We start from the raw sequence: 40755 nt of genomic DNA, 5'->3' as shown, positions 1-40755 counted from the left end.
CAACCGTATGCGACAGCGCCTCGTGCACCATCGCGATAATCGAAATTCGCCGTTCTGCCTGCGACAGCGCCTCTTGAACCACCGTGTTATCCGAACGACGAGCTTGCAGGCGCAGCAGGGCGCTAACCGTTTGGAGGTTGTTTTTCACCCGGTGATGTACTTCGCGGATGGTGGCATCTTTGCTCAACAGTTCCTTTTCGCGATGGCGTTTTTCGGTCACGTCGCGGCACAGCAGCAGAGCCCCAATCCGCTCCCCTTCCTCGACCAGCGGTAGCGAACGGATGGTCAAATCCACTCCGCGCACGTCAATCTCGGCCAGAGCCGAGGAGCGTCCCCACAGCACCGTAGACAAATCCTCATCGATAACGTTGCCTTTTTCCAGCAGCGGCAAGACGGAGTCGCTAAGTTTCGCGCCATAAAGCTGGTTGTTAAACCCCAGCCGTTTAAAAGCAGAAATCCCGTTTGGTGAGCAATGCTCTACCACCCCCTCGCTATCCAGCATCAGCGCCCCATCGGCCACCCGGGGATTGCCGTGTTTGCCGGTGGTCGGGGTGACCTCGAAAGGAAAATCTCCGGCCGCCACCATCTTCCACAGGGTTCGGGAAACCGCTTTGAACCAACCCTCGCCGCCAATCTCACCGACCTGGAAAGCCAGGTTGGTTTCAATCGCCAAGACCCCGATGTTTCGTCCTGCAAAAGGCACGGGCACCAGCACTTCAGATACCGTATTCATCCCCGTCCAGCGGTGTACGGGGTTCTCAATAATTTCCCCTTTTAACAGGACCTGTTCCAGCAGGGACAGACGGGTGGCAGGCAAGTTCAGCCCAATGACATCATCGAGGTGCACCGTCGGACCCGTGGCCGGACGACAGTGTGCCGCGCAAGACATGCCGTCGTAACGGTTGGGCAACCACAGCAACAAATCAGCTTGGGAAAGGTCAGAGATAATCTGCCAGTCTGACACCAAACGATACAGCTGTTCTACTGCTTCTTCGGGTAATTCCTGGAACGGTGGTTCCCCCAGGGAGCGTTTAAACGTGGACACCCTCTCAGGTTATGCGTTGGGCTGTGTTTTGAGCAACCTGCATTTAGAATATAGAGGTAATTGAAACTTCAGGAGAAACCCGACATGAAATTTACCCAGACCCTGGTTTATCCCGGTTCTCGCGCCCAGGTCACCGCGATGTTGAAAAACCAGGAATACTACAAGAAACGCTGGGCCGATTTTGATAATGACGCTCAAGTCGATTTGAGTCTGGTCGATAACCGCATCCGGGTGTCTTCCACCGTATCGATCTCTACTGAATACCTAGACCAGCTGGCCACCAAGCTCAATTCCGGGCTGAACCTAAAAGTGGTGGAAGTCTGGGATTTGGATCAGTCCGGGTGGGTTGAGAACGGCACTATGAGCGGCTCGATGGCGGGTGTTCCGGTAAAGTTTTCGACCACTATGGCGGCGAGATCTGAGCCGATTTCTGAGTCCGGCACCGAGGTTACGCTGGAGGGCGAAGTTACCTGCGCAATTCCTTTTTTTGCGGAGGGGGTCGAGCGAGCCGTGATAAAGACCATTAAAAACGCTTTCGCCAAAGAGACCACCAGAGCAGACGAATTTTTGCTGTAAGCGTCCCTGATACAGTGGTTCTATACCACCTTCAGCGCGTCTAAGAAGGGAAGATATGACCATCACCGACCACCAATACGAGGACTTGCTAGCCGACATTATGTCTCATGGCGTGGAAAAAGCCGACCGTACCAGAACGGGAACCCGCTCAATTTTTGGACGTCAGCTGCGCTACGACCTCTCGCAAGGTTTTCCCGCCATCACCACCAAGAGCCTGTACTGGCACGGTGTGGTCGGCGAGCTGCTGTGGTTCTTGCAGGGGGGAACGAATAACCACTGGCTAAAGGAAAACAATATCCATATCTGGGACGAGTGGGCGGACGAATCCGGCGATTTGGGTCCCATCTACGGCCACCAGTGGCGTGCCTGGCCCACTGCGGCCGGTCCGGTGGATCAGGTGAAAAACCTGCTCGATACCTTGCAAAACGACCCTTCTTCCCGGCGGATGCTGGTGTCGGCTTGGAACGTTTCGGACCTGAATCGGATGGCGCTGGCTCCCTGCCATGCTTTCTTTCAATGCTGGGTCGGGCAAGGTCGGCTCTCCCTGCAGATCTATCAGCGTTCGGCGGATATGTTCCTGGGGGTGCCTTTCAACATCGCCTCCTATGCCTTGCTGACCCATATGCTGGCTCAACAGTCTGATTTACAGGTCGGCGAACTCGTGTGGACCGGCGGAGACTGCCACATTTATTCCAACCACGTGGACCAAGTCACCCAGCAGCTGTCTCGTGAGCCGTACCCCTTCCCCACTCTGGAACTGGATAAAGCCGACTCCATTGACGGCTACACTTTTGACATGATTCGTCTGGCGAATTATCAACACCACCCAAAGATTTCCGCTCCCGTAGCGGTCTGAAGTGAGAGGCAGCATGGTCGGCTTAAACCCTGGCGCAAATAAACCGGTGTACAACCCCTACGGATGGACTCCGCCCGTCTCTCCTGACTCGGCACCCACCCCGGAGGGTTCCCCGTCGGGGTCACGCGCCGGACACGGCATCGGTGTGCTGGGAATGATTTGGGCCGAGGACAAGGCACAAGTGTTGGGGGCCGGCGGCAAGATGCTGTGGCACGTCCCCGCTGACTTCAAACATTTCAAAGACACTACCATGGGCAGTCCGGTAATTATGGGACGCGCCTCATTCCTCTCTCTGGGACAGGCTTTGCCCGGTCGGCGCAATATCGTGCTTACCGGGTCTCGCGAGTTCGCTGCCCCCGATGTTGAGGTCGCGCACAGCCTTACGGAGGCTCTGGAACTTTGCGCCAACACCCCCCAGGTGTGGATTACCGGCGGAGCGAAAGTGTATCGCGAAGTCATGGAGCTGGGACTGGCGGATTTGCTGGTGGTCACCCAACTGGACATGACCGCTATTGTGCCCCCCATGAGCACGGTGGCTTACGCCCCGGTCGTCGACCCGGTTCGCTGGCAACTGGACCTGACCCGTTCGGACGAAAACTGGCGCCCGAAGTCCGGAGACGCCGCCTGGCGGGTACGCTACTACATTCCCCGCTAAAGCCTTCGTTCGCACAAATCGGCGGGTCCGGTCACGCCGAACGTTACTTCGGGACGATTCCGAACCCGCCGTAAAGACGAAAATGCGTCCCTAGAGATGCAGCCGCCGCATAGCTTTCAGGGCGAATTTTAAGACCTTGACGTATTGTGCCTGGCTCAAGCCCATAACCGGCGCAATCGGCACCGCGCGGTTTTGCACCGCGATGGTGCGAGATTCCATGTATTTATGGATGCCCTCAATCCCGTGGCGACGGCCCAGACCGGAATCTTTCCAGCCACCCATAGGAGCATCGGTGGAACCCCAGGCAGCGGTGAATCCCTCGTTGACATTGACCGTGCCGGCCTCAATCCGGCGAGCTACTGCCACAGCGTGAGCCGGTTTGCCCCAAACCGAGGCATTCAAACCGTAATTCGTGTCATTAGCCAGGGCGATTGCCTGTTCATCGGTGTGGAAACGATACAGCGACACCACGGGACCAAAAGTCTCATGGTCGTACAGGGTCATTCCTTCCTCGACACCTTCCAGAAGGGTGGGGGCATAGGCGGTGTAGCTAATTTCGGGCAGTGCGTGGCCGCCGGCCAGAGCTACCGCGCCCTTGCTCAGAGCGTCCTGAACTTGGGTATCAATCGTTTCGAGCTGGTGGTCTGAAACTAAGACCCCCATATCGGCCTCCCAATCAAAGGAAACCGCAATCTTCATATCGTTGATACGTTTGATGAGCTTGGCTTTGAACTCGTCGTAAATCGAGTCTTGGACATAGAGACGCTCAATCGAAACGCAAAGCTGGCCAGTGTTGGCGTAGGCGGACCGTACCAGGCCTGCCACCGCATCGTCGACTCGCGCGTCCTCCAGCACTATCATCGGGTTCTTGCCGCCGAGTTCAGCCGAAACCCCAATCAGGTTTTCCCCCGATTGCTTGGCAATAATCCGACCCGTGGCGGTCGAACCGGTAAACATCATGAAATCGACTTGTTGAATGAGCGGAGTCCCCAGCTCAGAGCCACGTCCGGGCACCAAAATGAACAAATCGGGGTCCAGACCGGCCTTTACCATCAGGGCTTTGCCGACCACCACTGACAACGGGGTGTTGGAATCAGGCTTGGTCACGATGGCATTACCAGCCGCCAGAGCCGCGATAGCGTCCGTAATCCCCATCGACAGTGGGTAGTTCCACGGCGCAATTACCCCCACAACACCCTTGGGCTCATACATTACGAAAGTACGCGTCACGCCGGGAAACGCCCCGCGACGGCGCTCATCACGAACCGCATGAGACAGGGTGCGCGCATAGTAGCGGCAGTTCAGGGCAATATCCTGGATTTCGTCATAAGCGTGGTAGCGGGACTTGCCGGTTTCCCACTGAATCACGTCGAGGATTTCGTCCATGTGCTGCCACAGCAAGTCATGAAGTCTGTACAAAAACTGCGCCCGGGTGGCGGCGGGAGCCTTGCCCCAGCGCCGCCCCGCACTGCGAGCACGCACTATGGCTTGGTCCAAGTCTGCCAGGGTGGCTTGGGGAACCCCGAAAGCATCAATGCCGGTAAACGGCGACTGTACAGCCCGTAACGGACGACCTTCCGGCAGCCCCACCGTACGCTCCAGGTTTGGCACCAAGCTGCGGAAAGAAGCCTCACAGCGCTGGTGCATCTGATGTGCTTGGGCTTCGGCCTGGGCAGAAGGGTAAATCGTCTTTGTTACCGTATCGGACATTACAGTCTCCTTTGACAGTTCAGTATCACACCACTGGGATTTAAACCCATTTTAGGACAGATTGCCTATCTACGAAAGGTGAACGCGGAATTGGAAAATGTCTGCGTTACCTTCATTCGGTAACGGCTACGCCGAGCTGCCGTTTGCCCTTCCGGAACAAGACGACCCCGCCGGGCAGCACATCAGCAGCGGTGACGACTCGGCTTTCGTCCTCGACTTTTTCATTATTCAGGTACGCGCCCCCAGAGGCGACAGTACGTTTTGCCGCCCCAATACCCTTTTCCAATCCCGAGTCCACCAGCAGGTGCAAAATATTGGTTTCGCCCAGCACGGCTTGGGTGCGCGGCAGGTCCGCAGTGGCTGCTACCAGGGTTTTCCCGTCTACCTCACGCAAGTCGCCACGTCCGAACAATGCCGTCGAAGCGGCTTTCACCCGCTCGGTCTCATCCGCCCCATGCACCAGGGTGGTTACGGCTTCGGCCAAAGCCCGTTGGGCGGCACGCTTCCCCGGGTTTAGCTTCGTTTCGGTTTCCAACGCCTCGATTTCCTCGCGGCTCAGGAAAGTAAAGACTTTCAGCAGGTTGACCACATCGGCATCCTCGGTGTTCAACCAGAACTGGTAGAACGCGTAGGGGCTGAACATTTCCGGATCAAGCCAAATCGCGCCGCCTTCGGATTTGCCGAACTTGGTGCCGTCAGACTTGGTAATCAAAGGCGTGGTCATCACGTGAACATCTTTGCCTTCAATCTTGCGAATCAGATCCATGCCGCCAACCAGGTTGCCCCACTGGTCATTGCCCCCGGTTTCCAAGGTGACACCGTACTTGCGGTACAGCTGCAGATAATCATTAGCTTGCAGGATTTGGTAAGAAAATTCTGTAAAAGAAATGCCTTCTTCGCTCTTGAGCCGCCGCGCCACCGCGTCCTTGGACAGCATGGTGCCCATCCGGAAGTTCTTACCTAGGTCACGCAGCAAATCAATCGCGGACAGGGGCGCGGTCCACTCCAAGTTGTTGACCATTCGCGCCGGATTGTCCCCCTCGAAATCGAGGAAACGCTCGATTTGGTGCTGCAGACGGTCCGCCCAGCCCGCCACCGTTTCCTTATCCTGCAACTGGCGTTCCGAAGTCATGCGCGGGTCGCCAATCAAACCGGTCGCACCCCCAACCAAGGCGATGGGATGATGTCCCGCCAGCTGCAGATGGCGCATCATGATGAGCTGTACCAGGTGTCCGTGATGCAGGGAGGCCGCAGTCGGGTCGAAGCCGCAATAGAACGTGAGCGGACCTTCGTTCAAAGCCCGGCGCAACGCATCCAAATCGGTGTGTTGCTTTATCAGGCCCCGCCAAGTCAGTTCGTCAATCAGATCGCTCACGTTTACTTCCTTCAATAGTTCGTTGTCATCGCGTTTTCACGCCCCTCTATGCTACCGGGTTTGCCGCGCACACAAAAAGGCCGGGGGACGGTTCGACGCACAAGCTCGGGGGATACAGCTGACCCCAGGAACATCACGGTTCCTGGGGTCAACTAATCATTGAGATTAGTCTCCGTGTTCCCAGGAAGTGGGGTCACTGGAAATGTTGCGTCCCTGCACGATAGCTTCTTTCGTCCAAATATCGGTGGGCAGCTCGCCGGGAAGGAACTCATTGTCACTAGAACAGAACCGGATTTCGTCCTCGCTCTTAGTTTTCAGTTGGTGCTGGTAATCCTTGAGAGCACCCAGAGCCCACTTGAACAGCAGGGTACAAGCCACCAAGTTCATGATGGCCATCAACGCCGCGGTCCAGTCGCCCAAGTTCCACACCATTTCCAAGGAGAGCACTGAGCCCAGGAACACCGCGATGATGGAAATCGCCTTGACAATCCAAGCGTTATTTTCGATACCCAAAAGGTATTTGATGTTGCCTTCGGAATAGCTAAAGTTACCCAGCAAAGTCGAGTAAACGAACATAAAGATAACGATGAGGATAATCGGTTTAGTCCAGGGACCCATCGCAGCCAGAGAATCAACCGTGAGGGCCGCGCCGTCAGAGGGCTGTTCAGCCGCGTTCGGATCGTAGACTCCTCCGAGCAGCACGATAAAAGCGGTAGCGCTGCAAACCAGAATGGTGTCCACGAACACACCGAGGGACTGAATCATTCCCTGCTTGACCGGGTGGGACACGGTGGCGGTCGCAGCCGCGTTCGGGGCAGACCCCATACCGGCTTCGTTTGAGAACAAACCACGCTTCGTGCCGTTCATCAAAGCTGCAAACAGCCCGCCTAAAGTTCCGCCTGCTACCGAGTTCACGCCGAAAGCACCCTGGAAGATCATGGCGAAAACCGCACCGAGTTGGCCAATATTCTCGATAATGACAATCAAAGCCAACGTCATGTAAATAACTGCCATCAGCGGCGCCAGATATTCAGCGATACGCGCCACCGAACGAATCCCGGCAATAAAGAAAGGCGCGGTGATGGCTACCAGCAACAGCCCGGTGGCGTAGGTAGGCATTCCGAAGTTCGCCTTCGCCAAGCCAGCCAGGGTATTGGCCTGAATCAGCTGGAAAGTGAAAGCGTAGGTGAAAATGAGCAAAACCGCAAAGACCGAACCCCAGGCACGCGAACCGAGACCGCGCTCAATATAGAAAGCCGGGCCGCCACGGAAAGTTCCGTCGGGATTGCGAACCTTGAACAACTGCGCCAAGGTCGCCTCAATGAAAGCGCTCGCCATCCCGACCAGAGCCACAATCCACATCCAAAAGATGGAACCGGCACCGCCCAGGGTAATCGCGATGGCCACCCCAGCAATGTTGCCGGTGCCGACACGGTCAGCCAAACCCACCGCAAAAGCCTGGAAAGAACTGATGCCTCCATGGGAGCCTTTCCGAGAGCCCATGACGGTCTTCCACATTTTAGAAAACATGGTGAACTGGACAGCACCGGTGCGAATTGTCGCGTAGATTCCGAAGCCGAGCAGTACCACAATCAACACATAGCCAACGCTCATGCCGTAGACGGTACCGAGAGCATTGGCTACAAGTTGATTAAATTTTTCGAAAGGTGAAAGCTCCTCGGGCTTCACCGGGACTATTGCTGGAAATGGCGGCATTTTTTCTCTTAACTGGTCGCTTGCAGATACTTGTGAATCGGGTGATGCGAAGCAATTGAAATCCGGTTATTGGCATTAATCATGATGGCGCACCATTCGAGAGCAGCCACCTGAGCTTCGGTAAAGAATGTCTGCGCGCGCTCCCCCACGCTGGAGTTGCGCACTCCTTCGGGGAGTTTGGTTATGTGCTCAGTCAGCTCCAGTGCGGCCTTTTCTTGAGGGGTGAACAATTCCGTGTCTTCCCTCCAACTGGGCAACACATCAATCTGGAGTTGAGATACGCCGGCTTTTAGCGCCCGCGGCACATGTACAGAAAGGCAAGTTCCACACCTATTCATCTGACTGGCGCGTAGACAAACGAGTTCAATCAGACTAGCCGGTAGACCGACCTGCTCGTAAACGGGCTTGAGCCTGCGAGTCACTTCCTCCATGGCAGCAGCGACTTCAGGAAAGGCTTTATCCAAGTACGGTACTCTCCTAGCGGATGTTTCTGTCACTGAGTCTGTTCCTTTCCGTGAACCCACCCGGACCGGGTCGTTTAGGCTTTATCCGTGGAAGAATCGTTGATTTCTGAGGCTGGTGTCAGCGTGGACTCGCCGGATTTCTTCATGACCCAGCGGTAGGTAACGGCCAGCAAACCAACAAAAACCACCACTCCCACGACTTTTGCGACCGGCGCAAAAGAATCAGGAATGATTCCCAAGGCATCAGCGTTGCTGGTGGCTCCGATGATGCCGGCGTTGAGGATTCCGAACAGTGAATCACCCACGATCATGCCGGTAGCCAGCAGCACCCCGAGACGCTTGGACTGTTCCGCCTTTTCTTGGCGTTGCGCCCAACGGTTGTAAATCCAGCCCACCAGGGCGCCCAGAGAGATGACCAGGGTGGTCGTGATGTTTAGGTACATGCCCATGCCCACGGCGAGCGGAGCCAGGTTGAAACGACTGACGCGACCCATGATTTCATCAACGATGACGATGACGACACCAATCAAAGCCCCCAAACCGAACAGCTGCCAGTTCATGTCCCCGCCAAAAATTCCCTTGGCAATGGTGGACAGCAGGGTCGCTTGTGGAGCTTGCAGAGCAGTAGTCTCGTCCACGCCTTCCATTCCGGAGAAGCCAAAGCTGGTCATCAGCAGCTGCAGGACCGGAGGAATCACCACCGAGCCGAAAATAACCCCGATGATGAGCGCCACCTGCTGTTTCCACGGAGTAGCTCCGACCAGCTGGCCAGTTTTCAGGTCTTGGAGGTTATCGTTCGAGATGGTGGCGATGCCGAAGACGATTGCGGTCGTAAACAGCGCGTAAGCAGTCAGTTCGGTGGGGTGGGTCTGACTGGTGTTGCCGGTCACCAGCAGAATCAGCAGCGAAGCCGCAATAATCACGATGATGCCCACACCAGAGATAGGAGAATTCGAGGCCCCAATCAGGCCCGCCATATAACCGCAGATACTGGCAATCAGCAAGCCCAGAACCAGCACAAACAGAATGCTGAGGATAATGAGCGCCGCGAGATGATGCGAGATAGGCGAATCCCGCAGGAAGTTCCACAACAGCAAGCCAATGGGAATCATGGACAGCAAGGTGATGGCAGCCACGTATTTGAAAGGAATGTCCTGTTCCGTCAAGGGAACCTGGTTCCCGGTTTCACGCAGTTTCGAGGATTTCAAGGAATCAGCGATACCGCGCAAGATAGGGCCGATAATCTTTAGCAGAGTCCATACTGCAGCCACCGCCATAGCTCCAGCACCAATCATCCGCACGTCGTGGGCGAAAACCGTGCTGACCACATCACCGAGATCCTGACCGGCAACCTGACCTTGGGTCAAAATCGGCAACAGAATCCCATAGGAAAGCAGCAAACCGACCAGCATCGCGATACCGACCGCGGGACCGACCAAGTGCCCTACCCCCATCAAAGCCAAAGACAGCGAACCACCAATCATGGTGCCCCCGGCGCCAATCCGAAAGTTCACGCTCAAGGACCCCGCGGCGGCTTTTAACGCCGTAAGTAGCGCCATTGCTGCGGACGCCAAGCCGCCCCAGATAATCACCAGCAAGCCGCGATGATTTTCCTCGGCAGAACCGTTTTCGTCTCCCACTTTCAACACTTCCGCGGCCGCTACCCCCTCCGGATAGGGCAGGTCCGAGCCGGTCACCAAGGCGCGACGCAGCGGGATCGAATACATCACGCCGAGAATACCGCCGACCATGCACACGGCGGTGGTCTCCCAGTAGGGGAAACCAGACCAATATCCCACCATGACCAGGCCGGGAACCACAAAAATGATGGCCGAAAGCGTCCCGGCCGCCGAAGCGATGGTCTGGACGATATTGTTTTCCACGACCGTGTGATCATGGAAATACCGCAGGATAGCCATGGAAATCACGGCAGCAGGGATGGAAGTGGCAAAGGTTAAGCCGACTTTCAACCCGAGATACGCGTTAGCGGCGGTAAAAATCAGGGTGATTAATCCGCCGACAATAATGGCTCGGAAAGTTAACTCGCGGTAAGGATGAGCGGACTGGGCTCCGGCATTGTTTGTCGCAGCGGCCGCAGGCTGATTGGACAAGGATTTCTCGCCTTCTCTATACAAATCGTTTCAGTTTTTGCCGCCCTCGGTAGGGCTAACAGCTTTTTACACGGGGTCTAAACTATCACTATCCTGGCCTGTCACCCTAAAACCCCAGCTTGAACCGGCAAAAGACAAACCCATTTTTTCGCGCCACACCGCCGCAGCTCCCTTGTGAGCCCGAAACTCGAAACCGAGTGAGCCTCGTGTCACGCCTGGAAGTACCCGCAGCGGCGCGGGCGCAATGTCGCGTCGTTCAGTCCTGGGTAATGCCAAAATGCCGTGTAATCGCGGCCAGAATCGGATAATCAGCGGGCAGCCAAGACAAGCTCTCGGAATGCTGGAAGTCGACCCAACGCAGGGACAAATGCGCCGCTCCGACCTGTGCCACACTGTGCGGCGCGAGAGCACACAGATACACGTACATCTGAAATCCCCCGTGAGCGGGCCAGGTTTCCTCCAAGCGCTCCCCCACGATAATTTCCGCTGATAGTTCTTCGCGCAACTCCCGACGCAGAGCCTGTTCGGGAGTTTCTCCGGGTTCGGTCTTGCCACCGGGAAATTCAAAGTAACCCCGCCACTGTTCGGGATAAGAACGCTGCGCCCCCAGCACCTGCGTAGGCTGGCTGAGGTCGTCTACGATCGCTGCCGCGACCACTATCGGCTGAAACACACTTTCGAGTCTAATAACTCCGTAGCCGAGAGAGAAACCCCGCCCAGGACAATCCCGGTGCACGGTGTCACACTAGGATTATGGATTTTGGCTTTCAAAACGATTCCGGGACCGCCCTGACCGATATTCACCCCGTACTCAAAACCTCTCTCACCGGGCCGTGGCCCCTCCCCCACGAGGTTCTTTACGTAGCGATGGGATGTTTTTGGGGAGTGGAACGCATTTATTGGAACCAGCCTGGGGTTATCAACACGGCGGTAGGTTATCTGGGAGGTCACTGGCCAAACCCCAGTTATGAAGATGTCTGTACAGGTCAAACTGGGCACGCCGAAACTACCCGCATAGTCTACGACCCCACCCGCACGAGCGCGGGAGACCTGCTGAAAGTTTTTTGGGAGAACCACGACCCCACTCAGGGCGAGCGGCAGGGCAACGACCGGGGCAGCCAGTACCGTTCGATGATTGTTTACACTACTGCGCAACAGCGCCAGCTGGCTGAGCTATCCCGGCAAACCTTTGGAGAAACCCTTGCCCAGGCCGGTCGAGGGCCGATTACGACCGAGATTCTCAGCCTGGCCGCTGCCGGCGAGTTTTGGCTCGCGGAGCCGTATCACCAGGCGTACCTGTTTCACCACCCCCACGGCTATTGCAATCACGGGTTCAAGGGCTTTGTTTGCGAGGCTCCGCGGCTGAGTGACTAGCCGGCGCTGCTGTTTCTGCCCCGGGTATGCTGGATTTTGGGCAACAAAAAAGCGGACATCTTCGTCCGCTTGCGTCGTTGCTATTTATCTGTCTTTGGTTTCCGTCCCCCTTAACGGTCAGCCAAAATTTCATGCGCCATATTCACTCGATAGGCCTGGGCCATCACAGTGTCTGAGCACATCTGGGGCGCCTCGCCGGAAATAACCTTCACGCTGGTGAAAGTTTTTGGGGCGGTCTTTAGCCAGTTCAATATGCTACTCATATCCGTTGCACCTCCTTTGCTATCGCTCTGTACACGTCTCGGTGAGCCTTGAGCCCACCTCTCGAGTCCGGCCATCACAGATGTCCGCTCGATATCTTTATTATACCTCGATTTACATTTTATGTACACTACAGTTTTGTTTGTCTACACAACGTGAACGATAAGCCAGAGCGCCGCTGGCCTCTCCCGGGGAGGCACTGTATCACCCCGACAGGGCAGAGTTAGCGCTGGAACGCTTGCAACTGCTGGCGGGCCGCTGCAATCTGTTCAGCCACGCGCTCCGGAGCGGTGCCGCCCACCCCGCAGCGGGCTCGAACCGAACCGGCAGCAGTCAGGATGTCTCGAACCTCAGGGGTCAGCAGTGGGTCAACACCCGCGAAATCAGCATCACTGAGGTCCTCCAACCCAACGCCCCGCCCTTCTGCCAACGCCACACAGGCTCCCGACACTTCGTGCGCATGACGGAAGGGCATACCCCGTTTCACCAGCCATTCGGCCACATCGGTGGCCAGGGAGAAACCGGCGATAGACAGCATTTCCAGGCGCTCATAGTGCAGGGTCATGGTATCCACCATTCCGGTCACCGCCGGCAACAGGACTTCCAGGGTGTCGATAGCGTCGAACACCGGTTCTTTGTCCTCCTGCAGGTCCCGGTCGTAAGCCAGCGGCAGGCCTTTCATCGTGGCCATTAGCCCCGTCAAGTCGCCAAGCAAACGTCCTGCCTTGCCACGAGCCAGTTCAGCCACATCCGGGTTCTTCTTTTGTGGCATAATGCTGGACCCCGTCGAATAGGAATCGTCCAAAGTGACGTAGCCAAACTCGGCGGTGTTCCATATTATGATTTCTTCTGCCAATCGCGACATATCCACCGCCACCTGGGTGAGGACATAGAGAAACTCCACCACCCCGTCTCGTGCAGCCGTGGCGTCAATAGAGTTCGGACACACCTGAGAAAAGCCCAGCTCACGGGCCACCAGTTCTGGGTCGAGCCCCAGCGTATTGCCTGCCAGGGCTCCGCCCCCGTAAGGGGAGGCATCATTGCGCTTCTCCCAGTCCCGCAAACGCTCCAAGTTGCGCAGCTGGGGCCAAAAATGAGCCATCAGCTGATGCGCCACCAGCACCGGCTGAGCGTGCTGCATATGCGTGCGACCGGGCATGATATGCGTTCCGGCACGGTCAGCCTGGGACAAAATCGCCTGGCAAAGCGCCGCTATCAGCCCTTGCAGATGGGTGGCAGCGTCGCGCAGGTACATCCGCACCAGGGTGGCAATCTGGTCATTGCGGGAGCGTCCCGCCCGCAGTTTTCCGCCCAGTTGCGGTCCGGCGTAGTTCTCTTGCAGCAATCCGCGTTCCAGGGCGGTATGAACGTCCTCGTCATCGGGAGAAAAGGTGAAAGTTCCGTCAGCCACATCCGCCCGCAGACGGCGCAGGGCGTCGCTCAAGTCGGCGTATTCCGACTCGGTCAACAGACCCGCCGTCCGCAGCGCCTGGGCATGAGCCAAAGAGCCATGTAAGTCGTAATCGGCTAAACGCCAATCAAACTGGGTCGACACCGACAGTGCCGCCAACGCTTGGGCAGGTCCGCCCTGGAATCTGCCGCCCCACAGGGCCAACTTTTCACTCATGTTTGCTCCTTATTCTCTCAACGCCACAGTACCACCGGCAGCCAAACCGAGTGGCTCGGCTGCCGGGGAACTGTGGAGAGGCTGCGACTCGAAAAGCCCGGACGCTGACCTTTAGAGGTGCGAGGCTTGCAGCGTAATGCCCTTGCCATACCTGACGTCACGCGCCGCGGCCAGCTTGGACTGCATCCCGTACAGTTCAATGAAACCGCGCGCCGCGTCTTGGTTAAATGAATCCCCCGAATCGTAGGTCGCCAGTTTGAAATCGTAGAGGGAAGCCTCGGAACGGCGTCCGTTGACCACCGCCCGCCCGGCGTGCATGACCATCCGAATATCGCCGGACACGTATTCCTGAGTGTGTGCCACAAAGGCGTCCAAGGATTTCTTGAGAGGCGAATTCCATTGGGCCTCGTAAACCAAATCGGACCACGCCGGCTCGACCATCTGGCGCTTGTAACGCAGCTGCATCCGCTCCAGGGTCACGGCTTCCAGGGCTTGGTGGGCGGTAATCAGTGCCATCGCACCGGGGGCTTCATAGATTTCGCGCGATTTAATCCCAATGAGGCGGTCCTCCACCACATCGATACGCCCAATCCCCTGGGCACCGGCACGCCGGTTCATCTCTTGAATGACCTGCAGCGGAGTCATTTTTACCCCGTCAATCGCGACAGGAATGCCCTTTTCAAAGGTGATGACCACTTCATCGGGAATTCCTGCAAATGCCGGATCATCAGTGTAGTTGTACACATCTTTGGTGGGGGCGTTCCACAGGTCCTCTAAGAAGCCGGTTTCAATAGCCCTGCCCCACAAGTTTTGGTCAATCGAGAAGGGGTTATGTTTCGTCGCCTCGATGGGTAGGTGGTGTTCCTCTGCGTAAGCAATCGACACGTCGCGCTGCAGGGACAAATCACGAATCGGCGACACGCATTTCAAGTCCGGCGCCAGCGAGGTAAATGACACCTCGAAACGGACCTGATCATTGCCCTTTCCGGTGCAGCCGTGAGCCATGGTGGTGGCACCGAACTGTTTAGCCGCCATCACCAGGTGTTTGGCGATGAGTGGGCGGGACAGCGCCGAGACCAGGGGGTATTGGCCTTGGTACAGGCCGTTGGTTTGTAGGGAGGGCATACAGTATTCGGTGGCGAACTCGTCTTTGGCATCGGCGATGTAGGCTTCCACTGCCCCGCAGTCAAGAGCGCGCTGGCGAATCACATCCATATCCTCGCCGCCTTGGCCCACATCCACCGACACCGCAATCGTGTCTACACCGAGCTTGTCTTTCATCCAGCCGATAGCCACCGAAGTGTCCAAACCGCCGGAATAAGCCAGCACTACCCGTTCAGTCATTGTTTTCTCTCTTTCTCATTTTTGATAAATAGGTCTAAAAATTGTGTGCTTAAGGTTTTAAATCTGGGGAAATATAGTGTAGGTCTAGCGCTTGGCCAGGCCTCGCAGCTTATCGCGCAGTTCTTTGGCAGATTCCACACTGTCGCAGACGACCAAAATGGTATTGTCCCCCGCTAGGCAACCCAACACGTGTTCCAGATTTTCTTTGTCAATGACCGACGCCAGAGTGCCGGCTGTGGCTGGCGGAGTGCGCAGCACCACCTGATTCATGGCCTGAGTGGCCTGAATCAAAAGTGGGGCACACCAACGTTCCAACGTTCCCGGCAGCTGCAACGGCATATCTGCGGCAGTGCGCACGCCGCCCAAAACGTAGCGTAGCTCCCCTTTCTCATCGCGCACTTTGGTAGCCGCCAGTTCCTCCAGGTCCCGCGACAGCGTCGCTTGTGTGACCGAGAATCCGGCGTTTTCCAGCAAAATCTGCAAAGCCCCTTGAGAGCGCACCACATTTTCCGCCAAGAGGCGCGAAATGGCGCTATGGCGGGAAATTTTGGATTGCACTACCAGGTTTTCAGACACGCGAGCCTCCCAGCCGAATCTCTTGGTCTGCCTGGTGTTGCACCCGGTCAAGGATTTCCGGTAGCGCTTGGGTAAACATCCGGGTCTGAGAAGGGTTGATGATGAGCGGCGGTGCCAGCCGAATCGTGAAGGTATCCGGGGCATTGACGATGAATCCCGCTTTGAAAAGCTCATCAGCCAGCGGTTTGGCCAAAGGATTACGCAAACCGATTCCCAGCAGCAAGCCGCGCCCGCGGACTTCACTAATGAGGGGGTGCTCCAGTTCGAGAATCTCGCGTTTCCAGATGTCCCCCACGTTTTGGACGTTAGACAGCAAGCCTTCCTCTTCAACCGTGTTAATCATCGCCAGCACCGAGGCTCCCGCCAGCGGATTCCCCGCAAAAGTGGAGCCGTGCATCCCCGGCTTTAACACGCTTGCCGCTTCGGCATTGAGGGCCACGCAAGCTCCGACCGGGAACCCGGCGCCCAGCCCTTTTGCCAATGTCACCACGTCCGGAACGATTCCCGCCGTATGGTGAGCCATCCAGGTTCCTGTCCGTCCCATGCCGGTTTGGACTTCGTCCAAAACCAGCAGGGCGCCAGCGCGTGCCGTCACTTCGCGCGCCACCTTGAGGAAGTCGTCAGAAATCGGACGCACCCCGGCTTCGCCTTGAATCGGCTCGATGAACAGAGCCGCGATGGACTCTCCTCGCTCACCGTCAAAGGCACGCTCCAAAGCAGCGATGTTGTAGGGCAGGAAATCGACTTCGGCGGGCATCGGCAGGAACGGATCACGAAAAATCGATTTGTAGGTCAGCGACAGTGCCCCCATGGTACGGCCGTGGAAAGAGTTTTCCAGCGCGAGGAACCTGCTGCGCGCGGCTCCCCCGCGAGCCCGCGCCAACTTAAACGCCGCCTCCAGCGCTTCGGTACCAGAGTTGGTAAAGAAGACTCGCGAGCCTTGCGGAGCTCCGCCAGGTTCAATGATGGACAAAATCCGTTCTGCGGCCTCAATCTGAGGCTGGGTCGCAAAATAGTTACTGACGTGGCCTAACGTTTCGACCTGTTCGTGCAAAGCGGTGACGATATTCGGGTGTCCGTGCCCCAGGGCGTTGACCGCGATACCGCCCAACAAGTCGAGGTATTGATGGCCGTCCTCGTCCCACACAAAGCAGCCCGCCCCGCGGGTCAACACGGTCTTTGGTGTCCCAAAAGTATTCATTATCGAGTTTTCGTAGCGCGAAATCCACTCTTTGACGTCCATTTTTGCTTCTTTCACTAGGCTGGTTCAGAGGTATGGGACAAGGCTCAGCGGAACTGTATCGTGGGCAGAGGCTCGCCGTCATGAGGGCGGAGCGGACGGACATTGTCGGGTATGACTTCGGTACCGGTGCCTTGGTCAGTCACGATTTCGAGGAGCATGGAGTGAGCTAGGCGTCCGTCGATGATTGTCGCGCGGGACACACCGCCCTGCACGGCGTCGAGACAGGCCTGCATTTTGGGTACCATTCCAGATTTAATGGTTGGTAGCATGCGTGCCAATTCGCCAGCGGTCAAGAACCTGATGAGGGATGCCGGGTTGTCAATGTCCCGATAAAGTCCCTCGACATCAGTGAGGATAATGAGCTTGCGTGCCTTTAAGCCGATAGCTAGGGCCGCCGCGACCGCGTCGGCGTTGACATTCAGCACGATGTTGGGGTCGTCAACGGAAGGCGCGATGGAGGAAATGACCGGAATGTTGCCGCGCTCCAGCAGATCCACGACTGCGCGGGGATGAACATTGACGATGTCCCCGACCAGTCCCAGGTCGCTGCCCGGTTCGCATTGGCGTTTCCGCGCTCCAAACAGGCCGGCGTCCTCACCGGTGAGACCAATTGCCAGAGATTCTTCCACGTTCAGCAAGCCCACGAGCTCACGCTGAACCTTGCCGGTGAGAACCATGCGCACGACTTCCATAACTTCCGGGGTCGTCACCCGGTAGCCGTTGATGAAAGGCGCCTCCAAGCCCAGACGGTCCAGCATTTCGGTAATCTGCGGGCCACCGCCGTGTACCACGACTGTGCGCAAACCGACCTGGTGCAGGAACTGAATATCGGCGGCGAATGCGCGACGCAAATCCTCGTTGACCATCGCGTTGCCACCATATTTGATGACGACAGTAGCGCCGCGGTAGCTGCGTAGCCACGGCATGGCCTCCAGCAGCACTTCGGTCTTCTGTATCGGCGTGATCATCGCATTCCTTCCATCTTTTTGGTCCTGTAGCGCGTTCCGAGCTGGGGATTTTCCCCGCTAGGTTTGTTTACGTGGTGTAATCCCCGTTGATATGCACGTATTCGTGGGTCAAGTCACTGGTCCACAGGTGGGCCTCTTCCTGACCGGCGTGCAGCTCGACCAGGATGTGGCATTCTCGCGGACTCATATCAGCCAGGTAGGGATCCTCACCTATCCCCCCGTCTTTACAAACTTTTACGCCGTTAATGGAAACATCGACATGAGCCGGGTCGAACGGCAGGACGTCTTCCGGCACCGTGCCCAGCTGGGACAGGATACGCCCCCAGTTCGGGTCATTGCCGTACACGGCGGTTTTCACCAGGTTGGACCGCGAAATCGTTCGGGCGGCCTCGAGAGCACCCGCTTCGCTGGCAGCCCCGGTCACCCGAATTTCAATATCGTGATGAGCTCCCTCGGCGTCTCCCAACAGCTGCAGGGCTAGGCTTTTGCAGACTTGCAAAAGGCCGGCGGCGAACTCGTCCGGGTCAGGCTCGACCCCGGATGCGCCGGATGCCAGCAGCAACACGGTGTCGTTGGTGGACATACAGCCGTCCGAGTCGAGGCGGTTGAACGTTTTCTCAACTGTGTCGGACAGCATCGTCTGTAGGGTGGCACCGTCCCAAACCGCGTCGGTGGTGATGACCACAATCATGGTCGCCAAGGCAGGGGCCAGCATTCCGGCGCCTTTCGCCATACCGCCGATTTTCCAACCGGAAGGACTTTCGTGGGTGGCCGTTTTCGACTTCGTATCGGTAGTGAGGATAGCTTCGGCCGCCTCGTCGCCCCCGTCCGCACGCAGTTTGGCGGCGACTGTATCAATGCCGGCGGTCATTTTCGGCATATCTAAAGCGCGTCCGATGATTCCGGTGGAGCACACCAGACATTCGTTTTCAGCCACGCCCAGGACCTGACCCAGATGCGCTGCCATCGCAGCGGTGTCCCGATCCCCCTGTGCACCGGTGCAGGCGTTGGCTACTGCCGAGTTGATGACCACGGCTTGGGCCTGGCCACCCGCAACGACTTTCCGGTCCCAGCCCACCGGAGCGGCAAAAACACGATTGGAAGTAAAAACTCCCGCCACGGTAGAGTCTGGGCCCAGATTCCTCACGATGGCCATATCCGGATGCAGCTTGCCGCGCAGCCCCACATGGGCACCGGCGGCTTTGAAGCCACGGGGATAAGTAACGCTCACTTCCTACCTCCTGCATAAAACTGTTTCCAAAACAGTTTTTATAAATATAAGCTATCCTGTATAAATTTACAAAAATGGTTACGGTGCGGTTGATACCACCGGAACCCCGGTCAACTCCGGGAAGCCCAAGGCCAAGTTCATGCCCTGAATGGCTCCCGCCGCGGTGCCCTTGCCCAAGTTATCGATAGCGCATTGCGCCACAACTTTACCGGCGCGTTTGTCCACCGCCACTTGAATCGCCGCTTTGGCGCAGCCGCTCACCATCGACACGGTGGGCCAGACGCCCTCGGAAAGGAATTCCAATAGGGGTTCGTCGTCGCAAACTTCGTGATAGACACGGCGTAGTTCGCTCGCGTCGCCAGACCCGACTAAGGGCGCGGTAACGGTGGCGAGAATGCCGCGATTCATGGGAACCAGTACGGGAGTGAAGCTGAGCTTGACTTCGCTGGCGCCGGCGACTCGGAAATTCTGAGCGATTTCGGGGATATGCCGGTGTACGCCGGCCATGGCATAGCCTTGGGCATTGCCGAATGCCGCCACGGCCATCAAGTGGGATTTCATGGCTTTGCCAGCCCCGGAATAACCCACCGCGAGGTTCGCCACAATGTCAGACGTATCCACCAGTCCTGCCCACACCGCCGGCAGTAGCGCCAAAGTTACCGCGGTCACGTTGCACCCCGGTACCGCAATCTCCGCAGCCTGTCGCAATGCGGCGCGCTGTGCCTGTGCCACACTTTCATTGGGGTGCAACAGCTCCGGCAGCGAATACGCCCAAGGTTCTTCGGGTTCTGAATGGTAGTAGTCACGCCACGCGGCCGGGTCGGTCAAACGATGATCCGCCCCGCAATCAATGAGTAGGGACTTCACCCCGGCATCGCGCAAAGCGCGCGTCACCTGGCCCGACGCGCCGTGCGGCAGCCCCAGGAAAATGACATCGTGGCCCGCCAGATTCTCAACATCTGTAGGCTGCAGCACTCGTTGTGCCAGGGGGAACAGGTGGGGATGGTGCTTTCCCAACGGCTCGCCTGCCGAGGACGCCGCCGTCAAGGCTCCGATTTCCACCTGGGGATGGTTCAACAGTAATCGCAGCAGCTCGCCGCCGGCGAAACCAGAAGCTCCCGCGACTGCGACTTTGACTTTTTTACCTGAAACCTCTGTCATAGCAACAACTATACATGCTTATTCATAGAGTTGCATATTTATGCTAAAAGGTTCGGGGATTGGCGTGAAATAACCGAAAAACCGCCCCAACGGGCTAGTGCCCGGCCAGTTGCGCACCCAAAGATTCCAGCCGATAGTGCCGCCAGGGTTCCCCGCGTTGCTGAAAAGCGTCTGCCTCGTAGCGAAACAAGATTCCGTTGCCTTCGTGGTGCAACACATAGGGCAAACCCTGGGCGTTGCGCCTATCTGAGATAACCGCCACGTGTTCTTTCCACACCACGATGTCTCCGGGTTGCCAAGACGCCACGTCCGTTGTGTCGGTGGTGAGGCTCTGGGCGTGACGGTCGAAATAGACGATGAGATTGCGCACGCGCCGATAATCAATGTCAGGATAGGGAGTCTCACCCTCCGGAGCCGCGGCAGCGTAAGCCTGCGGGTCAGCCCGCCGATCCGCATCAACCAGTTCGCGCAAGTCCATTCCTGCCGCTTTGGCGGCGTACCACACCACATCGGTGCACACCCCGGTGCCGTCATTTGGTACCCCGCCGGGATAAACTTTGGAACCGTCATATTTCGGCGCGGTAGCAAGGTAAGCCACGGCACCCGCCAGCATCTGTTCCCCTACCGGCCCCGGATGATTCAGGTTCTGGCCGGTCCAAGCGTTATCCAGGCGCCACGAACCTTTCGCGTTCCAGCTCGACAACAGGAACGCGGCACCGCCCACCAGCGCTAGGGCCAAAACCAGAATCGCTCCGATGAGGAAGTGCTTGCGACCTCGTGAACTCTGGTTAACCACGCTTACTCCTTAGTTGCGCCGCCAACCGCGTCAGTAGCGGCTGATTGACCCGAGACGTCTAGCGCAGGGTTGCCTGGCAGGTTTTCTCGACTTTCTTGATGATGCGGTTGCGAGTTTCCTTGATCTCCTGAGGACTCAGCGTATGGTCAACGGCACGCAACCGCAGCGCAAACGCCAGGGATTTCCGGCCCTCCCCCAGTTGCTCCGCATTCTCAAACACGTCGAACAGGCGCAATTCCTCAACCAGCCCTTCCCCGGCCTTCGCAATCGCGTTATAGACCTTCAGCGCTGGAACGTCTTGGTTCACGACGAACGCCAAGTCTTCCTTGGCGGCCGGGAACGTAGAGACGGGACGCAGTTGGAACGCATCCTTGGGGCGGGACTTTTCAATCGCGTCCAAATCCAGTTCAAATGCACAAGTCCGGGGCGGCAGACCGAAGTTCTGGCACACCTTGGGGTGCAGTTCGCCAGCGTAGCCCAGCGCCTTCCCGCCGGTGAGCGCACCTACGCGAATTTGCGCGACCCGTCCAGGGTGGAAAGGCGCGGCGACCGTGGCTTGTCCCCCGGCGCCCATGGCTTCGGGACGCACCGCCAAACCTTGCGAAACCGCCACGCGAATCGCCAGCTCGATAGCGTCCGCCCAATCCCAGGCACGCGCCGCGTCGTGAGGGCTAGCTTCGATGGCGTTTCCTGCCAGCACCGCCGCCACGTGCCAGGGCTGCTTCGGCACTCCTGCCCGCAGGGCCTGCATGACTTCGTTGCTGGGCTTTTCCTCCACGCCGGGAATCGACGCCGGAATGACTCCGTGCGCGCTGACGACCTGGTCCAGCTCAAAAATCGCTACTCGCGGATTGCCGCGGGACACATTTCGCGAAGCCGTGTTCAGCAGGGTATCCAGCAGGGAACTGCGCAGTGCCGGGGCATCATCAGCCAGCGGATTGGCCAGCTTGACGGTGTCTCGCCGCGGGTCATCGGCCGGCAGCCCCATCAAATCGTGTTCATTGCCCAAGAAGGGGTAAGTCATGACTTCGGTCAAGCCCGCTTCGGCCAAAGTGTCGCTGACCTCCCGACGGGTTCGCAGCGGCGCCGGGTTGCCAATCTTGGCGGGTCCGACCGGCACCACAGAAGGAATCTTGTCGTAGCCGTCCAGTCGGGCAATTTCTTCTATAAGATGGGCGGGGCCGCCAGCTAGGTCGGGACGCCACGAGGGGGGCACGACCGCGAACGCATCATCACCGGACTTGGTGACGTCACAGCCGATGGCACGCAAGAGTTCCTCCACCCGCTGGGGCGCGTAGTTCACCCCGATGAGTTGAGTTGCGGCCGCAAAAGGCAAAGTCACGGTTGGTTGGGGCTTGACGTGGTTGACGTCAGTAACTCCCGTGTCAATGGTGCCGCCGCCGTATTCCACCAGTAGCTCGGCCGCGTACTGGGCCGCCACCGGCGGAAGTTCGGGGTCGGAACCGCGCTCGAAACGCTTTGAAGCCTCCGAGGGTAGCTTGTGACGGCGCGCCGAACGAGCCACGGACACCGCGTCGAAATGCGCCGCTTCCAGCAGGACGTTCGTGGAGACTTCGGTCATCTCCGTTTCCGCGCCACCCATCACTCCAGCGATGCCAAGTACACGCGCGCCGTGACCGCCCTGGCAATCAGTAATCAGCAAATCTTCGGCGTGCAAAGTTCGCTGAACCTCATCCAAAGTGGTGTGCTGTTCGCCTTGGCGGGCTCGGCGCACCACGATGGGTCCGGTCACTTTGTCCAGGTCATAAGCGTGCATGGGCTGGCCCAGGTCCAACATGACGTAGTTCGTCACATCAACTGGCAAGGAAATGGAACGCATCCCCGCTGATTCCAGCCGCGCCACCATCCACTGCGGCGTAGGCGCGCTCGGATTCAGTCCGCGCACTATCCGCGCCACAAACCGGTCGCACCCCACATGACCGCGAATCGGGGCCGCGTCCTCGATTTCGACCGGGAAGCCGGAATCATTGGCTGCGGGCAAGCCGTTTTTCAGGTTTTCAGCCAAGCCCCAGTCGGTAAACTTTGCGCCCGTGGAGTGGCTGTATTCACGGCCCACTCCGCGCATCGAGAAACAGTAGCCGCGGTCAGGGGTGATGTTGATTTCCAACAGTTCCTGGTTCAATCCCAAGATGGGCAGCATATCGGTTCCGGGGGCGGGAATTTCCACGCCGCGCTCGCCCAGGTATTCCTCCAAAACGATGATGCCATCGAATTCCTCGCCTAATCCCAGCTCACGAGCTGAACAAATCATGCCGTCCGAAATATGTCCGTAAGTTTTCCGGGTGGCGATGGAGAAATCGCCGGGCAGTACGGCTCCTGGCAGAGAGACCACCACGTGATCGCCCTCCTTGAAATTGTGCGCCCCACATATAATGCTGCGGCTGGGAATGTCGGAGGGCTCCTTGCCGGTACCGGGCGCATCGTTGAATTCCTCACCCACGTCTACCCGGCAGTAGTTGACGGTTTTACCGTTGGAGGCCGTTTCGGGAACCATCGAGGCCACCCGGCCGCACACCAGCGGACCCGTCACCCCTGAAGTGTGGATGGCTTCCTCTTCCAGACCGACCTTTACCAGGTCTTTTGCGAGTTGAGACGCGCTGGTTTCCGCGGGAACTTCCGTCCACCGCCGCAACCACTCAATCGAAACAAAAGCCATTTTTAGCGCCCCTTTCCATTCACGCCGAACTGATCTGAGAACCTCACGTCGCCTTCTACGATGTCGTGCATATCCTCTATGCCGTGGCGCAGCATCAGCGTGCGCTCAATGCCCATTCCGAAAGCAAACCCTTGATAAACCTCTGTGTCGACCCCGCAGGCACGCAGCACATTCGGATTGACCATGCCGCAACCGCCCCACTCAATCCAGCCGGGGCCACCTTTCTTTTGCGGGAACCACAGGTCGACCTCCGCGGAAGGCTCGGTGAAGGGGAAGAAAGACGGTCTGAAACGGGTTTTTGCCTCCGGGCCGAACATGGCGCGGGCAAAGTGATCCAGAGTCCCCTTCAAATCCGCCATCGTCAGACCCTTATCCACCGCCAAGCCCTCCACCTGGTTAAACACCGGAGAGTGAGTGGGGTCCAGTTCATCAGCGCGAAAGACTTTGCCGGGAATAGCCACGTAAATCGGCAACTCGCGGGTCGTCAACAGACGCGCCTGTACCGGGGAGGTGTGCGTGCGCAGCACCAGGTTGGCGGGGTTTTCCGCGCTGCCACCCACGGAAGTGGAATCGACATAGAGAGTGTCTTGCATCTGCCGTGCCGGGTGATCGGCATCGAAGTTCAACGCATCAAAGTTGAACCACTCGTGTTCCACCTGGGGGCCGGCCGCAATGTCCCACCCCAGAGACACGAAAAAGTCCGCGACTTCCTCTTCCAGCACCATCAGCGGGTGGCGCGATCCCAGCGGGTGACGCGAGGACAACACGCTCACGTCCACGGTTTCCGCCTCCAAAGCTGCCTCTTGCGCGGCCTCCTGCAGTTCAATCTGTTTGGCGTCCAGAGCCGCCCGGACCCGCCCTTGGGCAGCCCCCAAGTTCCGACCGGCAGTGGCTTTGTCCTGAGGATCGAGCTTTCCGATAAGTTTCTTTGCTAGGGTCAAAGGCGCTTTGTCGCCGTTGTAACGGGAACGCACTGCTTTCAGCGACTCCACATCGGCTGCCGCCGCGATGTCCTGTAAAGCCGCGGTGACTTCCCGTTCCAAACCCTCTGTATCCAGCGGACTCAACACGTTTTCACTCATTTTTCCTCGATTTCCTTGACTCCTAGCCAGCTCAAAACCCCTTCAACTTTAGTCGAAATGCCAGTCCGCCCGGTAATCAAGGTTTTTCAATGCCGCCATTGATTCCTCGCCACTCTGGGGGCGGACGAATAAATTGTGCGCTGGAAAGGAAAAAACCGGCGAAAAGATATAAAAAGGGCGCCTGGTGAGATAAATTATTTACTGTTTTTCCAGAATTTTTTTAGTCAAGGATACCAAAGTGAAAAAAGCCAAAACCGCAATGGAAACGCAACACTTACAGGCAGAGATTGAGCGCCTCCGCGCTGAGTTAACCGAGCTTCAGGCTGAGAAAGAATCTCAAGAAACCGCTCTCAGTGAACTGAGCCAAAAACAGGCCTTCACCCAGAGTACTCATGACCCTCTGGCACGATGCTTCGGATCGGCGGAAAACGTCCGCGATTCCCTGGGCAAGATTGTGTCCGAATTGGACGCGGATTCCGCCGATACCGCGGAAACCCGTCGAATCGTAGCGGAATCAACCCGCGATTTGCACGACATGGCCGACGGTGCTGGGGACATTTCGAAAAAGCTGCAGGATATGGGCGGGAACATGGAGGCCTTGTCCAAGGCTTCCGAGTCGATTCATAACTTTGTGCAGCAAATCGAAGGTATCGCTTCGCAAACAAATTTGCTGGCTCTGAACGCCACCATTGAAGCGGCACGCGCAGGTGAGGCTGGCCGTGGTTTCGCCGTGGTGGCAGGGGAAGTGCGCACTCTGGCAGAACGGACCGCCAGTGCCACACAGGAAATTGGCGCCTTGGTTACTTCCATCACCGAGGGCACCGCCAGCGCCCTGGAAAACATCACGGAGGCTATTGACGAATCCAAAGAATTCGAAGAAAAATCCAGTCAGACGGCAAATGCGGTGGGAGACAAAGTTTCCTCGATGGCCGACTCGATTGCGCATGTGACTACGGATTCTTTTGTTTCAGTGGTGAAACTCGACCACTTCATCTTTAAGTTGGGGATTTATCGTCAAATTACGGGGATTTCCGAGCCGAACCCGGAGGGGATTTCCTCCTCGCACACCTGCCGCCTGGGCAAGTGGTACTACGAGGGTCGCGGTCACCTCGATTACGCGGGACAGCCCTGTTTCCAGCAGCTGGAGGGTGTTCACGAAGCTACCCACGTTTCTGGTAAGGCCGCGGTCGAGGCCTTTTTGGCAGGCGACAGCGAACTGATGAAACAGCATCTAGGGACTATGGAAGACAACTCCGCCCAGGTCGGCGCCCTGCTCGACCAGTTGATGGATAGCTAGGGCGACAGTTAGTGGTTTCGCAATTACTCCCAGATTAAGCTAGGTTCGAGCTCATGACCCTACCCCCTGCTCGTGAAAACCGAAAAGTCAGGTCTGTTCTGCGTACTTGGCTGCCCAATCAGCATGGGGCTTGGTTCATCGTCACCGTTCCGGCGCTATTCGGGGCTACGCTGGGCGGATGGGCGTGGCAGCATGCGCTGCTGCTCTCCGCGTGGATGATTGGTTTCTTCTTTGTATTTTCGGCGCTACGTCTCATTAAGAATCCTCGGAAGAAGTCCTTACGATACCCCGTTTTGATTTACGGGATTCTGGTTGGGGTGCTGGGAATAGGAGCTCTGGCGGCGCTGCCGCTACTCTGCTGTTGGATTCCGGCTTTCGCTATCCTCATCGGGATTTGGGCTGGTGAAGTGCGCCGCGGGCGGGAACGCGGTCTGGGGGCGCGTCTGACGATTATCCTCGCGGCGGGGCTGATGACCATAGTTGCCTATCACTGCGGCTTGATGGCCACGGCTTTACGGATGGGTCAGGACGCGATGTACGGGGTTCACGAGGCGTCCGCTCTGGGCGGACACGCTTTGTCCACTGTTTTACGGGGTTGGCCAGCTGCAATCGCGATAGCAGTGCAGCTCACAGCCTATTACGCAGCTTCAGTTCCCTACGTCAAGACGATTTTTCGGCAGCGTGGCAACCAGCGTTTCCTGGTCATTTCGATAGTTTCGCACGCCCTAGGTTTTGCCGCTGCGCTGTATTTTGCCTCCCTGTCTTGGGTATCTCCTCTGGTAGCAGTCGCATGGCTGGTGACATTAGCTCGTTCGATTTGGTTCCCCTGGCAGGCACGCCGGCGCGGCAAGCCCTGGCGACCGCGAGTCATCGGGCTGACCGAAGTGGCAATCTCAGTATTGATTTTTGTGGCAGCGGCGCTGTAAAAGTTGCCGAAGTCTGACGTGGTGGTAAATCCCCGCGTTTCGGGTGGTAAATCCCCGCGCAACACCGAGTTTTCCGCACCATTCTAACGAATTTGCGATTTAATCCGCTCTATGAGACCGGGATCCCCGGCAACAACCGTGATGGCTTGCGGAACGACCTGAAAGACCCAGTGCCGCGCCGCCGCTTCGGGGTCGCCGTCCATCTCCCACACCGCCGGCTTATGCAACAGAACTTCGAAGCTCTTGCCGCTGAAATATTCCAGCGTGCTGCGCCGCCCCAGCCTCAAAACTACGTTCTTAACCACGCGCCACCAGCCGCCTACCCCCTGCGGAGCCCCAATCAGCAAATCTAGGGAACCGTCAAAGGGAGTGGCGTCGGGAAACAGCTGGATTCCACCGGTCAGTTCAGAGGTGTTGCCGACCATGAAAATAATCACGTTGCGCTTCAGAACCTGCTTGCCGTCAATGCGGAACCGACACCGATGCACCGAGTTGTTGACCTGCTTGAAAAAGGACATGACGTAGGCCACGGGACCGACCACCTTTTTCAGCCCCTCATCCACGTGATGCATGACTTCGGCATCTATCCCAATCCCTGCCATACCCGTGAAATACCAAGGTTTGCGGGAAGTCTCGTTATGCACCTTCACGATGTCCATCGAGACTTTTTGCCCCGTGAACGCCAGTTCCATGGCGGCTTTCATATCCAAAGGCACGTTGAGGTTTCGCGCCAATAGGTTCGTGGTCCCCGCCGGCAATACCGCCACCGGAATCTCGCTGTGACGCATCTCGGTGCTGACCACACGCACGGTGCCGTCCCCACCCGCGGCAATGACCAGGTCGGGTTGTAGCTTTCGAGCCTGTGCGGCCATCGCGAAACCGGGGTCATCAACGCTGGTGGTGAGGTATTCCACGGTGAAATCGTGCTGTTGGGCCGCCGCATTCAAACCGGCTGTAAACTCGTCTTCGTCCCCGACTTTCGCGGGGTTATAAATGACTATCGCTTTTTTCAACTTCGGCTCCTCATCTGGAACTTCTCGCCAGCTCAGGCATCATCACGCGAGAACGAATTGTGCATATTGAGGCTGGCGTCAAACAGGACCTTATCCAGCAGGTCGTCCGTTTCCCGCTTCAACAGGTCAGCAATCTCGGCATTAGCGGCCTCCAGCAGTTCGTAAACGCGGGAATCTTCCATGTTATTCGCCGCGTCCTCACCCAGCTCAACCACCGCCCGGTCAGTACGCGCCACAATCTGCAAAGCCTCCGCCACGACCTTTTGCTGATAACGCTCCACGTGCGGAATCGTCTGATGATAGTGGGCGTCCACCAGGGCGGCAATAATCCGATTGGCCCAATAGTGGTGTTCGGTGGTGACCCGCTGAGTCGTCGCCTCCAAATACTCCGGGGTGTGCCGCACGTTGGCATAGAACGGCACCAGGGCGTTGAACGGCATTGCCCCGTAGGCTATCCAGTTCAATCCGGTGGTGGTGGCGGGTTTTTCCGGGCGAATCTGGAGGGCAGCCACGAAATTCGTGCGGTTAATCCCAATCGGGCGATACATACCGCGCTGGTCAGCGCCGCCTATCCGAGCTTGTTCCGCCCTCGCGTAAGGATTAAACGGGGTGCCTTGATAGTGGTAAGACTGGGTGTATTTCACGTCCTCCATAGTGATCAGGCGTTCTGGAATCAGGCACCAATCCAAGTCGTCTGAATCCGGGCGGGAATCCCCGTGGAAACCAAACCGAGACACGTCCGTGGGGTTGAGGAACCGCTGCAATGCCCACACTCGCGGTGTGTTGTAGGTGTGGTCCGAATCCGTTCGTGACCCGAAAGCCAGGCGAGGATTGAAACGCTGGGCCGGCTGGCCGTCAGTTTGCGCGGTATCCAGGTGGTTGTCGGCCACGAATTCCCGTAAATCGGGCGAGCACAGATAATCGCGTCCCTCCCCCAGGGCATCGTCAAAATCGAAGTCGTCCAAACTGAACTGGTTAGCGATGACGGCATAGCATTCCTCCGGCAGGCGACGCGCCAACCAGTGATGCCCCCCTACCGTCTCGAGCCACCAGACGTCGTCGTTATCGGCGAAACCGATGCCGTTCATTTCACAAGTACCGTACTGTTGCAGCAGCTCCCCCAAACGCAGCACGCCTTCACGAGCCGTCTTAATGTAGGGCAGCACCAACACCACCATGTCTTCTTCACCGATACCGCCGGGCTGCTCCGGCACGAAACCGTCCTGACCCTCCTCGCCTTGGGCTTCACGCAGCTCAACCAGCGGGTCGGCGCCCAGCACGCGCTCGTTCGAGGTCAGCGTCTCGGTGGCGGTCATCGAGACGCGAGCCGAGTTGATTCCCGCGCCTGCCCACAGGCCTTTGTGGGTGTCAGCGTCGGGGAAACGGGTGTAGCGCAAACCGGTTTCCGGCAGGGGGATTTCAACATGGGACAGGACCGAACGGTAGGTTTTTGGCAAATCCTCGGGCGCGATGACCTCAAATCGTTTCGCTTCAAAAGACCCATGTCCCGAGTCGTCGGTCCGGGCCATAATCGTCGACCCGTCCGCCGAAGCCTTTTTCCCAACCAAAATCGTCGTGCAACCCATGTGTTTTCGCCTTTCTCATATTTGCTGGTGACTGTACCCAGTCTGTCAATATCTTAAAACGTTTAGGCATCTGATGCTGAGGGAAAGTCTATCTGAGGAACTATTGCCAGCGGCAAAGTCATAGGATGTATAGGAACAGACTCAAGGAGTGACTATGCACAAAGACAATCCAGACATTGGCCCCAAACCCGGAAAGCCGTTTCGTGTCCAGCACGTCCAGCAGTACTTTGCTGCCGGGCGGCCGCTGACGATGCTGACCGCCTACGATGCGATTACCGCGCGGATTATTGATTCGGCCGGGATTGACATGATTTTGGTCGGGGATTCGTATGGGACCACTATGTTGGGAATGTCCTCCACTGTCGGGGTGACCTTAGACGATATGGTTCGCGCCACCTCCGCGGTCGCGGCAGGAGCTTCACGAGCGTTAATCGTGGGAGATATGCCTTTTGGGTCTTACGAGTCCAGTCCCGCCCAAGCCGTGGATACTGCGGTAGCGCTGGTGCGCGCCGGAGCTGCCGCGGTGAAACTGGAGGGGGGACGTCGCATCCTGCCCCAGGTCAAAGCCATCGTGGATGCCGGCATCAACGTGATGGGACATCTCGGTTTCACCCCACAATCTGAAAACCACTTGGGCGGCAAACGTATGCAGGGGCGCGCAGATGCTGCTCCGGCCTTGGTTGCGGACGCGCTGGCCTTGCAAGAGGCAGGGGTGTTCTCGATTGTGTTTGAGATGGTTCCCGCCGCGACCACTCGCGCCGCCATTGACCAGCTCAATGTTCCCATCATCGGTATCGGCGCTGGCCCGGACGCTGCCGGGCAGGTCCTGGTGTGGACTGACATGGCGGGAATGCAAGACTGGAAGCCCTCATTTGCCCAGGTGTTCGGTCAAGTGGGGGCGGAACTGCAGCACGCTGCCCAAAGCTACCGTGAGGCCGTGGTGAACCGGACTTTCCCCGCCCCGGAAAACTATCATGAAAACTAGGCCGTCCCCGAGAGGCGACCTCCGAACTTTTGAATCGAAAGAATGACTACCGTGTTACACAAGAAAACTCGAACTGACGAACTAGCCCGCCGCGCGCCCTTGGGAAACCTGAAACCGGGACGCATTTCCGCCACCTTGCCGGTCCCCTCCCACATTGACCGCCCGGAATACATGTTCCATGACGGCCCGGAACGAGTCACGGCCTCCGATATTAAGAGCGAGGAAACGATTGAAAAAATCCGCCAAGCCGGACGTATCGCGGCCGATGCCATCGTGGAAACCGCCAAGTACATCGCTCCCGGCGTGACTACCGATACTTTGGACCGCGTGGCGCACGAGTTTATTTGTGATCACGGCGCCTACCCGTCTTGCCTGGGCTATATGGGATTTCGCAAATCTATCTGCACGTCGGTCAATGAATGCATCTGCCACGGAATCCCGGACGACCGGCCGCTGGAGGAAGGCGACATCATCAACCTGGACATCACCGCTTACAAGGACGGGGTTCACGGCGATACGTGTGCCATGTTCCCGGTCGGGACGATTGACCCCGAATCCCAGCAGCTCATTGACTGCACCAAAGAAGCCATGATGCGCGCCATTAAGGTCTGCAAACCGGGACGTTCCATCAACGTTATCGGGCGGATTATCGAGTCCTATGCCAGCCGTTTTGAATACGGAGTGGTGCAGGATTTCACGGGCCACGGTGTCGGCGAGGCTTTTCACAGCGGGCTGGTTATTCCGCACTACGACTCCCCCCGCTATGACACAGTTATGGAAGAAGGCATGGTTTTCACCATTGAACCGATGCTGACCATGGGTTCAATTGCTTGGGAACAGTGGCGGGACGGCTGGACCGTGGTGACCCGCGACCGGGGACGCACCGCCCAGTTTGAACACACCCTCGTGGTGCGCGAGGACGGCGGAGAGATTCTCACCTGGCCCAGCAACCACCAGGATTGAGAATTTTTCTTTTGTGCTGTCCAAGGTCACTGGCGAGTACGTGATTTTTTACCGGTACCAAGCTGAGATTTGGTGAAATCACGGCCTCTACCCTAGAGTAATTGCCAAGTTCATCCCCACGCGAAAGGGACTTTTTGTGGCAACTGGATTTGGGATTGATGTTGGCGGCTCCGGTATTAAAGGCGCTTATGTAGATTTGGAAACTGGCGATTTCATCGGTGATCGTCTGAGAATTAAAACTCCCGCACATTCGACCCCCCAGGCCGTGGCGGAAGTGTGCCGTAAAATCATTGAGGAAAAGGGCGTTCCCGAAGACATGCCGCTGGGGATGACGATTCCGGCTCCGGTTAAGAATGATTTGGTTCCGTTTATGGCTAACCTTGACCAGGAATGGGCTGGGGTTGATGTCCGCGTCCTGATGCGCAAGTACACCGGTCACATGGTCAAGTGTGTGAATGACGCTGATGCTGCAGGTTACGCAGAAGTTCGTTACGGAGCGGCCCGCGATGTGCCCGGCCTGGTCATCGTCACCACTTTGGGCACCGGGATTGGCACTGCGCTCATTTATAACGGGATTCTGGTTCCTAACAGCGAACTGGGTCACATCGAGATTGACGGCAAAGACGCGGAGAGACGCGCTTCTTCCGGGGTAAAGTCAGCCAAGAAACTGTCCTTTAAGCAGTGGTCCAAGCGCCTGCAAAAATACTATTCGCAGCTGGAGATGCTGTTCAGCCCTGATTTGTTCGTGGTTGGCGGCGGCGTGTCCCGCCAGCATGACAAGTTCCTGCCCCTGCTGGACCTGAAAACCCCGATTATCCCCGCTCAGCTACGTAACCAGGCTGGCATTGCAGGGGCTGCTGCACTGGCCGCTGGGGTGTAAACCGAGCTAACTGCTGTTTCGCTCCGGGGTGCTGCGGCACCCCGGAGCGTTTTGCATTCGGCATTGCCGTAGAACCCGGAACTGCCATAGCCCAGAGAGGCTACCGCCCCCGCTTGTGCCCCCGCAGTTGCGAACCGGCTGATTTGAGCGAAAAAGCCGGGCATAAGCCGGATTCTGTAACGCGCTTTGTTGCCGCCGCGCGCCGGTAGCCATTTCTCTGGAAGGCCGGTTACCCGACCTCTCTAGCAGCCTACCCGCAGGCTTTGAACGGGCCGCCCAGCCTGCTGCTTGGCCTTGCTCCGGGTGGGGTTTACCCTGCCACGACTGTCACCAGCCGCGCGGTGAGCTCTTACCTCGCCTTTTCACCCTTACCTCACCGTGCACAAGCCCGGTGGGGCGGTTTCGCTTTCTGTGGCACTGTCCCGCGGGTCACCCCGGGTGGCCGTTAGCCATCACCCTGCCCTGTGGAGTCCGGACTTTCCTCGGGCTCATCGAATGACTCGCCCGCGACTACCTGCCCGGCTTTTCCGCCCGATTATTGTACTACTTACGCACCAAAATGACTTCGTGGTCCTCGCTGACGATGACATCATCGGGAGCCGCGATGTTTAAACGCGAGATTTCCGCCATCGAAAATTCCAAATCCATCCCGACCGACTGGTTCCCGCTGACCGCTACTACCCCGATTCCCCCGGTAGCCCGCTTGCAAGTTTCGTATTCCCGCAGCAAGTCGGCGGGTAGGATGGCTGCCAGTTCGTCTCGCTGGCTTTGCTGACCGGTCAGTTCCTGCTGCAGTTCGCCGGCAGCGCTGCCCGCTTCGGCTTGTGCTTCGTCGAACTCAACAGCCAGTTCCGCGCGGCGGTTTTCCACCTGCTTCACTTTTTCACTAGCGCGTTCCAGCGCATCCAACGCGTCCAGGGCACTGTCTTCCAGTTCGCCCTGACGCGTCGCCAACTGAGCGAGTTCGGCTTGAATACGTTCCATCTCTTTGGGGCTCAACTGACCTGAGTCCAAGCGTTCGCGTTGAGTTTTCGCCCGTTCTTGAACTTTGCTGACTTCCCCTTCGGCTTGCTTCAAAGCCCGGTTCAAGTCGTTGCGGGCAGAAGTCGCCAAAGCCAGCTTGGTACGCAGCTCGTCTTGCTCAGCTTTGATTTGTTCCAGACGCGCCGCGGCCGGAATGCTGGCCAGAGAGTGTTTCAAACCGGCAATCTTTCGATCCAGGACCTGCAGGTCCAAAAGTTTTTCTTGGTCTTCGGGCGCAGCTTTCATTGACTTCTTCCTTGCAGATTCTCGGGTTCTTTTTCTAAATCGTAGCTTGATTTCAGGTATTAGTTTATCGAACCGTAGCCGGCATCGTCCGGCTCAGTCTCATCGTTGGTAACGGTGGAGATATAGGCGTCCCAGGGTTCGGAAATGACCGTGCTGATTTTCGTTTCCAGGGGTTTGTCGATTTCACCGGCCCACAGGTTCAACGCGGTTTCTAAGCGGGGCAGCCACATCCATTCACTGGCCCAATGCGACGGCATGATGAGGGCGGGAGCCCCGTCCATCTCCAGGAAATCTAGCGCCGGGTGGTGACGCAAATCAGCTGTCACGAACACATCCGCGCCAGCGTCTAAGGCTGCGGGCAGCAGGGATTGACCCGACCCGCCACTGACCGCCACCGTCTTGACGACGCGGTCAAAGTCACCCGCTACCAGCAAACCTGCTGGTGAATCGGGCAATAGGTTCGCCAGTCGGCTGGCGACCTCCCCCACCGTGGTGGGCGTGACCGGGCCGACTCGTCCGATGCCCAAGGACGTGTCGGCGGGGGCGGGCTGCAGCGGCCGCCAGGTCTGCGGGTCGAGTCCCGCTGCTTGGGCCAAGGCTTCCGCCACCCCATCACGCGCCGAGTCCGCGTTGGTATGGGCGTTAAACAGGGCAGCCCCGCCACGAATCAGGCGATGTACCACCCGGCCTTTGGCAGTATCAGTAGACACGAAAGAAGTGCCACGCAGGAACAAGGGGTGGTGTGTAATGACCAGCTGCGCCCCCCACTCGAGGGCCTCGTCCACGACCAGCTCGACCGGATCCACCGCGAGCAAAATCCGCGTCACCGAGTCGCCCCGATCCCCGCAAATCAGCCCGACCCGGTCCCAATCTTCCTGCAGCTCGGGCGCAAAACGCGCGTCCATCCACTCACAAATTTCGCCTACGGTCAATCCGGTATTTTGCATACTCTCATCCTAGCGAACTTCGATTTGCTCCCGTTGGTAACCTAGAACTGTGGTCGATTATTCCCCGATGAAATTCCTGCAAGCAGCCGCTTTACGCCACCCTGGACGCACTTCGATGATTTGGATCGCCCAGGGAGTCAGCGCCGAGACCATCGCTGAACCCAGTTTTGCCCCGCCGACTTGGAACGTGGCCCAGACACTAGCGCGCGCCACCAAGCTGGCACTCCAGTTTCGGTCTTGGGGCGTTGCGCCCGGCGAGCGGGTGGTCGTGATTGGGAAAAACTCCCCGTGGCATCTGCTGACTTTCGTGGCCGCCGCGGCCATTCCGGCGGTTACAGTGCCGTTGGATCAAAACCTGCCAGCCCCGGAGTTGGCGAAAATCCTGGCCCATTGTGACCCGAAAATCATCATTTGCGACCCCGCCCAGCACGAAAAACTTGCGAACTGCGGCCCCACCGCGAACCCCCGCCCCCGCCTGGTGACGTACTCTGACCTGGAGGATTGCCTAGAGCCGAGCGACGACTCGACCCCACCCGTGACGTTAGCGCTCGCGGCCACCAAAATGCTGGACGACCTGCCCGAATGCGGGGACGATGTGCCCGGCGCGATTATCTATACCTCCGGCACCGCCGCTCACCCGAAAGGCACCCTGCTGACGTACAAAAATATGTGGTGGGGCTGCACGAATTTCCGCGAAGTGTTTGAGTATTCTCCGGCCACCGTCGAGGCGGTCACGGCTCCCCTGTCGCATATCGGCGGATTCAACGGCACGACGACGGACATTTTTTCCCACGGCGGCACGGTCGTCATTTTTGAGAAGTTCGATTCTGCCGCTGTCCTCGCCGCTATCGAGAAGTATCGGGTCGAGATGATGTTCGCGGTGCCGACTATGTACCGGATGCTGGTGCGCGAGGTCCGGCAGGCGGCACAATCCGGACGGTCGATGGACACCTCTCGGTTCACAAAAGCCCTGGTGGGCGGCGCGCCGTGGGATGAACAGCTGGCAGCTGACATGATTGGCTTGGGGTGGAACCCCATCAACATTTGGGGCATGACCGAGCAAAGCGCTTCGGGAGCCGCCCTGACCACGGACGTCATGGCGGGTCGCGAACTGGCGGTAGGCCGGGCATTTCCGCACATCGAGCTGCGTATCGTTGACGGAGCGGAAAAACCGGTCGAACCTGGGGTCATTGGCCAGCTGGAATGCCGCGGCCCCAGCGTGACGCGGGAATACTTCCGTAATCCGGAACTGAACGCCGCCCTCATTGACCCGCAAACGGGCTGGTTACGGACCGGGGATTTGGGATTTTTTGATGCTGACGGTTTCCTTCACCTGGTGGGACGCCTGACCGACACGATCAACTCCGGCGGGGAAAAGGTGTTCTCCCAGCGGGTCGCCGCGGTACTCTCGCGTCATCCGGGGGTGTCAGAAGCGCGGGTCGTCGGGGTTCCCGACCCGACTTGGGGTGAAATCGTGGCCGCGGTGGTGGTGCAAACCCCAGGCACCCCCGAAAACACGGAACCACTATGCTTGGAACAACTCCAAGACTTCGCCCGTCCTCACCTGACGAAAGCGGAACTCCCTCGAGCCTTGCGCCTCGTGAGCCGCATCCCGCTAAACTCGAACGGAAAACCCGACCGGCAAGGGCTTTTGGCACTGTTCCAATAACTCCCGAATCGCCCGTCCACACAGTCAGGCACGCGATTACCGCTGTTTTTCCCGTTCCACGACCGCTTCGGCTTCTTGACGAGCCGGCGGACGGTCCTGTTCCAGATGCGCAAACTGGGGCGGAATGAAACGCTCGTAGTGCCGCATCGCCTGCGCCCACAGCTTGCCAGCACGATACGAGGAACGCACCAGCGGCCCCGACATACACGCGGCGAACCCCATATCCAACGCCAGCTCCTTGAGCTGCACAAACTCTTCAGGCTTGACCCAGCGCGCCACCGGCAGGTACCGCTCAGAGGGGCGCAGGTATTGGGTCAGGGTTAAGATATCTACCCCCGCGTTCAGCATATCGCGCATCGTCACTTCGATTTCCTCGGGTTCTTCGCCCAGCCCCAGCATCAGGTTCGACTTCGTGATTAGCCCGAACTGTTTGGCTTGGGTGATGACGTCCAGGGAACGCGCGTAGGTGAATGCGGGACGCACCGTGTGCATCAGGCGCGCCACCGTTTCCAAGTTGTGGCCAAAGACTTGGGGAACGCTGGCAAAGACTTCCTCCAGGGCGGCGGATTTGCCTTGAAAATCATCGACCAGCAGTTCCACTCCGGTCTCGGGGCAGAGCGAGCGAATCTGGCGTACCGACTCGGCGTAAAGCCACGACGCCCCGTTTTCCAGGTCATCGCGAGACACCCCGGTGACCGTCACGTACTTCAGCCCCAGATGTTTGACCGTTTCGGCGAGGCGGCGCGGCTCGTCACGGTCGTAGCCCTCCGGCTTGCCCGAAGCCACATCACAAAACCCGCACCGGCGCGTACACACGGCCCCGCCAATGAGGAAAGTCGCCTCCCGGTCTTCCCAACATTCAAAAATGTTGGGGCATCCCGCTTCGGCGCAAACCGTGTGCAGCCCCGCCCCCTGCATGAGGGAACGCATTTCCTGATATTCCGGCCCGGCTTTTGCCACCACCCGCAGCCAGCGCGGATGGTCCTCACGAGGTTGGCGTGCGTTGGCCACTTCCAGGCGCAACGGTTTTCGGTGCTGCGCGGACTCCAGCGTGGACATAGTGGCTCTCTCTCAGTCGGTTTGGGGACATTCTTTCTTCATTTTACTCACGTTTCCCCTCCGGCCTCACCACCGTTCCCGCGACAGTACACACGCGACAAAACAATCCGGGAACCTCACCACGCGGCGAAGTTCCCGGAAAGTCTGTTGACCCGGTCGGGCTAGCGCGCTACGAACACCGGATTGTCGGCGAAAGCCTCGTCAGCAGCGGTGTTGGCGGCGATGTAACCAAAGACCAGCGCGGCCCCGATGGAGGTGCCTCCGGCCGTATAGGTGTGGCCGATGACCGACTTGGTCGTGTTGCCGGCCGCCATCAGACCGGGGATAACGCTGCCGTCCTCACGAGTGACGCGGGCTTTGGTGTCGATGACCAGACCGCCGGCCGTGCCGATGTCGCCGGGGTACACCTGGGTGGCATAGAACGGACCCTTCTCCAAGCGTCCCAGCGAGGGGTTCGGCTGATGGTAGCGGTTGGCATAGAACTTGTCGTGTTCGTTTTCGCCACGGTGGAAGTCCTCGTCGATGCCGCGGTCAGCGAAACCGTTGAACCGCTCAATCGTCTCGGCTAGGGCTGCTTGTGGCACGTCGATGGCTTCGGCCAGCTCATCCAGGGTGTCGCGGCGCACCAGGGCGCCCGATTCGTAATAGAGGTCGGGCAGTTCCACGCGGGGCATGTGACCGTAGGCAAAGAAGTATTTGTCACGGAACTGCTGATCGAAAATCAGCCATGCCGGCATGTTTTCAGCGTCGCCCTCGCCTTTCCCAAAGATGCCGCCGTACAGGCCTTGACCGGCCGCGCAATAGGGCAGGGCTTCGTTCATGAACCGCTTGCCCTTGCCGTTGACCATGAGGGTATGCGGCAGGGAACGGTCGGGAATGATGAAGCGTTCCTCGTCCTCAATCACGATGGGCTGGAACCCTTCGGTGCGCGGCAGCTTGATGACCGGCGACCAGATGGCGTCAGCCATGTTGTCGATGGCCGCGCCATGTTTCATGCCCAGTTCGATACCGTCGCCCGTGTTGCCTTCCACGCCTACGGTCCAGGTGCCGGTGATGGGGTGGCGCTGGTACTTTTGCCGCATCGCTTCGTTGCGTTCAAAGCCGCCACAAGCCAGGATGACGCCGTGGGTCGCGTTGATTTGGTACCGGGTGCCGTTGTGTTCCAGCACGACGCCGGTCACGCGCTCCTCCCCTTTGCCTTTCTTGCCCGCTTCGCCGCCCTCGGTGAGGAAGTCGACCAGGGCGTTTTGCAGTTTCACTTCCACTCCCTCACGCAGGACGGAGTACATAATGGCAGCGGTCAAGCCCGCGCCCATAGTGAGTGGGCGCTCGCCTTTGGCAAAGTGTTTCAGGTTGCGCCACAACAGTTTCATGCCTCGCACCCAGGGGCGCAGGTCGGTCATGGCCAGCAGCAAATCGGCCGAATCATAGGAGTTCATATCCACCGGAGACATCGGACGGAAGTACGCCTTGACGTGCGTTTTCTCCCACGGCCCCAGCAAGCGGGTATCGAAAGCGCCCGCTTCGACGCCGCGCCCGGTCTTGGCCGCGCCCGGGGCGTCCAGCCAATAGTCGGGGTAGCCTTCCATCCGCCTAAACTCCAGATAGGGGCACGAAGCGGTGAGGAAGTCCATGCACTTCTTGCCTTCCTCCAGGAAGGTGTCAATCATTTCATCGCTGGTGCAGTCCCCCACCGTTGCTTTCATGTACTGGCGGCCCAGGTCAGTGGAATCCGAGCCGCCGAGTCGGGCGAAAACATTGTTTCCGGGTACCCACACCATGCCGGCGGATTTGGAGGTCGAACCTCCCCACTGGTCGCTTTTTTCGACCATCAATACTTTCAGACCACGCCTCGCGGCGGTCAGAGAAGCGGACAGGCCGGCAGCTCCGGAACCAACGACGATGACGTCATAGGTATCTTTGCTGGGACGGCCAAAGGGTTTACGAGCTGAAGACTTCTTTGTGTTCATAAGCTAAATGCTAGACCACTTCGACGGCTCGCGTCAGGGTCTTCAGTCCCTAAATTTCTGAAAACGGAGCCAGCAGAGGGGTGAGTTTCTCCGTCAGCTGGCCCACCAGGACTTTTGCGGCGGTGTCGAAGTCCGTTTCGATACCCTCCTCAAACAGGGAGGTGACCCCGGCATCGTTGAGCCCGCAGGGAATAATGCCCGTGAAAGCGCGGTTGAAATCCGGGTGAATGTTGAGCGCCAGCCCGTGCAGGGTTGCGTTTTGTACGACTTTCAAGCCGATGGCGCACAGTTTGCGGTCGCGTCCCGTCCCCCGCTCGGCGGCGGTGCGCCCCGCGGCGTCACGGTAGCGCAGCCACACTCCCGCACGGCCCTTCACAATCTCAACGTCCAAGCCCCAAGTGCCGCGAACCGCGTCGATGACCGCGCCTTCCACCGCGCGAATGTAGGCAATCAGGTCCACCGGCTCGCGCAGCCTCACCACCGGATAGACCACCAGCTGACCCGGCCCGTGCCAGGTGAGCGACCCGGCCCGGTCGGTGCGAATGACCGGCAAGTCTTTGTTGATGAGGTCGCTGTCGTGGGTGTTGCGTCCGGCGGTATAGGTCGGTTCGAACTGTCCCAAGATGAGGGTGTGGTCAAGTTCCCCGTCCCGCACCTGTGCCCAGGTGTCGCGCTGAATCCGGTCCGCTTCCTGGTAAGACACCAGCCCTCTGGGCAGCAAATTTTCCACTCGCACGGGGTTTACTCTATCGCGTCGGTCGCGTTCGAGCGCGAATCGGACAATCTGGGCAGGGTTTTGCCCACAATCTGGCGGGGAATTACAAGCAAAAATGTTTGGAGAGGACACGGTAAACGATTAACGATAGTCCGCTTTCTCCTGATAACTCTGATGCCCAGAGTATCTGGGCTATCTACCATCAGGCAACGAAGCCTATCGAGATTATCTCGACCTACCAACCGTCCGCTCTCATCCAGAGTTATTTACAGTTGACGATGCCTATTAAATAAAATAGCTAGCCATTTTTTGTATGGTTTCTATCCAACGACCTAATGCGCGTTTTCGGGCGGCGCTGCCCCTCACGGGTTCGAGTCCCCAACCCCTTTAAACATTTTCGGACGGGATAAACCCGCCCGACAAAAAAGTGAACCCAAAGGGACTCAGTGATTTTGCTGCGCAAAATCACCACCCGCTCGAAATCTTCGATTTCTCCCGCCCGCGCCTGAAAACGCTCCCGCGTTTTCGGGCGGCGCTGCCCCTCACGGGTTCGAGTCCCCAACCCCTTTAAATATTTTCGGACGGGATAAACCCGCCCGACAAAAAAGTGAACCCAAAGGGACTCAGT

35 protein-coding genes and 1 other RNA gene are annotated in these 40755 nt (G+C 58.1%); 10 read left to right on the top strand and 26 right to left on the bottom strand.

Going from position 1 to position 40755, the window contains the following annotated elements; translation table 11 throughout:
• Window positions 1-1045, bottom strand: a 1045-nt coding sequence (locus tag Q0X47_RS06810; protein WP_297724180.1) for a sensor histidine kinase, incomplete at its 3' end; no start/stop codon positions are given.
• An 84-nt stretch (window positions 1046-1129) separates the two neighbouring features.
• Between Q0X47_RS06810 and Q0X47_RS06805 the strand changes: the two genes are divergently transcribed.
• From Q0X47_RS06805 to Q0X47_RS06795, 3 genes are read left to right on the top strand one after another with little or no spacing between them, the layout of a single operon-like run.
• Window positions 1130-1621 (top strand): DUF2505 domain-containing protein, encoded by a 492-nt coding sequence (locus Q0X47_RS06805; protein WP_297724178.1) that lies wholly within the window; start codon window positions 1130-1132, stop codon window positions 1619-1621.
• Window positions 1622-1676: 55 nt separating this feature from the next.
• Complete coding sequence (locus Q0X47_RS06800) at window positions 1677-2477, top strand: thymidylate synthase (RefSeq protein WP_297724176.1); 801 nt, start codon at window positions 1677-1679, stop codon at window positions 2475-2477.
• A 13-nt stretch (window positions 2478-2490) separates the two neighbouring features.
• A complete protein-coding gene (locus Q0X47_RS06795; RefSeq protein WP_297724174.1) occupies window positions 2491-3132 on the top strand; it encodes a dihydrofolate reductase in 642 nt (213 codons plus the stop codon).
• Window positions 3133-3222: 90 nt separating this feature from the next.
• Here Q0X47_RS06795 and Q0X47_RS06790 read toward each other — a convergent pair whose 3' ends face one another.
• The 6 genes from Q0X47_RS06790 to Q0X47_RS06765 all read right to left on the bottom strand — a co-directional run bounded on the left by Q0X47_RS06790 (window position 3223) and on the right by Q0X47_RS06765 (window position 11181).
• Complete coding sequence (locus Q0X47_RS06790) at window positions 3223-4842, bottom strand: succinic semialdehyde dehydrogenase (protein ID WP_297724172.1); 1620 nt, start codon at window positions 4840-4842, stop codon at window positions 3223-3225.
• Window positions 4843-4954: 112 nt separating this feature from the next.
• The gene (gene tyrS, locus Q0X47_RS06785) at window positions 4955-6217 is read right to left on the bottom strand and encodes a tyrosine--tRNA ligase (protein ID WP_297724170.1); all 1263 of its coding nucleotides are present in this window, start codon (window positions 6215-6217) and stop codon (window positions 4955-4957) included.
• Between the two features lie 165 nt (window positions 6218-6382).
• Window positions 6383-7831 (bottom strand): sodium:alanine symporter family protein, encoded by a 1449-nt coding sequence (locus Q0X47_RS06780; protein ID WP_297724168.1) that lies wholly within the window; start codon window positions 7829-7831, stop codon window positions 6383-6385.
• Between the two features lie 110 nt (window positions 7832-7941).
• The gene (locus Q0X47_RS06775) at window positions 7942-8430 is read right to left on the bottom strand and encodes a carboxymuconolactone decarboxylase family protein (RefSeq protein WP_297724166.1); all 489 of its coding nucleotides are present in this window, start codon (window positions 8428-8430) and stop codon (window positions 7942-7944) included.
• A 41-nt stretch (window positions 8431-8471) separates the two neighbouring features.
• Window positions 8472-10424 carry an OPT family oligopeptide transporter gene (locus Q0X47_RS06770; RefSeq protein WP_367178289.1) on the bottom strand — a complete coding sequence of 651 codons (1953 nt, stop codon included), beginning with the start codon at window positions 10422-10424 and terminating at the stop codon, window positions 8472-8474.
• A gap of 340 nt (window positions 10425-10764) precedes the next feature.
• Entirely contained in the window at window positions 10765-11181 is a 417-nt protein-coding gene (locus Q0X47_RS06765) for a (deoxy)nucleoside triphosphate pyrophosphohydrolase (protein ID WP_297724162.1), read from the bottom strand.
• An 80-nt stretch (window positions 11182-11261) separates the two neighbouring features.
• On the opposite strand from Q0X47_RS06765, the gene msrA reads away from it, so the two are divergent.
• Window positions 11262-11882 carry a peptide-methionine (S)-S-oxide reductase MsrA gene (gene msrA, locus Q0X47_RS06760; RefSeq protein WP_297724160.1) on the top strand — a complete coding sequence of 207 codons (621 nt, stop codon included), beginning with the start codon at window positions 11262-11264 and terminating at the stop codon, window positions 11880-11882.
• Window positions 11883-11992: 110 nt separating this feature from the next.
• On the opposite strand, the gene Q0X47_RS06755 is transcribed toward msrA, so the two are convergent.
• The 11 genes from Q0X47_RS06755 to pheS form a co-directional block, all read right to left on the bottom strand.
• Window positions 11993-12145, bottom strand: a complete 153-nt coding sequence (locus Q0X47_RS06755) for a hypothetical protein (protein WP_297724158.1) — start codon at window positions 12143-12145, stop codon at window positions 11993-11995.
• Between the two features lie 221 nt (window positions 12146-12366).
• Complete coding sequence (gene argH / locus Q0X47_RS06750; protein WP_297724156.1) at window positions 12367-13770, bottom strand: argininosuccinate lyase; 1404 nt, start codon at window positions 13768-13770, stop codon at window positions 12367-12369.
• A 111-nt stretch (window positions 13771-13881) separates the two neighbouring features.
• Window positions 13882-15114: an argininosuccinate synthase gene (locus Q0X47_RS06745; RefSeq protein WP_297724154.1), complete on the bottom strand. Its 1233-nt coding sequence runs from the start codon at window positions 15112-15114 to the stop codon at window positions 13882-13884.
• 84 nt (window positions 15115-15198) lie between these two features.
• On the bottom strand, window positions 15199-15690 hold the full coding sequence (locus Q0X47_RS06740) for an arginine repressor (protein WP_297724152.1): 492 nt from the start codon (window positions 15688-15690) through the stop codon (window positions 15199-15201).
• On the bottom strand, window positions 15683-16933 hold the full coding sequence (locus Q0X47_RS06735; protein ID WP_297724150.1) for an acetylornithine transaminase: 1251 nt from the start codon (window positions 16931-16933) through the stop codon (window positions 15683-15685). Before Q0X47_RS06735 ends, Q0X47_RS06740 begins: the two co-directional genes overlap by 8 nt.
• Window positions 16934-16977: 44 nt before the next feature.
• The gene (gene argB / locus Q0X47_RS06730; protein WP_297724148.1) at window positions 16978-17901 is read right to left on the bottom strand and encodes an acetylglutamate kinase; all 924 of its coding nucleotides are present in this window, start codon (window positions 17899-17901) and stop codon (window positions 16978-16980) included.
• Window positions 17902-17968: 67 nt separating this feature from the next.
• Window positions 17969-19132 carry a bifunctional glutamate N-acetyltransferase/amino-acid acetyltransferase ArgJ gene (argJ, locus tag Q0X47_RS06725; protein ID WP_297724146.1) on the bottom strand — a complete coding sequence of 388 codons (1164 nt, stop codon included), beginning with the start codon at window positions 19130-19132 and terminating at the stop codon, window positions 17969-17971.
• Window positions 19133-19210: 78 nt separating this feature from the next.
• Window positions 19211-20293 carry an N-acetyl-gamma-glutamyl-phosphate reductase gene (gene argC / locus Q0X47_RS06720; RefSeq protein ID WP_297724144.1) on the bottom strand — a complete coding sequence of 361 codons (1083 nt, stop codon included), beginning with the start codon at window positions 20291-20293 and terminating at the stop codon, window positions 19211-19213.
• 94 nt (window positions 20294-20387) lie between these two features.
• Complete coding sequence (locus Q0X47_RS06715) at window positions 20388-21089, bottom strand: DUF1287 domain-containing protein (protein ID WP_297724142.1); 702 nt, start codon at window positions 21087-21089, stop codon at window positions 20388-20390.
• 58 nt (window positions 21090-21147) lie between these two features.
• Window positions 21148-23766: a phenylalanine--tRNA ligase subunit beta gene (gene pheT, locus Q0X47_RS06710; protein WP_297724140.1), complete on the bottom strand. Its 2619-nt coding sequence runs from the start codon at window positions 23764-23766 to the stop codon at window positions 21148-21150.
• Window positions 23767-23768: 2 nt separating this feature from the next.
• Window positions 23769-24848: a phenylalanine--tRNA ligase subunit alpha gene (pheS, locus tag Q0X47_RS06705; RefSeq protein ID WP_297724138.1), complete on the bottom strand. Its 1080-nt coding sequence runs from the start codon at window positions 24846-24848 to the stop codon at window positions 23769-23771.
• Between the two features lie 238 nt (window positions 24849-25086).
• Here pheS and Q0X47_RS06700 point away from each other — a divergent pair, with 238 nt between their 5' ends.
• Entirely contained in the window at window positions 25087-26145 is a 1059-nt protein-coding gene (locus tag Q0X47_RS06700) for a methyl-accepting chemotaxis protein (RefSeq protein WP_297724136.1), read from the top strand.
• A 53-nt stretch (window positions 26146-26198) separates the two neighbouring features.
• Window positions 26199-27071: a YwiC-like family protein gene (locus Q0X47_RS06695; protein WP_297724134.1), complete on the top strand. Its 873-nt coding sequence runs from the start codon at window positions 26199-26201 to the stop codon at window positions 27069-27071.
• A gap of 83 nt (window positions 27072-27154) precedes the next feature.
• On the opposite strand, the gene Q0X47_RS06690 is transcribed toward Q0X47_RS06695, so the two are convergent.
• On the bottom strand, window positions 27155-28084 hold the full coding sequence (locus tag Q0X47_RS06690) for a diacylglycerol kinase family protein (protein WP_297724132.1): 930 nt from the start codon (window positions 28082-28084) through the stop codon (window positions 27155-27157).
• A gap of 32 nt (window positions 28085-28116) precedes the next feature.
• Window positions 28117-29670, bottom strand: coding sequence for a C69 family dipeptidase (locus tag Q0X47_RS06685; RefSeq protein ID WP_297724130.1), 1554 nt, complete (start codon window positions 29668-29670; stop codon window positions 28117-28119).
• Between the two features lie 154 nt (window positions 29671-29824).
• Between Q0X47_RS06685 and panB the strand changes: the two genes are divergently transcribed.
• The 3 genes from panB (at window position 29825) to ppgK (ending at window position 32498) form a co-directional block, all read left to right on the top strand.
• Window positions 29825-30655 (top strand): 3-methyl-2-oxobutanoate hydroxymethyltransferase, encoded by an 831-nt coding sequence (gene panB, locus Q0X47_RS06680; RefSeq protein ID WP_297724128.1) that lies wholly within the window; start codon window positions 29825-29827, stop codon window positions 30653-30655.
• Window positions 30656-30697: 42 nt separating this feature from the next.
• Window positions 30698-31618, top strand: coding sequence for a type I methionyl aminopeptidase (gene map, locus Q0X47_RS06675; protein ID WP_297724126.1), 921 nt, complete (start codon window positions 30698-30700; stop codon window positions 31616-31618).
• Between the two features lie 136 nt (window positions 31619-31754).
• Window positions 31755-32498 (top strand): polyphosphate--glucose phosphotransferase, encoded by a 744-nt coding sequence (ppgK, locus tag Q0X47_RS06670; RefSeq protein ID WP_297724125.1) that lies wholly within the window; start codon window positions 31755-31757, stop codon window positions 32496-32498.
• Between the two features lie 148 nt (window positions 32499-32646).
• Here the strand turns inward: ppgK and rnpB are convergent.
• The 3 genes from rnpB to Q0X47_RS06655 all read right to left on the bottom strand — a co-directional run bounded on the left by rnpB (window position 32647) and on the right by Q0X47_RS06655 (window position 34714).
• Window positions 32647-33024, bottom strand: an RNA gene (gene rnpB / locus Q0X47_RS06665) — RNase P RNA component class A.
• Between the two features lie 17 nt (window positions 33025-33041).
• Entirely contained in the window at window positions 33042-33767 is a 726-nt protein-coding gene (locus tag Q0X47_RS06660; protein WP_297724123.1) for a zinc ribbon domain-containing protein, read from the bottom strand.
• A gap of 59 nt (window positions 33768-33826) precedes the next feature.
• Window positions 33827-34714, bottom strand: a complete 888-nt coding sequence (locus Q0X47_RS06655) for a Nif3-like dinuclear metal center hexameric protein (RefSeq protein WP_297724121.1) — start codon at window positions 34712-34714, stop codon at window positions 33827-33829.
• Window positions 34715-34763: 49 nt separating this feature from the next.
• Between Q0X47_RS06655 and Q0X47_RS06650 the strand changes: the two genes are divergently transcribed.
• A complete protein-coding gene (locus Q0X47_RS06650; protein WP_297724119.1) occupies window positions 34764-36383 on the top strand; it encodes a class I adenylate-forming enzyme family protein in 1620 nt (539 codons plus the stop codon).
• Between the two features lie 36 nt (window positions 36384-36419).
• Here the strand turns inward: Q0X47_RS06650 and lipA are convergent, their stop codons facing one another.
• The 3 genes from lipA to lipB all read right to left on the bottom strand — a co-directional run bounded on the left by lipA (window position 36420) and on the right by lipB (window position 40148).
• Complete coding sequence (gene lipA / locus Q0X47_RS06645) at window positions 36420-37442, bottom strand: lipoyl synthase (RefSeq protein WP_297724117.1); 1023 nt, start codon at window positions 37440-37442, stop codon at window positions 36420-36422.
• A 161-nt stretch (window positions 37443-37603) separates the two neighbouring features.
• Window positions 37604-39412, bottom strand: a complete 1809-nt coding sequence (locus Q0X47_RS06640) for an FAD-dependent oxidoreductase (RefSeq protein ID WP_297724115.1) — start codon at window positions 39410-39412, stop codon at window positions 37604-37606.
• A 49-nt stretch (window positions 39413-39461) separates the two neighbouring features.
• The gene (gene lipB, locus Q0X47_RS06635; protein ID WP_297724113.1) at window positions 39462-40148 is read right to left on the bottom strand and encodes a lipoyl(octanoyl) transferase LipB; all 687 of its coding nucleotides are present in this window, start codon (window positions 40146-40148) and stop codon (window positions 39462-39464) included.
• Between the last annotated feature and the right edge of the window lie 607 nt (window positions 40149-40755).

This window comes from uncultured Mobiluncus sp. (genome assembly GCF_947254095.1).
In the GTDB taxonomy this organism is placed as follows: Bacteria; Actinomycetota; Actinomycetes; order Actinomycetales; family Actinomycetaceae; genus Mobiluncus.
This window is presented reverse-complemented; position numbering and strand designations above follow the sequence as displayed.

Coding starts and splice junctions, on each gene's coding strand:
- Q0X47_RS06805 (WP_297724178.1), top strand. CDS start 1,130: ATGAAATTTACCCAGACCCTGGTTTATCCCGGTTCTCGCGCCCAGGTC.
- Q0X47_RS06800 (WP_297724176.1), top strand. CDS start 1,677: ATGACCATCACCGACCACCAATACGAGGACTTGCTAGCCGACATTATG.
- Q0X47_RS06795 (WP_297724174.1), top strand. CDS start 2,491: ATGGTCGGCTTAAACCCTGGCGCAAATAAACCGGTGTACAACCCCTAC.
- Q0X47_RS06790 (WP_297724172.1), bottom strand. CDS start 4,842: ATGTCCGATACGGTAACAAAGACGATTTACCCTTCTGCCCAGGCCGAA.
- Q0X47_RS06780 (WP_297724168.1), bottom strand. CDS start 7,831: ATGAGCGTTGGCTATGTGTTGATTGTGGTACTGCTCGGCTTCGGAATC.
- msrA (WP_297724160.1), top strand. CDS start 11,262: ATGGATTTTGGCTTTCAAAACGATTCCGGGACCGCCCTGACCGATATT.
- Q0X47_RS06755 (WP_297724158.1), bottom strand. CDS start 12,145: ATGAGTAGCATATTGAACTGGCTAAAGACCGCCCCAAAAACTTTCACC.
- argH (WP_297724156.1), bottom strand. CDS start 13,770: ATGAGTGAAAAGTTGGCCCTGTGGGGCGGCAGATTCCAGGGCGGACCT.
- Q0X47_RS06745 (WP_297724154.1), bottom strand. CDS start 15,114: ATGACTGAACGGGTAGTGCTGGCTTATTCCGGCGGTTTGGACACTTCG.
- Q0X47_RS06735 (WP_297724150.1), bottom strand. CDS start 16,933: ATGGACGTCAAAGAGTGGATTTCGCGCTACGAAAACTCGATAATGAAT.
- argB (WP_297724148.1), bottom strand. CDS start 17,901: ATGATCACGCCGATACAGAAGACCGAAGTGCTGCTGGAGGCCATGCCG.
- argC (WP_297724144.1), bottom strand. CDS start 20,293: ATGACAGAGGTTTCAGGTAAAAAAGTCAAAGTCGCAGTCGCGGGAGCT.
- pheT (WP_297724140.1), bottom strand. CDS start 23,766: ATGGCTTTTGTTTCGATTGAGTGGTTGCGGCGGTGGACGGAAGTTCCC.
- pheS (WP_297724138.1), bottom strand. CDS start 24,848: ATGAGTGAAAACGTGTTGAGTCCGCTGGATACAGAGGGTTTGGAACGG.
- Q0X47_RS06695 (WP_297724134.1), top strand. CDS start 26,199: ATGACCCTACCCCCTGCTCGTGAAAACCGAAAAGTCAGGTCTGTTCTG.
- Q0X47_RS06685 (WP_297724130.1), bottom strand. CDS start 29,670: ATGGGTTGCACGACGATTTTGGTTGGGAAAAAGGCTTCGGCGGACGGG.
- panB (WP_297724128.1), top strand. CDS start 29,825: ATGCACAAAGACAATCCAGACATTGGCCCCAAACCCGGAAAGCCGTTT.
- map (WP_297724126.1), top strand. CDS start 30,698: ATGACTACCGTGTTACACAAGAAAACTCGAACTGACGAACTAGCCCGC.
- Q0X47_RS06660 (WP_297724123.1), bottom strand. CDS start 33,767: ATGAAAGCTGCGCCCGAAGACCAAGAAAAACTTTTGGACCTGCAGGTC.
- Q0X47_RS06655 (WP_297724121.1), bottom strand. CDS start 34,714: ATGCAAAATACCGGATTGACCGTAGGCGAAATTTGTGAGTGGATGGAC.
- lipA (WP_297724117.1), bottom strand. CDS start 37,442: ATGTCCACGCTGGAGTCCGCGCAGCACCGAAAACCGTTGCGCCTGGAA.
- Q0X47_RS06640 (WP_297724115.1), bottom strand. CDS start 39,412: ATGAACACAAAGAAGTCTTCAGCTCGTAAACCCTTTGGCCGTCCCAGC.